Genomic DNA, 56,109 nt, shown 5'->3' with positions numbered 1-56,109 from the left:
CGCGCATCTGCTCGATCAGCACTTTCAATTCCACCGCCGCATTGGTGGTACGCGCATCGACCGACTTGGACCCGAGCGTATTCGCCTCGCGGTTGAACTCCTGCATCAGGAAATCCAATCGGCGCCCCACCGGCTCCTTCAAGCCGAGCACGCGGCGCGTTTCGGCGATGTGCGTGCTCAGGCGGTCCAGTTCTTCATCCACGTCCGACCGCGTCACCTGCAACACCAGTTCCTGCTCCAGCCGGCCCGGATCGGCCGGTTGTTTCAGATCGGCAAGACGTGATTCCAACCGCGTGCGCAAGGCAGCGCGGATCTCCGGCATCCAGCTGCGCACATCCTTCACGATGCGCTCGATCGCGTCCAGCCGTTCGCGCAGGATGCCGCCCAGCTGGGCGCCCTCGCGTTCGCGCGTAGCAGTGAGTACTTCCAGGGCGCGATCAAGCACTTCCAGCAGCGCGGCTTGCAATGCCTCCTGATCCACTTCTGCGTGCTGCAGCACGCCCGGAAAACGCAGCAGCTCGGTAAATTCGATCTGCATGCGCGGGAAACGCGCTTCCATATCCGAGGCCAGTGCGGACAAGCGCCCAATCAATGCGCCATCGACCTGCAGCGATTCACCGCGCGATTCGCCGCGCCGCACGATCACATCGACCTTGCCCCGCGACAGGCGACTGGCCATCCGCTCACGCAGTGCGGACTCGAACACGCGCATGTCTTCCGGCAAACGGGGGCTGAGTTCCAGATAACGGTGATTGACCGCGCGCAATTCGCACGTCAGCGCTCCCGCGGGCGTCTGGGCTTCGGCGGAAGCATAGGCAGTCATGCTGCGAATCATGGATAACCTTAGGATGGAAGGTGATGAAAGGCGCAATGGTAAACTGTCCCGCCTCCCGTTGCCCAAAAGAACGCCATGCCCGTGTCCCGTCCAAGCGGTCGCACCAGTGACCAGTTGCGCAAAGTCACCATCGAGCGCCACTACACCCGCCATGCCGAAGGCTCCGTGCTGGTCGCGTTCGGCGACACGCGCGTGCTCTGCACCGCCAGTATCGAAGAGCGCCTGCCGCCCTGGCTGCGCGGCAAAGGTGAAGGTTGGGTCACTGCCGAATACGGCATGCTGCCGCGCGCCACCTCCACCCGCACCCAGCGCGAAGCCACGCGCGGCAGCCAGGGCGGGCGCACCATGGAGATCCAGCGCCTGATCGGCCGCAGCCTGCGCGCCTGCGTGGATCGCCAGGCGTTGGGCGAACGCGTAATCACATTGGATTGCGATGTGCTCCAGGCCGACGGTGGCACGCGCACGGCCGCCATCACCGGCGCCTACGTCGCGCTGGTGGATGCCGTGAACACCCTGATGAAACGCGAAAACCTGCGCCGCAATCCCATCATCGGCGCAGTAGCCGCAGTGTCGGTGGGTGTCTACCAAGGCATGCCGGTGCTCGACCTCGACTACAGCGAAGACGCCAACTGCGACACCGACATGAATGTGGTGATGAACGACGGCGGCGGCATCATCGAGGTGCAAGGCACGGCCGAAGGCCACGCGTTCCGGCGCGAGGAGATGGACGCCATGCTCGACCTGGCCGAGAAAGGCATTGCCGAACTGATCGGCCTGCAACGCGCCGCACTGGACTTGGGCTGAGTACGTTTCATGCAGCGTATCGTTCTCGCCAGCAGCAACCGCGGCAAGCTTGCCGAATTCAACACCTTGCTCGCCGACAGCCAATTCGAAGTCATTCCACAAGCCGAACTGGGCGTGGAAGATGTCGAGGAAACCGGCCTCACCTTCGTGGAAAATGCGCTGCTCAAGGCGCGCCATGCTTCACACGTTACCGGCCTGCCGGCGCTGGCAGATGATTCCGGCCTATGCGTGGCGCAACTGCGTGGCGCGCCGGGCCTCTACTCTGCGCGCTACAGCGGTGGGCATGGCAATGCGCAAGCCAACAATGCGTTGTTGCTGCATAAGCTCGATGGCGTCCCGCCGCCACAGCGGGGTGCGTTCTTCATCTGCGTGCTCGCCTTGCTCTGGCATGCTGAAGATCCCGCACCGTTGATTGCCGAAGGCCGCTGGCATGGCCAGGTGCTGGATGCGCCACGCGGCACACGTGGCTTCGGCTACGATCCGTTGTTCTTGCCGCACGGCCAATCTTCCAGTGCTGCAGAATTGGAACCCGACGTCAAAAATCGCCTGAGCCACCGTGGACAAGCCATGGCAAAACTGCACGCGCGCATCGCCGAACTGCATAGCTGAAATGCCGTTGATCGCGCCACCGCTGTCGCTGTACGTCCACATGCCGTGGTGCGTAAAAAAATGTCCCTACTGCGATTTCAATTCGCACGGTGTGCGCGGCGCACCGCCCTATGCCCAATACGTCGACACGCTGCTGGCTGATCTCGACGCTGACCTGCGCGATTTCGGTAGCGCACTGCAGGATCGCCCCATCATCAGCGTGTTCTTCGGCGGCGGCACGCCCAGCCTGTTCACGCCCGAGCTCATCGGCCGCTTTCTCGATGGCGCGCGTTCGCGCCTGCGCTTTATCGACCACTGCGAGGTCACGCTGGAAACCAATCCCGGCACGGTCGAGCATGGGCGTTTCGATGGCTATCTCGCCGCCGGCGTCAACCGGATTTCGTTCGGCATCCAAAGCTTCGATGACGCCAAGCTCAAGCGGCTCGGGCGCATCCATTCCTCGCAAGAGGCCGAAGCGGCAGTGAAATCCGCCCAGGACGCCGGCCTCGGCAACATCAATCTCGACCTGATGTATGCCCTGCCGGAACAAGCCCTGCCCGGCGCATTGGACGACGTGGATCGCGCCGTGGCATTGCGGCCCACGCATATCTCCCACTACCAGCTCACGCTGGAACCCAACACCGTCTTCGCCGCCCATCCGCCACCGCTACCCGACGACGACGCGGCCTGGGCCATGCAGGAAGCCTGCGAAACGCGCCTGGCCGCAGCGGGTTACACCCAATACGAGGTGTCTGCCTATGCCCAACCCGACCGGCGCTGCGAGCACAACCTCAACTATTGGCGTTTCGGCGATTACTTAGGGATAGGCGCTGGCGCCCACGGCAAGATCAGCGACGCCGCCTCCGGCGAGATCTGGCGCCGCTGGAAGACCCGCCATCCCAATGCCTATCTGGAAGCCGCCGGCCAGCCGGCTCGCATCGGCGGCCACTCGGCCGTGCCGGTCGACGAACTGCCGTTCGAATACATGCTCAACGCCTTGCGCCTGATCCACGGTGTGCCCCTGGACGACTTTGCTGCCCGCACCGGGGTGCCAATGGCATGCATCGCCAGCCCCCTGGAAGCCAGCCGTCAGAAAGGCTGGCTGGAAAACGATCCGCATTGCCTGCGCACCACCCCGTTAGGGCAGCGCTTTCTCAACGACGTCATAGGCGGCTTTCTGGCCTAGCGAAAATGTGATGTAGATCACAAAACCCATGACGAGGCTCGGGAAGCAGCTTACACTGGGCCAGGGGAACACTCACGGGGAATGCAGGTCATGGACGTCGAGTCAAGGGTCTATCCGTCGTCTGTCGCCGGAGGTCGCCGCGCTGGCCTGGGCCGGATGCCCGCGCGCACGCGCAAACTGGTCGAGGCGGCTTGCACGCTCTGTGATCACTGGGCAGAACCGACCTTGCGGCTATGCCTGGATCGCTTCGACAAGCGGCTCTACGAACTGGCCGAACAATCGCGCAATCACCTGGAACAACAACGCTGCTTCGATAGCAGGAATTTTGTGCAGCAGGGACGCACGGCATTCATCCAATCGTTCGCCGCCAAGTTGCGCGAGAGCTTTGAAGACGTAGGCGATGCGGAAGACGATCAGGCGCTGCAATCGCTCAGCCTGCACTCGCTGACCTTGCTCGATCGCACCGAACACGAGCTTACCGCTGCACTCGACAAACTTGCTGCGCGCAGTGAGGCGCAAAACGGGCCCATCCTTTCCGAACTCTCCTACCGCCTCGCCGTGCTGGTGGCCGCGCCGCCGCTCGAAGGCAAACAGCTACCACCCGGCCCGCAAAACATGGCGCGCATCCTGCGCGTCGCCAGCGAGCCGATGAACCTGCCGCTCGAACATCGCCTGCTGTTATTCCAGGTCTTTGAGAGCAGCGTCGGGCGCACGTTGGTTTCGTTGTACGAAGGCATCAATGCCAAATTGCTGGCAGACGGCATCCTGCCGCAACTGCGCGCATTTACCGCGGCGCGCGCCACCCATGGACCCGCGCATGCTGGCGCGCCGGCGGCCGGACCTACCGCAACCGCCGTGGAGACAGCCGAAACCAGCAGCGAGCCGATCGCCGTACTGGAAACCCTGCGCGACCTGCTCTCGCGCCAGCGCGCGGCGCCATTCGGCCATGCGCACGCCGGCGGCGGGCGCACCGCCACGCCGGAAGAATTGCAGACGGCGCTCGGCGCCCTGCAGCAGCACATGGTGCAGGTCACCGACCGTACCAGCCGCGAGCTGCGCAGCGCGCAACGCCTGCAGGAAGAACTGCTCTACCAGCTCAACCTCAACGTGCCGCCTGGCGCCGCACGCACGCAGCTGACGGCCGAACAGGGCGATACGGTGGAACTGGTAGCGATGCTGTTCGAGCAGCTCGCCGAGCAACTGCAGCACGGTCCGGACGCACGCGCCTTGCTCGGCAATCTGCAGTTGCCCTTGCTGCGCCTGGCGGTTGCCGACCGCGATTTCTTCGATCAGCAAGAACACCCGGCACGCCAGATGCTCGGCAAACTGGCCGATACCATCAACACCTGGTTGGCCGGCCCGAACGGCGAGACGGATCAGCAACTGCTCGCCAAGCTCAGCCAGCTGGTGGATCGCGCCCAACAGGAACCACCGAGCGCCGGGCTTTACACCAGCCTGCTGGCGGATATCGAGCATCATCTGATGCAGCTGGCGCGCAAGTCGCAAGCGGCCGAACGGCGTCACGTGGAAGCCATGCAAGGCCGCGAGCGGTTGGAACAGGCGCGCCGGCGCGCCGATGAATTGATGGCCGAACGCTTCGCCATCGTCTCGCCGCGCGGCTTGCTGCGCACCCTGCTCGAGCGCGCATGGACCGATGTGCTGGCGCTGACGCTGTTGCGTCACGACGAACACAGCGAGGCCTTCCTGCATCAGCTGCGCATCACCGACCAGTTGCTCGGGCAGTTCCCGGTCCACGATCCGCTGGAGTTGCGCCATGAGGTGGAGACCGGCCTGCAGCAAATCGGCATGCACCAGGACGAGGCCGAACAAGTGGCACAGCGCCTGATCAGCGCACAAATGCCGGCCACGGTTTTGCCCTTGCCCGCTCTGCCGGAGGTGCCAAGCACCGCCGCGGCCGAACCGGTCATCGACGAAAAGCCAGTGCAAACCGCAGTGCAGGCAACGGCAGCTCCGATCGCGGAAGAAGCAAAACCCCAGCCACCTCCGCGCCTCACCGAGGTACCCAGCGCCACCGATCTTGCGATCCGGCTCAAGCAGCGCCAACGCCTGGGCGAGCAACGCAACCAGGAGGCGCCATCGTCCACGCACGCCGCCGTGGTGCCGCCGCTGGGCCTGCGCGAAGCGCGCATCCACAATCACCTTCGCCAACTGCCGTTCGGCACCTGGTTCGAATTCAACGATGCCACCGGCCACGTGACACAGCAAAAACTGGCCTGGTTCTCGCCGGTATCGGGTAACAGCCTGTTCGTGAATCGCCGCGGCCAGCGCAGCGATGTGATGAACCTGCAGGAGCTGGCGCGCGCCATCGCCGAAGGCCGCGTGCGTGAATTGCCGCCGCAGCAAGAGAACCTGCTCGACCGTGCCTGGCATGCCTTGACCAACAACCTGCTGCGTCCCGCCCCGCTGCTGCCGGAGGCACGCTCATGAACGAACAGCGTCGCGCGCCGCGCAAGCGGCCGAACTACATCGTCAACGTGACCGACATGATCACCGGCCAGACGCTTGGGCAGCTGGGCAACCTGTCCAGCAACGGCATGCTGCTGATCAGCCAGCACACGCCACGCAGCGAGGCCGTCTACCAGGTAAGCCTGCCGCTACCCTCGCATGACGCCACCATGCCGATCATCGAGGTGGGCATTCAGGAGCAATGGCACGAGCATGCCGCCACGCCAGGACAGATCTGGTCCGGCTATCGGATCATTGCCATCGGCAGTGCCGATGCGGCGCATCTGGAGCGTTGGTTGCAGCAAGCGTAATCAGTGCTTCTGCATCACAGCCGTTGCGTGCAGCGCTCGCTCGTTGTGCCGATTTTTTCTCATGCCGTGACGAATTTTTTCCAAACGCGCACCTGGCGTGGCGCCCATGCATCTGCGCGCTACACTGCGCCGGACAAGACCATCCGGAATTGAAGCATGAGCCACGATCTTGCCTCGCTGTATGCCCAACACATCACCACGCTGCGCCAACGCGCGGACCAGGCGCTGGCCCTGGGTGGCTTCGATCATCTGCTGATTGCCGCCAGCACGCCGCTGCGGAAATTCCTTGATGACCAGGACTACGCGTTCGTCGCCAATCCGCATTTCCGTCATTGGCTGCCGCTGACCGATACGCCGGGCAGCTGGGTGGTGTATACGCCGGGCGGCAAGCCCAAGCTGATCTTCGTGCAGCCGCGCGATTACTGGCACGTGGTACCCGCCGCGCCGAGCGGCTACTGGGTGGATCATTTCGACATCCGCATCGTGCGCACGAATGCCGAAGCCGTAGCACTGCTTCCGAAAGATCGTCGCGCGGTGATCGCACCGGAATGCCCCAGCATCGAAGGCGTGGAAGCCAACAATCCGGAGTCGGTGGTCAACTATCTGCATTGGCATCGCAGCTACAAGACCCCCTATGAACTGGCATTGATGCGTGAAGCCAGCCGCATCGGCACGCGCGCGCATCGCGCAGCGGAACAAGCCTTTCGCGCAGGCGAGAGCGAGTTCGGTATCCAGATGGCCTACCTCGCCGCCGCCCGCCAGACCGAAGCGGAACTTCCCTACTCGAACATCGTGTGCCTCAACGAACATGGTGCCGTGCTGCACTACACGCACTTTGACCGCACACCGCCCAAGGAAAGCCGCTCGTTCCTGATCGATGCCGGCGGCAGCAAAGCCGGTTATGCCAGCGACATCACGCGCACTTACGCAGGCAAGGGCCATGAAGCATTCCAGGCCTTGATCGACAGCATGGAACGTGCGCAACTCGGTTTTGCGGCCAAAGTGAAGGCGGGACAGAGCTATCCGGAGCTGCACATCCATGCCCACCTCGTCATCGCCGAGGTGCTGCGCGAACACGGCGTGATTCGCATGAGCGCGGAAAGCGCCGTGCAATCCGGCGTAAGCTCGGCGTTTTTCCCGCACGGCCTGGGACATCCGATCGGCTTGCAAGTGCACGACGTTGCCGGCTTCCAGGCCAACGAAAGCGGCGGTTTCATTCCGCGTCCGGAAGGCCATCCCTATCTGCGCATGACGCGCGTGCTGGAACCGGGCATGGTGGTGACTATCGAACCGGGTCTCTACTTCATCGACATGCTGCTCGAAGAACTGCGCGCCAAGCCGGTTGCCAGCGACATCGACTGGAACAAGGTGGATGCGTTCCGGCCTTACGGCGGCATTCGTATCGAAGACGACGTGGTGTGCACGGATGGTGCGCCGGAGAATCTTACGCGTGATGCTTTTGCCGCGTTGGGTTGATGCTCGCGCAGCCGCCCTTAAGGCCAATGGCACTACCCCAACCTACGACCGGCGCATTCGTCAAAGCTTTTGGTAGCCCTGCCACCGCGCCTGACCAATGGCGGGATCGGTTACGCTCGCGCTGTCCGTTTCCACGTGACCTGCAAGGCGACGCACAAAGCCGGCCTCTGCATCGGCGCGCACGATCAAGTCGTACCAACCGTAGCTGTCTCCGAGCGACCAATGTTTCTCGGCACATTCGCCGGGCTTGAGCATGTAGGTCATCGACGCGCCGTCGTAGAGATTTTCAACGGTGACGTTGCAGAAATCGTGGCCTTCATTCACCAAGGTGAGCAGCAAGCCGCCTCCTTCACGATGGTAGCGGCTGGCGAGCTGCAGGCTTGTCTTGCGCGACGAACCGTCGCCCTTGAAGCTGCGCACAAAACCGTTCGGCCCATACACGTGCCACTCGTAGGCAGCTTGCGCCGGCCATGCGGCGGCAAGCGATTTTTCCGCCTCGACGGTGTAGTACCACGGACCATCCGGCGCATGGCCGGAGCGCACGTGGAAGCACGCGCCCAAGCGGCCTTCATTCTGGAAATCGAGGTGGAATTGCCCGTTGTCCCAGCGGCCCATCGCCTGCAGGTCATACGGCGCAGGACGCAACGGTTTGCTGCCCTGCTCCTGTGTGGGAAGCATCTGGCTCACGGGTGGCGTGGGTGAATAATCGGGATGGCGCAGCTTGTCCGGCGGCGCGTACGCGTGCGTGCTCGGCAAAACCGGCTGTGCGCCATTGGATTTGGCAAAGTCGAATGCCGATGTGAGATCACCGCACACGGCGCGGCGCCACGGCGTGATATTGGGACTCTGCACGCCAAAGCGCTGCTCGATAAAACGAATGATCGAGGTGTGGTCGAACACCTCCGAACACACCCAGCCGCCCTTGCTCCACGGCGACACCACGATCATCGGCACGCGCGGCCCAAGGCCATACGGGCCGGCAGGATAAAGAACGTCGCCGGCAAACATTTCGTTCGCCGTCGACACGGTGGATTGCCCTTGCGTTGCCGCTGGCGGCGTGCACGGCGGCACCATGTGGTCGAAGAAGCCATCGTTTTCATCGTAGGTGATGAACAGCACGGTCTTGCTGAAGACGCCCGGATTGCTGGTCAGCGCATCCAGCACTTGCGAGATGTACCAGGCGCCATAGTTGGCCGGCCAGTTGGGATGTTCGGTGTACGCTTCGGGAGCGGCGATCCACGATACCTGCGGCAGCCTGTTGCCGAGCACGTCGCTGCGCAGTTCGTCGAACAAGCTGCCGCCAGCAGAAATGTTCGTACCGGTTCTGGCGCCCTGATAGAGCGGACTGCCCGGCTGGGCGTTGCGGTACTGGTTGAAATACAGCAGCGAGTTGTCGCCGTAGTTGCCGATATAGGCATCGTCGGTCCAACCCCAGGAACCGGCAGCATCCAGGCCAGTGCCGGCGTCCTGGTAGATCTTCCAGGAAATGCCTGCCTGCTGCAGCGCTTCCGGGTAGGTGGACCAGCCATAACCCGCTTCCGCATTGTCGATCACCGGACCGCCGCCGGCGCCGTCATTGCCGACCCAACCCGTCCACATGTAGTAGCGGTTCGGATCGGTCGGGCCCAGCACGGAACAGTGGTACGCATCGCAAACGGTGAAGGCATCGGCGAGCGCGTAGTGGAAGGGAATGTCCTCGCGCGTGAGGTACGCCATGGTGGTGGTGCCTTTGCTGGGCACCCATTGATCGTATTGGCCTGCGTTCCATGCCGCATGCGTGCTGGTCCAGTCATGGGCGAGATCTTCCAGGAACTGCAAGCCCAAGTCCGGCGCTGTGGGATGAAACGGCAGCACGTAGCCGGAGCCGTCCGGCTGGTGCCACACCGAGTTTCCAGAGCTGAGATTGACCGGCCGCGGATCGCCAAACCCGCGCACGCCTTTCAATGCGCCGAAGTAGTGATCAAAGGAGCGGTTCTCCTGCATCAGCACGACGATGTGCTCGACATCCTCGATCGTGCCTTTGCGGCGGCTGGCAGGAATCTCCAGTGCACGCGCGATGCTGAGAGGCAGCGCCGAAGCCAGCGTCGTGCTGCCCAGCAGTTGCAGGAATCGGCGGCGGTTCATCGAGGTCATGCTGCGTTCTCATTTCGCGCGTGAGTGACGCCGCGGGATGCTGGAGCGTCAAGGTTGCAGGCGTGCGACATTCGTAGGGCGGCTTCGGTAACTTGGCGAGAGGTCACACATATCAGCAAGCCGCAGTGAGGGCTTGCGAGTGAGCCATGGCATTTGCTCAAGCATCAACGACCGGCCAGGACTGCCTCAATCTCTTCCGGTTGCTTGGGCACGTCCACCGTCAGCACATCATGGCCGTCGCGTGTCACGGCTACGTCATCCTCGATGCGAATACCGATGCCACGCCACGCTTCCGGCACCGTCATGTCATCGGGCGCGATGTAGATGCCCGGCTCAACCGTCAGCACCATGCCCGGCTCCAGCATGCGCGGCTCGCCATCGACGCGGTAATCGCCCACGTCATGCACGTCCAGCCCCAGCCAGTGGCTGGTCTTGGCCGGGAAGAACCGCTTGTAGCTGCCTAGCATGATGGCTTCGGTGGCATCGCCTTTGATCAGCCCGAGTGCGCACAAGCCTTCGGTAATCACGTGCACCGCGACATCGTGCGCGGTGCTGTACGAACGGCCCGGCATCACCTCGTCGATCGCGGCCTCTTGCGCGGTAAGCACGATTTCGTAGAGCGCGCGCTGCTCGCGGCTGAAACGCCCGCTGATGGGAAAGCTGCGGCTGATGTCGGAGGCATAGCATTCCAATTCCGCACCGGCATCGATCAATAGCAGGTCGCCATTCTTCAGCACGGCACGATTGGCCTGGTAATGCATGGCACAGGCATTCACGCCGCCGGCAACGATGGGTGGAAAGGCGGCTACGGCGCCGCGGCTGCGCATCGTACGCAGGAGCTCGGCTTCCACCTCGTATTCATGCCGCCCGGCGCGGGCCATGGCCATGGCGGCAAGATGCGCCTCCACGGCGATGGCCGCCGATGCGCGCATCAGTTTCAACTCCGCTCGCGACTTGTACAGGCGCAAATCGTGCAGCAGATGGCCCAGGGCCACGAATTCCTTCGGCACCACGCCGCCGCCGCGCAACTGGCGCAAGCGGCGCATCCAGCCCAGCAACTGCGCATCGAATTGCGGCTCGCGGCCGAAGTGGCAGTAGACGCGCGCGCGCCCTTCGATCATGCCCGGCAGGATGTCGTCGATGTCGTCGATGGGGAACGCATCATCCATGCCGTAATCCGCGACGGCGCGCTCGGTACCAACGAACTCGCCATGCCAGCGCTCACGCTCCGCATCGCGCTCGCGGCAGAACAGCACGACCTCGCCGTGCTGGCGGCCGGGCAACAGCGCAAGTACCGCGTCAGGCTCAGGAAAACCGCACAAATAATGGAGATCCGAATCCTGGCGATAGGGCCATGCGGCATCGGCGTTGCGCATGCGCTCGGGCGCGGTGGCGATCAGCACCACCGCGTCTTCCCCGGCCATTTTCATCAGCTGGCGGCGGCGCCGCGCGAATTCCTCGGCAGCGATGTTCAATGCAGCGTGCCGCTGGAAGACGGGCTGGGAATATGGCATTCGGTGAACAGCAGCATGGCGCCCATGCGCACGAATTCGTGCACTTCGATCAGGGCATCCTCGTCTTCGTCTTCGCTGCCGAAATCCAGCGACGAGGACGCAATCGCCCCGAGATCGCTCAGGATCTCGCGGCCTTCGTCGGACAATCGCCCGTGCGCGCCGGGACCGCCCAAACCAAAACCGCTCAGAAAGCCACGGCACCAATCCACCAAGGCGTCGGCACGCTCCGGCAACGGGCGATCATCCGCGGGCAGCAAGGGTTCGAAGCCAAGTTCAGGGTCGGCCAGTTCTTGTTCGCTTTGGCGGGCCAGTTGATCCAGCGCGTCCTGGTCGTGTTCGGACACACTGTCGCTGCCGGCTTCGAGATGCAGGGCGCTCAGCACAGACCGCCTGCCAGGCCTGCCGTTGGACGCCAGCAAACCGCAAAGAGAACCATGTAACTCACTGGCGGGAATGGACAATCGCAAGTGCACAACAACATCGTCCAGTTCATCGTGACCGATGGGTGCGGGGGTGGCCATGGCGGTCTCCATTAACGTTCAAGCGGCAAGTTTAATGCACCGACATTTCCGGGCCATCCGGGCCACAGATTTCTTCCAGCGTCCTGATATAGTTCGCCGCATGACCACACCCGATGCCGCCCAGCACGAGCTTGCCGCCCTGAGCCAGCAGCTTGATCGGCTGCTCGACCACGTGCACCGCTTGAGCGAAGAAAACCGCAGCCTGCGCCACAGCCAGGAACAATTGGCGAACGAACGCGCAAGCCTGCTGGCACGCAACGAACAGGCGCGCAGCCGGGTCGAAGCCATGATTCAACGATTGAAGGCACTCGAGAGCAATGGCTGACGTCATCAGCATGTCCACCAACGAACCCGTTTCACTGCGCCTGATCGATCGCGAGTTCCTGATTGCCTGTCCGCCGGAAGAACGCGACGGCTTGCTGGAAGCGGCCAGCTTTCTCGACCGCAAGATGCGCGAATTGCGCACGCATGCCAAGACACCGGGTTTCGATCGCCTCGCCGTGCTGGCGGCGATCAGCATCACGCATGAATACCTGCAATTGCAGAAGCGTGCCGGCGATGCGACGCACACTGCGGCTGAACCTGGCATCTCCGAGGGATTGGCTGCGTTGCGCCGCAAGCTTGAAGCCGCACTCGACGCGCAACTAAAATAGCCCTCGGCGTTTTCTGCGGTGTGCGCCAGCACACTCTTACATATTGCCTTGTTCCTATATACGACCCGGGACGGTTACTTAAGGCTGTTGCGCATGTCCGCCGCGTGCGGAAAGCCTCGAGGCCTTAATTTCCCTCCCACCTGATCCCATTGGATCAAGGTCGTTTGGTGGGCAGCGGCATCGCGGTTTACGCCACCCCATTCCAACCCGGATGCCATCCCGATGGCATCCGGGCCGCCGGGCCCCTGAGGAGACGCGCGACGTGGACACCGCCGCACGACGTCGTGAACTACGCCAGCGCCTGGCCGAACGCCGCCGCGCCCTTTCTCCTCCCCAGCGCATCGGCGCCGCCCAAGGCCTGCGGCGCAGCCTTGAGCACCTGCCCGAATACCATACGGACAAGCGCGTCGCCGGCTACTGGGCGTGCGACGGCGAATTGCCGCTCAACCTGGTCATTCCGCCGCTCGCCACGCGTGGCCAACAGTTCCTGCTGCCCTTGATCGGCCAGGACAATCAGCTGCGCTTTGCCCCCTGGGCAGCCGGCGATCCGGTGCAGCCCAACCGCTTTGGGATTCCAGAGCCGGTGACGCCACACGAATGGTTCGCCCCGTTCCAGCTCGACCTGGTGTTCGTGCCGCTGCTTGCCTTTGATCGCCAGGGCAACCGCCTGGGCTACGGCGGCGGTTACTACGACCGCAGCTTCGCCTTTCTGAAGGATCAGCTGCGCCCGACCGAGCCGCTGCTGGTCGGCATCGCCTATGACTTCCAGGAACTGCCGCACATTGCGCCCGAGCGCTGGGACGTGTCGCTGGATTTCATTGCCACCGATCGCGAACTTATCGATTGCCGCGCGAATGCATCCGGAGACCAGAGCGCATGAAGTATTGGCTGATGAAATCCGAGCCGGACACTTTTTCCATCGACGACCTCAAGCGCAAGAAACGCGAAGCCTGGGACGGCGTGCGCAACTACCAGGCGCGCAATTTCATGCGCGACGACATGCGCGTGGGCGATGGCGTGTTTTTCTATCACTCCAATTGCGCCGAACCGGGCATTGCCGGCCTCGCGGAAGTCGCCAGCGATGCATACCCCGACCCTTCCCAGTTCGATCCCAAGAGCAAATACTTCGACCCTGCCAGCTCGCGCGACAACCCGCGCTGGATGCTGGTGGACGTGAAGTTCGTGAAGAAACTCCAGCGCACAATCACGCTGGACGAACTGAAGAACCATCCGAAGCTGGAAGGGATGACGCTGCTGCGCAAAGGCAATCGCCTGTCGGTCATGCCGGTGGATGCAGCGGAGTGGAAATACATCCTGGGCCTGGAATAACACCTCGCTTTTCACTCTTACAAGGGTCGCCCATTGCAGGTGCAACGCAGCATGCGAACCACCTGCGAATAAACGACCATGACGGTTTTCGCCCTCCAGGACCCACCATGAGTAACGAAGAAAAACGCCTAGCCGGCGAAGCCGCGATCAAATACGTCGAAGACGGCGCCATCGTCGGCGTCGGCACCGGTTCCACCGTGGCCTTCTTCATCGATGCCCTGGCCCATATCAAGGACCGCATCCAGGGCGCGGTCTCCAGTTCCGAGCAATCCACTGCGCAACTGAAAAAACACGGCATCCCCGTATTCGACCTCAACGCCATCGGCCCGCTTACCTTGTACGTCGATGGCGCCGACGAATGCGATTTGCACAAGCGGCTGATCAAGGGCGGCGGCGCCGCGCTTACGCGCGAAAAAATCATCGCTGAAGCGGCCCATAAATTCGTCTGCATCATCGACTCCAGCAAGCGCGTCAACATCCTGGGCAAATTTCCGCTGCCGATCGAAGTCATCCCGATGGCGCGCAGCCTGGTCGGACGTGAAATCGTCAAGCGTGGCGGCAACCCGGTTTGGCGCGATGGTGTGGTCACCGATAACGGCAATTGGGTCATTGATGTGCACGGATGGCAGATTGCCGACCCGGTGGCGTTGGAGAGTGAACTCAATCAGATTCCTGGCATCGTCACCGTTGGACTGTTTGCACGCCGGCCGGCCGACGTCGTACTGATTGGCGATAAATTGATGTGATGGCTGCTAGCTGAAGGAAGTGCGTGAGTGAAGAAAGACGACGTTACACGCGATGTGGCACGCAATATCGAGCGCGCCGGCATTTATCAGATCATGCGTGCGCTGCCATGGCCGCTAAAGCTGTTGGCCATGGCAGCTGCTGTGGCTTATTTGTACTGGGCTGCGCATTGAGTTATTGCCCCACAGCGCCATAAAAAAAGCCCCGCCAACCGGCGGGGCTTTGTCTTCTGCAAGCGTTCCTGCTTACTTGTTGTTGCCCAACTTGTAGGTCGCTTCGATGAGGAACTCACGACCGTCAACGTCATAGTTCAAGGCGTTATACGGCTGACCCTCTGTACCGGGATAGCTACGATCGATAGGCGGCATCTTGTTGAAGACGTTGTCGATTTCGAATGTAAGCGCCAGGTTTTTGATCGGGCTGTAGCTGGCAGTAATGTTGTAGCGAATCCATGGCGCCAGCCTTCCCGCACCGGGGGTGTAGTAGTTATTGGCGATCGTGGCCAGGTAGTTGGGCGAAGCACCATCACGAATACCGTAGACCGTAACTCCCCAAGTCTCCATCGGCGACAGCCAGCTTACCGAACCATCCACCCTACTCTTGAACTCGGTGCTGTAATACGGTTCGCGCAACAAATTGATGAACGGGTCGTTCGGAAGCAGCTGCTGCCTGTGAGTCAGGATGTCACTCCACGACGTTCTCGCATTGATGCTTCCGTAAGCACCAATCGCATGGCTATAGCTTACTTCGGTAATAACGGAATTTAGATACTCACGCGCCACATTGACCTTCGGCGTGAGAATCTGGGTAATCGGAGCCAGCAGGCCTGCTCCCAGCGGCGTTCCCGAACGAATCACCTTCGACAACGCGTCCTGGCAACTGGGCGAGTTGATATCGAACAGACCCAGGCGGCAGTTGGCTTCGGTCTGCGCGAGGAAGTCGGAACTCTGTGCCTGGATTTCGTTACGGATGTTGTAGTGGTAGTAATCCGCCTTCAAGGCAAAGCCTTGGAACGGCGACAGCACGAAGCCCAAACTGAATGTTTTGGCGATGATCGGCTGCAGCTTCGGGTTACCCGACTGCTGGCCAAAAAATTGCTCGGCGCTGAGCTGCCCCGGACAGTTGGCGATATTGCCGCCGGTGTAACCCAGTTTTGCACAGTTGTAATAATCGACCACGCTGCTGTAATAACCGCTGGGCCCTTGAAATTCATCAGGTAACGTCGGGGCTTTGAACGCCGTACCGTACGTACCGCGCAGCAAGAGCAAATCGCCAAACGGGCGGAATTCAACCCCGATGTTGTAAGTCGGATGGCTCACGGAGCCGCCGGCGACGTTATAGCTGTCGTAACGACCGGAAAGGTCCACGGTCAGCATCTTGAACAGCGGTGCATTGAACTCGACCGTGGTCGCGTAGCGCGAGCGATGTCCCTCACCTGCTACGTCGGTAAAGTCATAAGTTTGTCCGCTGAGAATGCGCGGATCCGGGGAATAATCCCAGCCTTGGTTACCACCTTCGACCACCATCGCCAAGCCAGCATCGCCACCAGGCAAGGAGAACAACGATGCGTTGGTAATCTGACCGCGGAGCATGTTGTCCCACGTCTTGGCATACGTCTCGGTGTAACCGGTAAAACTGCGGAATGCAGCGTTGGAAACTGGCGAGAAGAATGCCTTGTAGTCAGGGTTGTAGCTTGGCAAACCGGCCCCGTACGGATCGAGTCCCTGATACGCGCCAAGTATGTTGCCGAAGTAGCTATTGATCTGATCGGTCCAGCGCTGGATGGTGCGCTGTTGCAGGTGATCTTCGGAATGATTGAACGTTACGTCGTAGGCCCAGTTCGATTGGCCAAAATTACCCTTTCCACCCAAGGTCAGCAGCCACGAATTCTCAACGTTGTTATCCATGATGTGCTGGTAGCCGCCTGCCTCCTCGGGGCTGAATGCGTGCTGCAGCAGAACGTAGTCATCCTGTCCCTTATCGTAGAAGATGGGGCTACTCCAGAACAGGAAGTTGGAGCCTGACGAGAATTTCTGCTGATCGTAGCTGTACAAAAAATTGCCGTACAACTGAAGATCATCATTTACGTCGTACGTCGCACGCGCGTAAAGATTTGCCGAATTGTCCTTGTTGTTCTCCGTATGGTAACCAGCGCTGTATTGCGAGCCGCAATAGTCGCCGTGATTCGAGCGCGTCTGAAGCTGTTCCGTACCACCGTACTGGCCAGCAACGGCTGAGCATCCAATCCCAGGATTCAACGCGTTCGGACTGTAGTAAGCATCCTCCAGCTTTGTTTCGCTCAACACCAGGTAATCGCGTGATGCTGTAGGGGGCGTGGTGCCTTGCGTGAAATACTGACGGGTCAGGCTGCGATCAAAACCCCAGATCGGCTCGATGCTTTCGACCTGGACGCCGGCCATGACGTTCAATTTGCCGAACGTAAAGCTATCGGCACCATAAAGGCGCCGATCGGCACCACCGCCGCCGGTATGCCAGCCGAAGCGCGCGTCAACGACGGGGGCATCCAGTTTTTTCTTCAGCACGATATTGATGACGCCCGCGATGGCGTCCGAACCGTAAATGGATGAATTGCCGCCCGGCAGGACGTCGATGTGATCGATCATCTCGATCGGAATACTGGTCAGGCTGTTGAATGCCTCGCTGCCGTTATAGAGCGCCGGGAAGTCGCCCATCGGCAGGCCATCGATCAGGTATTTGGTGTAACTGGGATCGAGGCCAAAGAAGCTGATTGTTTTTGCGCTCTGCGTGAAACCACCCGCATTGTTCGGTCCCTGCACGCTACCGGTTGCAAAGGTACCTGCCTGCAGCACATCAGCCACACTGGTAAAGCCGCGGTCCTTCATCTGCTGCGCCGTGATCGTAATGACCGGCTTGCTGGTTTCGATGGCCGTCTGCGGAATCAGCGAACCCGTAACGTTGACCACTTCCAGCTTCTTGGCCTTCTTGCTCGCGTCGTCCGCTGATGAGCCGGCTGTGGACTGGCTGTTGGACTGAGTGTCTTGTGGCGCATTGACGGCATCACCAGATTGCGTGTTGCTCGCGTAAGCGTTCGCGCAACCGAACGCCAAAGCAGCCACAACGGCTACAGCAAGTTTCGACTTCAACATTGAATTCCCCTAGCTCTAATCAAGTTGTACAGAAGACACCTCTTCCCCAGCGAAGAGGCACCACTTCCCCAAATGAAACGCACCCGACAGCCGTGGGCACGTGCTCGCACTCCCTATCTCTATCGTGACGTGTACCCGAGGGGCCTCCCCTAGCAGGTTCGTGCTGCAATCATGTTTACAAGAGATGTAAAACTTTCGCAAATGGCTTAGGGCATAAAGTGCCAGGAAATTTTCCAACGAGCACGCGTAGTTATGACTACTTATAAAAAATCATCGTTTTGCAAATTTGGAGGTAGGGATTTCTTCGCGCCGTCCGTCTTAGTTATGTTTGGCTGCGTATTGATGCTTCGTAGAACGAACAGGTCACCATCAAAAGAGCTTCTTGAATTGCTCAAGACGATAGTGTCCGGACGCCAGCTCAAAGCAGGTGTCGGCATCGCACGCACGCAAGTGGCGCACCCATGGCGACGTCGATAGCGGCCGTCCCGATTCGGCAATCGCCGCCGGCTTGGTTGCAGGCATGCGCACCTCAGCAGTGCTGCCAACGGGCACTTCTAGCGTCAGTTGCAGTTCGCCGTGTTCATGAGACCAGGACACGGCAGCACGACCATAGGGTGTCAAGGTATCCGCTTCGGCATGACCCAGCCATGCGGTAAGTGCAGGATGGATGCCGATGCGCTGCCACCCTGGCGCCAAAGGCCGTAGGCCTGCGACATCTGCGAACAACCAATCGTCGATGGTGCCGAGGAAGTAATGCCCGCGCGAGCGCGCGTCCAGTTTCCAGTGCTCCCACAGACTGGTGGCGCCGTTCGCGCGCCAATATCCCCAGCCGGGGAAACTCGTTTGCGTGGCGACGATCCATGCCAAATCGGCATGACCCGTGGCGGTAAGCACTGGCAGCAGCAGTTTGGTGCCTAGCGCGCCGGTATCCAGATGATCGCCGTGCGCATGCACTGCCTGCACCAGGGCATCGGCAACGCGCACACGCTGCGTTGCGGGTGCGAGATCAAAACCCAATGCAAGTAGCTGATGGGTTTGCCGAAGGCCGTCATCACCTTTGCCTCCATATTGGCCCTTCGCGGCATCAAAGAAACGATTGTTGAAGGCTTCACGCACGCGTATCGCCATCGCGGCGAAATGTTTCGCTTCATTGTCGTTACCAAGCACGCGCTCGATCTTCGCCATCGTATCGGCCATGCGATAAAGATAGGCGGTAGCGGCGATGTGCTTATCTTCAGGCGCGTTGCCGCCATCTGCTGGCGTGCTTGGACTAACCCAGTCGCCGAGTACCGTGTCGGCAATGCCAGCGGGCGAACGACCATATTCCAGGTCGACATAGTGCGCCATGCCTTCAACATGATCGGCCAGTACACGACGGTCACCACGCTGCCAGTACAGCGACCAGGGCACCAGCACGTAAGCCGCATGCCACGGCGGCGCGCGCACATCGCCCCAGCCAGGGTTGGGCGCGATCAGCAGCGGAACACCTTCCTTGTTGCGCGCATCGGCAATGTCCTGCACCCACTTGGATAGCAGGCTGCCGGCGCCCAAATCGCGCAGCATCATGTCTGCGCCAAGCATGCCGTCGCCCGTCCAGCCGTTCTTCTCATACATCGGCGTATCGGTCGGTATGCCGTAGAGATTATTGAGCATGGTGTTGATGGCGGCGGCATGAATCCAGTTGAGCAACGAATTGCTGCTATTGAAATGACCGATTGTCGGCACGTCCGAATGAATGACCTGAGCCGTCACCGCATCGAGCGATGGCACGGGACCGGGCCAGCCGTCGACTTGCACATAGCGAAACCCTTTCCAGGAAAAACGCGAATGCCAGCTTTCTATGCCGCGCCCGGCCAGCGTGACGTGATCGGTCTGCAAGCCGTGCTGAAAGTAGTGATGATCATCGCGATCATCAACGCTACCATCCGGCAGCAATTTTTCGCCGTAATGCAGAACCACCGTATCACCAGTGTGTCCTTGCACAGCAAGGGTGGCCCAACCGGCGATCACGCGTGGAAATGCGAATACGTAGCTATCGTCATGCAGTTTGGTGACCGCCATGGCATGCAAGGTCTGCACCATGCGCACAGGTGGTTCACGTTGCGCTTCAAGCACTCCTTTCGGCGCGGGCAGCACCGCTGCCGCGTTCCAATCACGGTCATCAAAAGCGACGGTATCGAAACCGGGTTGTGTACGACGTGCGTCATAAACCTCGCCGCCATATAGGTCGTCCAGCAAGGTCGGCCCGTCATGAACGCGCCACTCCGGCCCGGTACCTACGAACTCGCAGTGATCATCGGCGTAACACAGCTTCAACAGCGCACGTACGCGTGGCTCGCCATGCCATGGAGCCTTCTCCCAATGCCAGACGTTCGGATTCGTAAGCCCGTAGAAGCCACGCCCGAGTTCAATGCCGATGGCATTGGCCTGGCCGGATTGCAGCAGAGCCGTAACGTCGTGCGCGAGATACAGTACGCGCTTGTCGTAATTGGTGAAATCCGGCGACAGCACGGCATCGCTTGCAGGATGACCGTTGATCGACACATCCGCGTAACCACCGGCAGCAACATATAGCCGCGCTGATTCCAATCCTGCTTTTACGGCGAATACATGCCGCAACAATGGCGCAGCCAAACTGCCATCAGGTGGCTTGCCGATCCAGGCGGCGTGCGACCATTCCAGCCACGATGGGCCGGTTTCGAACCATGAGGTGGCACTAACGTCGCCTGCCGAAGTCTGCGCAATGACCTTCCAGTAGTAGCGCCTGGACGATGCCAGCGGCGGCCCTGCGTAGACGATATCGAATGAGGCCTTGCTGACAACTCGACCGCTGTCCCAGACATCCGGACGATCTTCCAATAGCGTTGCCAGGCTTCGCGCGACTTCGATACGGTAGGCCTCGGGCACCGTACCGCGCGGTGCATTCGTTACTGTCCAGGCAAAACGGGGCGCGGCAACGTCAATCGCCAGGGGCTGAGCCTGATGCTCGGTAGTGAGGTATTGCAGCTGTAAGACGCTCGCGGCATCCGCGGTAAAAATGCGCATGAACAGAGCTACGGCCAGAAGGTGGCGACGATAAGCGCGAGTGGCCCGCAACGCCAAGGTCAGCCATGGACGGACATGGACTTGTGGCAGTCCGAGCCTCCGCAAGGCTGTCACTCTCGCCACTCCGACTCGTGGAAAGCAGCATCGTATGCATATTCCAACGCACTGCCCTTCAAGGATGACACCAGCGCTCCCTGTCCGAAATCACTTGGCGCCTTTACCGGGCTTGCGAGGCGACGCGGCTTTTTTGGGCTTAGGTGCCGGTATGAGCGCAGCAGTCTCAAGGATCAATCGGCGAATGAGGTCAGAGTCATCCAGAAGCTCGTCGGCAACCGGATAGTCCTTGGCACCCGGGTAAGGAGGCCGCTGGGGAAGTTCTGGCGCCAGCTTCGTCGCAGCCGCAGATGGTTTGACGAAGAAGCTGTTGTCACAGGCGAAGGCGACCACCTTCCCGTCCACATACAGGGCGTACTCACCAAACATCTTCTTTTGCGTAAACCGATCGCCAAGCGCCAGCTGCTCGGTGACGTAGTCGACGAAATCCTGGTTGGTGGCCATGTCTGCGTGCAATCCCATACTTGAGCTAGGCTACTGACGGCGGGCGAATGCCGATCAAGTGTAGCGAGAGTCAGCAGCGCTTCGTATGCCGAACTGGAGACTAGGATTGTTCGCCCCATTCCTGGGGTTCACCCCTCCGCGCTACGCGATCTGGGGCCAGCGCTTATGCGCTGTCCAAATTTGTTCCCGACAACAAGTCGAACGTGGTTCGCGTCCTTGACCCTCCCAACAAAAAACAAAAAGCCCGCCACAGGGGCGGGCTTTTTGTTTTTGGCTGGGAGACTAGGATTCGAACCTAGATAAACGGAGTCAGAGTCCGTTGTCCTACCGTTAGACGATCTCCCAATACTCGTGCCGCACCGTGCGCTCTGACCTGATGCACCGGGCGGTTGAAGTGCTGCCTCTTGCGAGGATTAGCGCTTCGAGAACTGGGTAGCGCGACGTGCCTTGTGCAGGCCGACCTTCTTACGCTCGACTTCACGGGCGTCGCGGGTCACGAAGCCAGCCTTGCGCAGCTGGGACTTCAGGCTTTCGTCGTACTCGATCAGCGCGCGGGCGATACCGAGACGGATCGCGCCAGCTTGACCGGTGATACCACCACCGGCAACGGTGACCTTGATATCGAACTTGTCGGCGCTCTGCGTGAGTTCGAGCGGCTGGCGCACGATCATGCGCGAGGTTTCGCGGCCGAAGAAATCGTCCAGGCTCTTGCCGTTCACTTCGATCTGACCACTGCCCTTGCGCAGGAACACGCGTGCTGCGGAGGTCTTGCGGCGGCCGGTGCCGTAATTCTGCTGAATCGCCATGATGCTTCCTTAGATTTCCAGCGCCTTCGGCTGCTGGGCGGTATGCGGATGTTCGGCGCCGCCGTACACCTTGAGCTTGCGGTACATTGCGCGGCCCAGCGGGTTCTTCGGCAGCATGCCCTTGACGGCGATCTCGATGACGCGCTCGGGATAGGTAGCCAGCAGATCCTTCAGACTGGTGGTCTTGAGGTTGCCGACGTAGCCGGTGAAGCGGTGATACATCTTGTCGTCCAGCTTGGCACCGGTGACAGCCACCTTCTCGGCGTTGATCACGACGATGTAGTCGCCGGTATCGACGTGCGGGGTGAACTCGGGCTTGTGCTTGCCGCGCAGGCGGCGCGCGATCTCGGTCGAAAGACGACCGAGCGTCTTGTCCGTGGCATCAACCACGTACCAGTCGCGCTTGACGCTTTCCGGCTTGGCGCTGAACGTTTTCATTTCGGAATACCTGTCTGCCGCCAATAGGGCGGTAAGCGGAATCGGTGAATAAAGGCGCGAGATGATAGCGAGGCTTTCATCTATCGCGCAAGCCCACGAAGGGTTGCGAGTCGCGAATGATAGCATGAATGACATGCCTCTTGAGAACCCCCGCTTGCCGCTCGCCGTGCTGGCCGACCAGTGTGTGCAATGCGGACTTTGCCTGCCCGTATGCCCTACCTATGCCCTGGACGGCAATGAAGCCGAGTCGCCGCGCGGACGGATCGCGATCGCTGCGGCGCTGGCACGGGGGCAGGTCTCGGTGGGAGCCGATCTGCGCGAGCCGCTGGATCATTGCCTAGGGTGCCTGAGTTGCGAGCGGGTTTGTCCGGCAGGGGTCAAGTATGAGGAATTGCTGATGGAGACCCGGGCGTTGCTTGGGCCCGCCCCAGGGCGTCCTCGGGCTTTATTGGCTATGGTGAAGCGGCCGAGGTTGAATCGCTGGGCCCAACAGTTGATTCGCTGGACCGGCGCGCGATGGCTCAGGCGCGCGCTGCCGGATGCGTGGCGAGAAGCCCTGGCTTTGGCGCCAAGGAAGCACGTTGAGACCCATCGTACTTACGACAAGCCCAAGCACCCCCACCCCGGCCCTCCCCTACCAAGCAGGGGCGGGAGGAAAGCAGGCATTGTGGCGCTGTTTCCAGGTTGTGTGGCAAGCGTCTATGACGTGGAAGCCGAGCGCGCCGCAGAGACGCTTTTGGCGGCCGCAGGCTATCAGGTGATCCGGCTGCCGGCGTTCTGTTGCGGCGCACTGGATCTGCACGATGGCGCCGCTCGCGAAGCCGAAGCCGTTGCCGCGCATGTCCGGCAAGCCTGGGCAAATGCGAAAGCGGATCACCTGGTTACCGTCACGCCGGGCTGCCTGAGCGCATTGCGCAAGGCGCTGCCAGGGGCGCCTGTGGACGATCCCTACCCGCTACTCGCCGAACGCATCGATGCACTGGCCTTTCGTCCCTACCCCGGCCAACTTGCCCTGCACGTGCCATGCACCCAAGCCAACGTGGCACGCAGCGATGCAGCACTTATGAAGCTGCTACGCCGCATCCCCCAGTTGCAACTGAAGCGCCTGCCTGCCCCGCCTTATTGCTGTGGCGCTGCCGGCAGCCACGTGCTGCAGTTTCCAGACCGGGCCGCAGCATTGCGCGAACGGGTGTTGACTCGCATCACGACGCTGGATGTGCAAGGACTTCTGTCGTCCAATATCGGCTGCCGATTGCATCTGGCGGCCGGACTGGAAGAAACAACCCCAGACTTGCCAACCTTGCACCCGCTGACCCTGCTCGCGCAGCAATGGATACCGTCATGAACGTACGTACGCTCAGCCCGCTCGACCGCCTGTTTGCCGGCATTGAACGCGCATTGGAAACCGTAGCCGGCACACCGGAGGCGCATCGCCCCTCCCCGGCCCACCATGTGGCCGATGCCGAGCTTGACGACAAGGAACGCCGCCACGTCGCCGGCCTGATGCGCGTGAACCACACCGGCGAGGTTTGCGCCCAGGCGTTGTATGACGGACAGGCCGCGTTGGCGCGCCATGAAGAAAACCGCGTACATCTACACGATGCGGCGACCGAGGAAACCGATCACCTCGCCTGGTGTGCCGAACGCCTGCACGAACTGGATAGCCAGCCCAGCCTGCTCAATCCGCTGTGGTACGCGGGCAGCTACGCGATCGGCGCACTGGCTGCGCTGGCCGGTGACAAGGTCAGCCTGGGCTTTGTCGTGGAAACCGAAAAGCAGGTGGAAGCGCACCTGGCCGAACACATGGACAAGCTGCCAGCCCAGGACGAGCGCTCGCGTGCCGTGCTGAAACAGATGCAGGAGGAGGAGGTACGGCATGCGCAAAATGCGCGCGAGCGTGGCGGCATCACGCTGCCGTTTCCGCTTCCACAGATGATGCATGCGACGTCGTTGGTGATGAAGACAGTTGCTTACCGGGTTTGACCACACAGCGCATCTTGTGCGGTCGTCATTCCCGCGAAAGTGCATTGCTGTCCAGGGAAAATGAAGTTCTTCAGAAATGCGCGGGCATAGCACCCGGCATCAAAAAATTTCCATGGAAATTCAGTGCCATCAACTCGTCATTCCAGCGAAAGCTGGAATCCAGTGCCTTTGCAGATTTTCAAGTCGCTGGATTCCAGCTTTCGCTGGAATGACGTCGTTTTAGCTTTCCCGCAAGAACGGCGAAAAATTTCTCCGGACAGCGGTGCGCGAAAGCGGGAATGCATTCAAAAAAAACCCGCCTTTCGGCGGGTTTTTTTCGTCACATCAGATTACGCCCGTGGAACAACTCCTCGATTTCCCGGCGCAACAACTGCTCGATCTTCTGCCGCTCCTTGAACGACAGATCATCCGCATGCGCCTCGAACAGATAGGTATCGAGGTCGAAATCCTTGATGTGCATCTTCGTGTGGAAGATGTTTTCCTGATACACGTTCACGTCGAACATCTCGTACTTCTGGCGAATGTGCCGTGCCAGGTAATCCTGCACCGAGTTGATCTTGTGATCGATGAAGTGCTTTTTGCCCTTCACGTCGCGGGTGAAGCCGCGCACGCGGTAGTCGCACACCACGATGTCCGACTCAAAACTGTCGATCAGGTAGTTCAGTGCCTTCAGCGGCGAAATCACGCCGCAGGTCGCCACGTCGATATCCGCGCGGAAGGTGGCAATGCCGTTATGGGGATGCGTTTCCGGATAGGTATGGACGGTGATGTGGCTCTTGTCCATATGCGCCACCACGGCATCCGAAATGGTGTCGCGGCCAAGCTTCTCCACCACCGGCTCTTCGGAAATGAGGATGGTGACGGAGGCACCCTGCGGGTCGTAGTCCTGGCGCGCCACGTTGAGGATGTTCGCGCCAATGATCTCGGCCACGTCGGTCAAAATCTGCGTGAGTCGATCGGCGTCGTACTGCTCATCGATGTACTCGATATAGCGCTGGCGCTGGTCTTCCGACACCGCATAGCAGATGTCGTAGATATTGAAGCTCAGGGCCTTGGTAAGGTTGTTGAAGCCCTGCAGGCGCAGGCGCGGGAGGGGTTTCACCACGGCGACACTCCATGGCCGGGTCACGGCCGACAGGTGAGGCGGGTTAGCTACAAGGGTCCCCGCTGATTGAAAAAGCGTGCTGGACCCTTATCCTGCACGCCCCTTGTGTACGGACGATGGCAATGAGGCTGCTGTCCTCCGGAAGACTGCGAAGTATGCGACAAATTGGAGAAAAACAGAACCGGTTTTTCCGCAGTGCAGCGTGCCCGGCCTGACGACCGGCGCATGGGAGATCAATCTCGCAGGGGGTACATGCCGGCGATCACGCCGCCTTTGCGATGTGCCACAGATCATCCCTCTGCTTCACATGTCTTTGCCATAATGCGAAAGTCGCAGGGGATGCGCATGGATTTAAGACCACGTCGCGGGATGGGCGTCCATTGAGATCAACTCAGCTGGGGAAAACTTCTGTGGTGCAACTGAAATACCAGTTACAACAGGCCTTCGAACGTTCACAGGCGCCCCTCGGCTTTGCGCCCGACCCGGCCTCCATGGAGCGTTTCCTTGGGCTCTGCCACCGCCGCCGCTACCCGGGCAAAACCGCCATCATCCGCCCCGGCGACCCTGCCAACACGCTTTACTACGTCATCGAAGGCTCGCTGGCCGTATGCACGGAAGACGAGCAAGGGCGCGAACTGATCCTCGCGTACATCAGCCGTGGCCAGTTCATCGGCGAGATGGGCCTGTTCGTGGAACAGGCCCAACGCGAGTCGATGGTGCGCACCCGCACTGCCTGCGAGATGGCCGAAATCAGCTACGAGCGCCTGTTCCAGCTGATGGAAGGCCCGCTGCGCGAGGAGTGCCCGAAGATCCTGTTCGCGATCGGCGCCCAGCTTACGCATCGCCTGCTGCGCACCTCGCGCCAGGTGAGCCGCATGGCCTTCATGGACGTCACCAACCGCATCTCCCGCACCCTGCTGGATTTGTGCCAGGAGCCGGATGCCATGAGCCATCCCGAAGGCACCCAGATCCGCATTTCGCGCCAGGAAGTCAGCCGCATCGTGGGCTGCTCGCGCGAGATGGTGGGCCGCGTGCTCAAGCAGCTCGAGGAACAGGGGATGATCGACGTGTCCGGCAAGACGATCGTGGTGCGCGGTACGCGTTGAGTTCCATGCCGTCGCCCCGGCGAATGCCGGGGCTTAGCGCATGGTGCCGCCGGTTCGAAGCCGCTCGATGCCTTGACGGCAGATCAAGCTGATTTCGCTTCCCTGGGCGCTTGGTAAACCATGTACACATCTGCCCGCTCGTAATGCGAACCGGGCCGTATCGACGGTTGCCGCACAAAGCCAGCTTTCTCGTACATGCGCAGCGCCGGCTTGAGGCTGCTGTTGGATTCCAGGAATAGCGTATGGCCGCCGCGCCGATGAAATTCGGCAATGCATGCGTCCAGCAGGCGTTTGCCGGCGCCCAGGCCACGGAAGGTTTCGTCCACGCCCATCTTGGTCAGCTCGAACACGCCCGGCGATTCCTGCAACAAGGCGCAAGTGCCAATGATCTCCTCGCCCAGCCTCGCGAAGAAAATCGTGCCGCCCGGCTGCAAGATGTATCGCTCGGGGTCGCTCAGCACGGCACGGTCAATGTCTTCGATCCGAAAATGGCGCTCCAGCCATTGCGCGTTCAAGCGATGGAAATGCTCACGCAAGGCCGGTGCGTAAGGCAGGATTTCCAGCGGCGCGGCCTTGATCGCGGCATGCTCGGCCAGGATCGCCTGCGTGACTGGCCGCTCCTGCAAGGCCTGTTCGCAGGCGGCAATGGCGTCCAGCAATCGCATGGCATGTTCTTCCAGCGAACGGGTGACGCCACGGCGCACGGCACACCAGATCGGGCCAAGCCCAGCCAGGGATACATGCGCCTTGTCGGTAAGCACCAGCACGGTGCGGCGGCCATCGGCCGGATCTTTCCGCCGTCGCACCATCCCTGCGCGCACCAGCTTGTCGGTGAGCTGGCTGACGGCCGAGTGGGTCTGGCCGATGGCATCGGCCACTTCCGTCACGGAGCTGGGTCCGGTGTCCCACAAATAGCGCAAGACAGGTAGCCAGCGGGACTCGATACTGGCGCCAAGCGTCTGGTAGACCTCATCGGCCGCGCCGTAGAAGTGGTCGCTAAGGGCTTTCAATCGACTGCCGAGCGCCAGCTTGCCCAGGGACGTCAGGTACATGGAACATGCCTATAGGACAGATACGTAAGCACTAACGTATCTCCATCGGCCCGCGCCTCCAAGCCCCCTCCCCTCAGTACCAGGCCACCCGAGTCACCGCCCTGCCCAGCGTCTTCTCCACCCGCTTGCATAGCTTGGGCGTGCCATTGACCAGCACCGCTTCGCCGGCCTGTTTGAGCATCGCCAGATCATGCATGGAGTCGCCATAGGCCACGTGCCATTTTTGGACGCCCACGGCAGTAACGCTTTGCACCTTGCGCCAGCCCACGTTGTGCAATTGCACGCGCATACCCGACCAGCCAGGCTTGAGCTGCGATCCAATGACGGTCAGGTCATGCAGCCCCAGTCCTGACAAAAGGCGCGTGGCGAGCAGTTGCTCGCAGCCGGTCACGACAATCACCTCATCTCCATTCGCCAGATGACGACGCAACGCCTGCACGCCGTCACGGCAAAACTGACGCGGGCGACGCACCAGCTGATCGGCAAACGCCTCGACTGCCTGCTGATAGCGCACCGGCCCGATGCCGCAAAGCGCTACATGCACAAGAGTGCGCAAACCCCACCAGCGCGACACCAACATGCACGGCAGCCACCATGGCAGCGTCAGCAGCACCAGCAGCTTGCGCAACCAGGAATATTGGTAACGATGCCGCATGAACATCGCAAATGAGTCGCCTTGAAACAAGACGCCATCAAAATCGAACAGCACCGTGCGCGACGCATTAGCACCGCCACCAGTATCTGCGGGCACGTGAGTTGTTTCCCCTGCAAACATGATCAGTGCGTATTGAACAGCCGTTTCAATTCCTGCCCGGGATCGGCGGCGCGCATGAACGCTTCGCCGACCAGGAATGCGTTGATACCCGCGTCGCGCAAAAGCGCCACGTCCTTGGGTGTGTGAATACCTGATTCGGCGACCAGGATGCGGTCGTACTCCATCAGTTGTTGCAGCTCGAGCGTGGTGTCGAGCGTGGTTTCGAAGGTGCGCAGATTGCGGTTGTTGACGCCGATCAGCGGCACCGGCACGGCCTGCGCGCGTTCCAGTTCCTCGGCATCGTGTACCTCGCACAACACATCCAGATCAAGTTCGGCCGCCAGCAGGGACAGCTCCAGCAGATCCGCATCGCCCAGCGCCGCCACGATCAGCAGGATGCAATCGGCACCGATGGCACGCGCCTCGTACACCTGGTACGGATCGATCACGAAATCCTTGCGCAATACCGGCAACGAACAGGCGGCGCGCGCCTGCTGCAGGAAATCCTCGCTGCCCTGGAAGAAATCCTTGTCCGTCAACACGGACAGGCATGCCGCACCACCAAGCTCATAGCTGCGCGCAATCGCCACCGGATCGAAGTCGGGACGAATGACGCCTTTGCTGGGGCTGGCCTTCTTCACTTCAGCGATAACTGCCGAGTCGCCCGCGGCGATCTTCGCTTCGATGGCTGCTGCAAAGCCGCGCGTATCGGGCATGTCCGCCACGCGTGCGGACAATTCTTTCAGCGGCAACTTGGCGCTGCGCTCGGCGAGTTCTTCCGCCTTACGGGCGAGGATGCGTTGAAGAATGTCGGTCATGGGATTCTGATCGGCACGTGTGGGGGGAACCTAAGAAAACGGCAAAGCCGCGTCCGGGTCAACTCTGCGCCAATCGCCGGGTGGTTGCCACGAACGCGTCCATTTTGGCACGTGCCGCGCCACTGGCGATGGTAGCCCGGGCCAGTTCGATGCCGCTGGCAATGCTTTTGACCACGCCGGCGGTGTACAGCGCGGCGCCGGCATTCAGGCAGACGATGTCGTGCGGCACCCCATGGTGGTTTCCGAGGGCATCCAGCAGCATCGCCTTGGATTCCTCGGCATTTTCCACCCGCAGGTTGCGGCTGGAGGCCATGGCCAGTCCAAAGTCTTCCGGCTCCACTTCGTACTCGTGCACTTCGCCGTCGCGCAGTTCGCCGACCAAGGTGGCAGCGCCCAGCGAAATCTCGTCCATGCCGTCGCGGCCCCACACCACCATGGCGTGCTCTGCGCCCAGGGCCTGCAGGGCACGTACCTGGATACCGACAAGATCCGGGTGAAAAACCCCCATCAGGATGTTTGGCGCGCCGGCAGGATTGGTAAGCGGCCCCAGGATATTGAACAAGGTGCGCACGCCCATTTCCTTGCGCACCGGAGCCACCATTTTCATCGCCGGATGATGATTGGGCGCGAACATGAAACCGATGTCCGTCTCGACCATGCACCGCGCTACCTGCGCCGGCGGAAGATCGATACGCGCACCGAGCGCCTCCAGCACATCGGCGCTACCCGATTTCGACGACACGCTGCGCCCGCCGTGCTTGGCAATGCGCGCACCGGCGGCGGCGGCCACAAACATCGCCGCGGTGGAAATATTGAAGCTCGATGCCCCATCGCCACCGGTGCCAACGATGTCCAGGAAATGGGGGTGCGGCGGCACTTCCACCTTCGCCGAAAGTTCCCGCATCACGCTCGCCGCGCCGGTGATTTCGCCCACTGTTTCCTTCTTGACGCGCAAGCCGGTGATGATCGCGGCGGTCATCAGCGGGCTCACCTCGCCGCTCATGATCTGGCGCATCAGCGCGATCATTTCATCGTGAAAAATCTCGCGGTGCTCGATCGTCCGCTGCAGCGCTTCCTGCGGCGTAATGGTGATGGCCCGGCTCGCCGTCATGCGGCGAGCTTTTGCAGCGGCAAACCCAGGAAATTCCGCAGCAGGTCATGGCCGTACTGGGTAAGGATCGACTCGGGATGGAACTGCACGCCCTCGACCTGCAGGGTCTTGTGGCGCAGGCCCATGATTTCGTCGATCGAGCCATCGGGGTTTTCCGTCCAGGCGGTGACTTCCAGGCACTCCGGCAGCGATACCTGCTCGACCACCAGCGAGTGGTAGCGCGTAGCCTCGAACGGATCGGGCAAGCCGGCAAACACGCCCTTGCCCAGATGGCGCACCGGCGAGGTCTTGCCATGCATGATCTGCTTGGCACGAACCACCTTGCCACCGAACGCCTGGCCGATGGCCTGGTGTCCCAGGCACACGCCAAACACGGGAATCTCGCCGCTCAGTTCGCGCAGCACTGCCAGCGAAACACCGGCATCGTCCGGCGTGCCTGGGCCGGGCGAAATCATGATGTGCGAGGGCTTCAATGCGCGAATGCCAGCCACGTCCAGCGCATCGTTGCGCACCACCCTCACCTCCTGTCCCAACTCGCCGAGATATTGCACGAGGTTGAAGGTGAAGCTGTCGTAGTTGTCGATCATCAGCAGCATGGCTGGAAATTCCTGGACGGCCGCGATGCCGCACTGCGGCAAGGATGCTCATTGTGCGCGATGGGATTCGCCGCCGTCATCTGTCGTGTCGGCATTCGTACATGGCTAATGGTTATGTCTGCCGGGACTGCCATAACGGCTACTTAAAATACCAGGCAAATCAAAATCTAAGGACTCACCAGCACGTGCCGGGTGTAACTTTCCACCACCAGACTGAAAGGCTGATTGTCGCCGGTGTACAGCACCGCACGGTGCTGGAGCACGTGATCCGGAATGGCTAGCGGCTGGCTGCTTGAAGGCGGCAAAGCCTTGCCACTGTCCCAACCGGCGGGCAGCGGCGACCAGAGCAAATCCGCAGAGAGTGTCTCGCGGCGGAAGTGCAGCGACTTCACCACCTTGCCGAACGGCACGTCCGAAGTATCCAGTTGATGGTTCATGTCGGCGGTAAGGCGCGCAGGCACGTACCAGTTGTCAGCATCCGACAACACCACGTCGCCACAGCTCAACGCCACGCGCCGGTAGCGCACGGGTTCGTTCGGACCGATGCCAAGCAAGCTGCGCGCGCCTTCAGGAAGCGGCTTGTCATCGCCATGCACACGATGCGCGACAACCTTCGCCTCCGGCGACAAATGATGCGCGGCGCACCACTGTTCCAACGTCAGCGTGGCGCTTGGATGGCTGAGCAATTGCGCATTCAAGGTTTGCAATTGAGCCAATGCTTGCGTGCGGCTCAACAAGGTATCCGGCCAATTGGATGAGGGTTCCCGCGCCAGCAAAGGCGATGCGCACGTCAGCATGATGGACACGACGAGATAGCCAAAATCACGAGTGATGTTTCGCATGTCTCACAATCCTTTCGCCGCTTGCGCCACGGCACGGAATAACGCACGCCCTTTGTTCATCGTTTCCTCCCACTCTGATGCCGGATCGGAGTCGTACACGATGCCCGCGCCGGCCTGCACATGTAGACGGCCGCCCTGGATCACGGCGGTACGGATGGCGATGGCGGTGTCTGCATCGCCCCACCAGCCGATCCAGCCGATGGCGCCGGCGTAGATGTTGCGCTTGTAGGGTTCGAGTTCCTGGATGATTTCGATGGCGCGAATTTTTGGCGCGCCACTGAGCGTGCCGGCCGGGAAGGTGGCCTTGAGCACGTCCATGTAGCTGACGTCGGGCTTCAAGGTGCCCTGCACTTGCGACACGATGTGCATGACGTGCGAGTAGCGTTCGACCACGAAGGATTCGCTGACCTCGACCGTTCCCGTGTCACTGATGCGGCCGATGTCGTTGCGTCCCAGGTCGATCAGCATCACGTGCTCGGCGCGCTCCTTAGGGTCGGCCAACAATTCCGCTTCAAGTGCACGATCTTCTTCGTCCGTTGCGCCGCGCTTGCGCGTACCGGCGAGCGGACGGACCACCACTTTGCCGTCCTTCATGCGCGCCAGGATTTCTGGCGACGAACCGACGATCTGCGTATCGCCCAGGTCGACGAAATACATGTACGGCGACGGGTTCATCGCCCGCAACGCGCGGTACACATCCACCGGGCGCGCATTGAAGCCGACGCTCAGACGCTGTGAAGGCACGACTTGAAAAATGTCGCCGGCGCGGATGTATTCCTTCGCGCGCTCCACCATCGCCTCGAATTCTTCGCGCGTGAAGGAGGATTTGAAATCGCTTTCGTTGAGCGCCGTCGATTGCGTCAGTTGCGGATAGGCGGCGCCGCCCTGGCGCAAGCGATGCGTCAGCGCATCGAGCCGGCGCTGTGCGTGTGCATAGGCCTGCGGCTGCGAGGGGTCGGCGTGCACGATCAGGTACAGGCGGCCCTTGAGGTTGTCGAACACGGCCACTTCCTCGGCCAGCATCAGCAACACATCCGGTGTGCCGAGTTCGTCGGGGCGATCCCATTGCGCCAGTTTCGGCTCGATGTAGCCGACGGTCTCGAAGCCGAAGTAGCCCACCAGTCCGCCGCTGAATGCCGGCAGCTGTGGCAAGCGCGGCACGTGATAGTGCTGGCGCAGCTGCTCGATCTCCCCGAGCGGGTCGTCCAGGTGGCGGCGCTCGATGATCTCGCCGGCATCTTCCACTTCCAGCTCGTGCCCGCGCAGGCGATACACGCGCTTTGCCGGCAGGCCGATGATCGAGTAACGCCCCCAGGTGGCGCCGCCTTCCACCGATTCGAACAGGAAGGTGTAGGGGCCATCGGCCAGCTTCAGGTAGACCGACAGCGGGGTATCCAGATCGGAAAACACCTCGCGCACCAGCGGGATGCGGGTATGGCCTTGCGCGGCGAGCGCGTCGAATTCGTCGCGGGAAATCACGTGCGGGAAGTCCGTGAAACGCAGAAAGGGCAGATTGTATAGGGTGGCGGTTGCTTTTCTCTCCTTTTCTTGAGGGAGAGGATGGCGCTGAGGGGCATGCATGCGATGGGCTCCCGCGTCGCCCGGTAAATGGACGGCCATTTCAGCAAGGTCATCGTGAAGTTTTAGCCGAGGTTGTCCGCTGGGCTGGGCAAATCGGCAGCCGCCGCGGCGAGGGTTTTGGTCAACCGGCGAGGCGCTGCCTGGGCATGCCATACAAGCGCAGGCTGAAAGCCACGCCGCTGCCGTCTTCGAGATTCCGCGCCGAGGCCACGCCGCCATGGCGCTCCGCCACCAGCCGCACCACGTACAAACCGAGGCCCAGATGCGGAGCATCTCCCGGCGTGGCCTTGTCGCGCAGGCTGACCAGCGAATCGAACAGCCTTCCCTGCATGGCCGCGGGCAACGGCGGCCCCTGGTTGGCCAGTTCGATCTCCGCACCACCATCGACCGGACGAAGGCTCAGTCGCAGCCAGCCATCGGCGGGGGTGAACGAGAGCGCGTTATCGAACAGTTTGTCCAGCGCCTGGGCGATCAGCTCGGGAGCACCATGCAAGTGGACCGGCTGATCCGGCAGCACGCATTCCAAGGGCCGCGAGCCGGCCAAGGGCCGGTAGGCATCGGCGCAACCGGCTACCACGTCCACCAGGTCGACGTCTTCGGGCTCGGCGGCCGCAATGGCGCGCTCCATCCGGCTGGCTTCGCTCATGGCGCGCACCAGCGTGCCGAGGCGCGCCACGCCGTCACGCGCGCGTGCCAGGTAGGGTTGTGCTTCGTTGGAGAGCTTGGCGTGTTCGAGGTTGTCCAGGGAGGACTTAACGATGGCCAGCGGCGTATTGAGTTCGTGCGAAAGTTTCGACGCCAGCGTGCGCAGGTAATCGGTATAGCCGCCGACGGCTTCGAACAATTTCTGGAAGCTGCGTGCCAGGTCGCCGATTTCGTCTTCTGATTCGGCCATGGGGAAATGGCTTTGGATCATTTGGCCATCCAGACGGCCGTCATTGACTTGCGCGCGTTCTACCGCATCACGCAAACGACCCAGGCGCAGACTGAGCCGCGTGGCGAAGAACAGCAGGATGGCGCCGGCGATCAGCATCACGCTGAAACTGGTCAGCAGCAGGCTCAGGAAGGCACGATTGGCCAGCAAGGGCACGGCGCGGCTGGCCTGTTCGAGCAACAGCACGCCCACCACGGTCTGGCCACGCTCCACCGGCACCGCCGTCGCCAACACGACGCTGTCGCGCTGCTCGCCCTGGCGCCATACGGTGGTCGCGTGGCCATCGCGGGCATTTTTCACTTCAGGCAGGTCGAGGCGTGGGGCGTCGCTGGTCCAGGCTTGGGCTTGCTCCAGCGGGTTGGCGAGCAACCAGTGATAGATCACCGACGACCACCAACTCGGCTGCGGGCCGGACGTTTTCAGGCGACCACTTTGTGCAAGCAACCAACCCTGCGGCGTAACGAGCCGCGTGCGCGTTTCATCGGGCGACAGTTGCGCCAGTTCTTGCGACAGTTCTTGCGAATAACGCCACAACGGACGCACATCCACCGCGAGCGGATCGCCACCATCGGCCGCGGTGTAAATACCTACCCCCAGCGCACTCAAGCCAAGGCCGCGCGGCAGATGCAGTTCGACGTGGTAGCCGCTGCCATCTTCCTGCCATTGCCCGATGATCCGATCCGGTAGATCGCCGGCGGGCGGATCGAGCGTCAGCGCCGTAAAGGCACCCGGTGCGGCACTGGCAATGAGATAACGCCGATGCTGATCGCCCTGCACCAGATCGAGCAGGACGTGGTCGGCCGAGAGCGCATTGACGTCGCCCGCATCGGCTCGCGTGCGGGTTCCTGCCCGTACGTCGATATAGAAGTAGAAACCGTTGTCGTCCTCCGCCAGCAGCAGCTTGTTCTGCTTGCCGAGCGATTGGCTCCACGGCGTCATCGGCGCCCAGTCGTCGCCATAGCCGTCGACGACGATGGGGTTCACCGCCTGCTGCACGTACCAGCCCTTGCCCGGCTGCGGCAACGGCATGTCGGTGACTGCGAGACTGCGCGCCACGGCGGTGGCCGTCGCGGTAAGGGCCTGCTCCTGCCCCTGGCGCAGCAGCGTTTCCATCTGGCGCACGTACAACCATCCTGCGATCGGCAAGGCGAGCGTGCAGAGGGCAACCAGCAGAAGTTGTTGGCGCAGGCTCATTGCTTGAACGCGGTTACGGTTTCGCCGCAGGCGTATTGGACGGCTTGGGCTTCGAAACGTAGACCATGTAGACGGAATCCCGCACCACCTGCTTGAAGGCATCGATCAACGCCTGCCGATCCGGATCCGTCGCGCTGACCGTCATCGACCAGCTGTAGCGAATGCCACTCTTCTTGCCGGGATCGCAGAACACCACCACATCGTCGATGTGGTCGGAACCTTGATAGAGCACGCCCTGGCAAGCGATGGCGCGCGGGTTCGCCAGCGGGAATGCGTTGGCTTTGCCGTGCGCATCGGATTGCAGGTAATGCTGGCGATCATCCTGCAACTCCGCATCGAGCGTAGGCAATTTGGCCGGCCAGACGTTGAGCACCATCACGCGCTCCGGCCTGCCCGTCCAGGCGCCTCGATACAGCACCAGGCTGGCGCCGATGGTGGCGGCGTAGGTGCAGCAATCGTTGTTCCACCCGGAGGGGAGCAAAGTCATGATCGACCATCCTGATGCGGTCTCTCCTGCTTTGCCATACACCATCACGCTCGCATCCTTGGCGCATGCAAGTGTGGACAATCCACCCAGCAGCAAAACCAGCCACAAACGCCGCATCACGGACGCCACCGGTAGCCGACGCCATGCACGGTTTCGATGGCATCGAACTCCGGCGCTACCGCAATGAACTTCTTGCGGATGCGCTTGATGTGCGAGGTGATGGTGGCGTCGTCCACCACCAACTCCGCCTCGCGCATCAGTTGGTCGCGGTTTTTCACGTGGCCGGGAAAGCGCACCAAGGTATGCACCATCCAGAACTCGGTCACCGTGAGCGGCACTTCCACGTCATTCCAGGTGACGCGCATGCGCTCGGATTCCAGCTTGAGCGGACCATGCCCGATCACGGTCTCGCTCGAAGCCGGCGCCTTCAGCGATTCGATGCGGCGGAACAAGGCAGCGATACGGGCCGCCAGTTGATGCAGGCTGGTGTCCTTGCTGAGGTAATCGTCGGCGCCCAGGCGCAATCCGGAGATCACATCGAAATCCGAATCGCGCGCGGTGAGGAAGATGATCGGCAAGGTGGCCGATTTCGCGCGCAGCTCGCGGCAAAGGTCGAAGCCGCCTTCCGGTTCGTCGCCCAGTCCGATGTCGATGATCACCAGCTCCGGCAGCCGGATGGCGAAGGCGTTGGAAGCCTCCTGCCGGGAGCCGTAGCCGCGCGTGTCGTAACCGAAGCGGTTCAGCGCTTCGACGTAGTTGGCGCGAATAAGGGGTTCGTCTTCGACGATGGCGATGCTGCGTCCCATATGGATTCCTCGTGAGAATGAGCCTGCTTGATGTCTCTGCGTAGCTCGCCTGGCCCCTTGGAGAGCGTTGTCAGGTGGTCGCGCGTGGCGCAGTGCCAGACGGGCAGTCTGGTCAAGCCGCGCGCGGCCGCATGGTGCTACTCAGGGACTCGCCGCGCTGCGCAGAGACATCAAGCAAGCTCTTGGGCGCAGGGTGCTATGTCGGGCGTTACTTGCGCAAGCCGGGCATGCGGCTTGCCCGCGTTCTGCCATATTCCATCGCCCCTGCGCCCTTGAGGCGCCGGCCGCCGCGCCCTGGCTGGGTGTTTGATATCTCCAACGCCACGCAATGAGCCATACCCATGCGCGCCGATCCTTCCATTGATCCGAATGCCGAACTTCGTACCTTCGAACCGCTACGCGTGGTGCTGGCCCTGGGCTCGCTACTGCTGGCGGTCCTGATCAGTCTGTATTGATTGCCTGTGACGTAAAGCTGCCGTGGAAGGCATGGGCGCGGCCGGTGCGCCAAGGATGGGTACCGGTCGCGCCACCCGGCGGGGGAATGCCCTGCAGTCGCAAAACCTATCCACCGTTTCCCGGTCAATGCTGTTCCTCTGGCGTTCCTTCCCCTTCCTCTCCGGAGGGGATTTTTTTGGGCGGAAAATTTTTACCCATGGCGGGAACCATTCGAGGGGAGCCGTGTCCGACTACATGGCAGGCGCATAGTCCATTGCCGTGGAACTCGCCGAGGTCTGGTAGACGGCCGAGCCTCCCGTCCTTCAGACCGCGTGCAGGCCGCAACTGCCGATGGTGTCTCCTCTAGCGTCATTTCGACGCCCCTCCAGCCCGGCGCAGACTTCCCCCTGTGCCGGGTTTCTCTTTTTCTAAGGGTCGAATCAGCCGATCACGGCGCGCATCTTGGCGATCACGGCGGCGTAATCATGGGCGCCGAAGATGGCCGAGCCGGCCACGAAGGTATCGGCACCGGCTGCCGCAATCTCGCCGATGTTGTCCGCGGTGACGCCACCATCGATTTCCAGGCGGATCGAGCGCCCGCTCTCGTCGATCAGGCGGCGCACGCGGCGCAGTTTCTCAAGCGCTTCGGGGATGAATTTCTGGCCGCCGAAACCCGGATTCACCGACATGATCAGCACGAGATCGAGCTTGTCGAGCACGTGATCGAGCCAGTTCAGCGGCGTGGCGGGATTGAACACCAACCCTGCCTGGCAGCCAGCATCCTTGATCATGCCGATGGTGCGATCCACATGCTCGGAGGCCTCGGGATGGAAGCTGATCAGGCTGGCGCCCGCTTTGGCGAAATCCGGCGCGATGCGATCGACCGGCTTCACCATCAGGTGCACGTCGATCGGCTTGATGATGCCGTAATCGCGCAACGCCTTGAGCACCATCGGTCCCATGGTGAGGTTGGGCACGTAGTGGTTGTCCATCACGTCGAAATGCACCCAGTCGCCGCCGGCAGTCAGCACATTGGCGGTGTCTTCGCCCAATCGCGCGAAGTCGGCGGACAGGATGGAAGGAGCAATGACGGGGGACTGTTTCATAGCGGGAATAGGCATTAAGGGAATAAGGAATAATAACGCGCGGCGCTGCCACGATTCCCTATTCCCTCACTTGAAACCCCGCTCAGCCTTGATGCGCTCGTACGCCGCGTTGATTTCGCTGGCCCGGCCCTCGGCACGCTTGCGCATTTCATCGGGCAGATCGCCCAGGCGGTCGGGATGATGTTCGGAAATCAGCTTGCGATAGGCGCGTTTGATGGCACGCTCGTCGGCATCCCGGTTGATGCCGAGCACGGCGTAAGGATCAGGCCCTTGCGTGTTCCGTTGTGGAGGTACGTAACCACCGCCGCCGTAGGCGCGTCCGCGCGCGCCAGCCGCGCCTTGCCATACGTAGCCTTTCATCGCCATCAGGGCCATCAGCTCCATGTCGCTGATGCGCAGGGCGAACGCGAGCTGGCGCAGGATCGCCATTTTTTCCGGCGACGGGTTGCCTTCGGCCAGCACCGTTTCGATCACCACGTCCAGCAGCGGGAACGCGTGGTCACGCCGCAAACCCACCCATTGACGCAAGGCGTTGATCGGCCCGGTGACATCGAACTCGGGTTGCTTGCCTTGATTGAACGCATGGATGGCCTGCTGGCGCGCCGTCCCTTCCAGCCCCATGCGCGCCATGATGCGCTCGGCAATGGCGATTTCCGCTTCCGATACGCGGCCGTCGGCTTTGGCGATCGCGCCCAGCAGTGCGAACAGCGGGGTGACGTAGCCGCCTGCCTCGGGAATCGCGGCGCGGCGTTGGCTGTAGCGCAAGTTGTCGAGCACGAAGCCGACGATCGCGCCTACGCCCATGCCGACGAAGCCATGGCCAAGCAGCAGGCCCGCCATGGCGAACCAGAAGGTATAGGTGTAGCTCATGGATGCGCGGCAGCCGGTGGTTGCGGTGTCTGTGCGCTGTACCAGCGCGCCAGCTGATCCAGTTCCGCGTCGTTGAGCGGGCCGATGGCGGTACGCATCAGCGGCACGTTGCGCATACCGTCGCGGTATTCCCGTAGCGCCTTGCGCAAGTAATCCAGCCGCTGCCCCGCCAGGTTGGGCGCACCGGGCATCTGCGCCATGCCGTTTTCACCATGGCATGCCGCGCACAGGCCCAGCCGTACCGGCTTGGTCGGCAGATCGGCAGCAAACGCTGGCAGGGCACAGGTCAAACCAAGTGCCGCGAACAATACGAATCGCATCGGGGAGCACGCAGGCGTCAAAGCCAGCCATTCTATAGCAGCGCCGCCGGTACAATAGCCGGCTTGTCACACCATCGGAGCGCGCCGTGCCCACCACCCTGCTGCAATCGAACCTGCCTGGCCTGGAGCTGATCCACCGTGGCAAGGTGCGCGACGTCTACGCGCTGTCCGGCAACCGCCTGCTGATCGTGGCCACCGACCGCCTCTCCGCGTTCGACGTGGTGTTGCCCGACCCGATCCCCGGCAAGGGCGAGATGCTTACGCAGATTTCCAACTACTGGTTCGGCAAGACGGCGCACATCGTGCCCAACCATCTCCTGCACACGCCGCTGGAAGAAGTGCTGCCCGCGGGCACGGACCTCGCGCTATACCGCAAGCGCGCCGTGGTCACCAAGCGCCTGAAGCCGGTGCCGGTGGAAGCCATCGCCCGTGGCTACCTGATCGGCTCGGGCTGGAAGGATTACCGGGCCACCGGTTCGCTGTGCGGTATCCAGCTGCCCGCTGGTCTGCGCCAGGCCCAGCAGTTGCCCGAGCCGATTTTTACGCCATCGACCAAGGCTGCAGTCGGCGATCACGACGAGAACGTGAGCTTCGATGCAGTGATCGCAGCCGTCGGCAAGGAGCTGGCCGAGCAAGTGCGCGATGCGACGCTCGGCATCTACAAGTGGGCTGCCGCTTATGCAGCCGAGCGCGGCATCATCATCGCCGACACCAAATTCGAATTCGGCACCGACGAAGACGGCAAGCTGTACGTGATGGATGAAATGCTCACACCCGATTCCTCGCGCTTCTGGCCGGCCGATCAGTACCAGGTCGGCATCAGCCCGCCGAGCTATGACAAGCAATTCGTGCGCGATTACCTGGAGACGCTGGACTGGAACAAGCAAGCGCCGGGGCCGCGCGTTCCGGCCGGCGTGATCGCCGGCACATCCGCCAAATACGCCGAAGCGCTGCAACGCCTGGCCGGCATTACCTTGGAATGAATGCCTGGAGCTATCTCGCGTTGGCGATCGTCGCCGAGGTCATCGCCACCAGTGCGCTGAAAGCCGCCAATGGCTTCAGCCAAATGGTGCCAAGCCTGGTGGTGATTGCCGGCTATGGCACGGCGTTTTACTGCTTGGGCCTTGCGTTGCGCAGCGTGCCGCTTGGCGTCGCCTATGCCATCTGGTCGGGTGCCGGCACCGCGCTCATCGCGTTGATTGGCGTCGTGCTGTACAAGCAGAAGCTTGATCCTGCCGCCATGCTCGGCATCGGGCTGATCGTGGCGGGCGTGCTGGTGCTTAACCTGTTCTCCCAGAGTTCGGCGCACTGATGGCGCTCGCCGCGGATCAACGCAGCATGCGCGAGTGGCTGGATAGCTACAGCCAGGATCATCAGCATCCCATCAATCGCTTGCTGCATTGGATCTGCGTGCCGCTGATCGTGTGGAGCGCGCTGGCTTTGCTGTGGACTGTGCCGGTGCCGGCATCGCTGTTGCGCCCGGGCGCCTATGCAGTGTTTGCGATCGTGTTGGCGTTCGCGTGGTACTGGAAGCGTTCCCATCGCCTCGGTGCCGCCTTGCTGATCGCATTGGCGATCCTTGCGCTGATTTGCGCATGGGTATTTGATTCGTTGGGACCGGCACATATGCGCTGGCTGGCGCTGGGTGTATTCGCTGCCGCGTGGATCGGGCAATTCATCGGCCATCTTTCGAAGGACGAAGGCCGAGCTTCTTTACCGATCTTGCCTATTTACTCGTCGGCCCGGCGTGGCTGATGGACAAGCTGTTGAACCGCATCGGCCTCAAGGAAAAAGCATGACCGGTTTTCTTGCGTTGCTCAGCAGCCTGATCTGGTGGGTGCTGTTCGGCAGTATCGGCGCGGTGTTGCCGAGCCTGATTGCCTGGATCGTGCTGCGCTGGAGCGAGGGCGCGCCGGTGGTGTTCAATCGCACCTATCTCGCCTGCTTGATCTGGAGCCTGCTTACGCTGTTGATCGGTGCGGCGGCGGCAGCGCATGCCGGCATGACGCGTCCACCGTTGGGGCCATTGCTCGCGAGCGGTGCGTTTCGCATAGCGCTCGTGCTGTCGATGCTGATCGGTGTAGTTGCCCTGTGGCGTTTGATTCCGCGCGTTGATGCGCGGCGGATTCGTATTGGCAGTGCGTGTGTAGCGGTCGCCGTGGTGATGGCGCTGGCGTTTGGTGTAGCCACCACCTTGGTAAATGCTTAACCCGCAACAACACACCTCGTACCTCACGGCCGTCATTCCCGCGAAAGCGGGAATCCATCTTTGCACCTTGCATTAGAGCAACATGGATTCCCGCTTTCGCGGGAATGACGGCCATGGAGGAACGCGCATTTTCATGATTACCCTCTCCCTACAAAAGGAGAGGGTGTATAGGAACATCTCAGCCGACCACCTTCTTCACCGCATCCACCACGCGCGGCACGGTAAAACCGAAGTACTCAAACAACGCGGGTGCCGGTGCGGAAGCACCGAACGTGGTCATGCCGATGACGTCGCCGTCCAGGCCGACGTACTTGCGCCAGAAATCGGCGCTGGCCGCTTCCACCGCCACGCGCGCACGGCACCAGCCGGGCAGCACGCCTTCCCTGTATTCGAGCGGCTGGGCGTCGAACACTTCGTTGCAAGGCATCGACACCACACGCACCGGCACGTTCTGCTGCGCCAGCGTGCGTGCCGCCTCCATGGCCAGCTCCACTTCCGATCCGGTGGCAATCAGGATCGCCTTGAACTTCGTATCCGCCGGATCGAGCAGCACGTAGCCGCCGCGCTTGATATCGGCCAATTGCTGCGCGGTGCGCTGCTGATGCTTGAGCGTCTGGCGCGAGAAGACCAGGCACGACGGACCATGCTTGTGCTCGATCGACTCTTTCCACGACACCGCCGATTCCACCGCGTCGCATGGACGCCAGACACGATTGTTCGGAATCAGGCGCAGCGAGGCGAGATGCTCCACCGGCTGATGCGTGGGGCCGTCTTCACCCAGGCCGATCGAATCGTGCGTGTACACCTGGATGGAGTGTGCGGGAATCAGCGCGCTCATGCGCACCGCATTGCGCGCGTAATCGGAGAACACCAGGAACGTGCCGCCATACGGGATGAAGCCACCATGCAGGGCCAGGCCGTTGGCGATCGCCGTCATGCCGAATTCGCGCACGCCGTAATGCACGTAGTTGCCGTCGGGACCGGTGACGCTCTTGCTGCCCTTCCACATGGTGAGGTTGGAGCCGGCGAGATCCGCCGAACCGCCGATCATTTCCGGCAACAGCGGCCCGAAGGCATCCAGGGCCATCTGCGACGCCTTGCGTGAAGCGACGTCAGGGCCATCGGCGTTGACCTTGTCGACGTAGGCTTGCGACAGCTTGGCCCAGTCCGCCGGCAGTTCACCGGCCGTGCGGCGGCGGAATTCCGCGGCGAGTTCCGGAAACGCGGCCTCATACGTGGCAAACAGCTCGTTCCATTGCTGCTCGCGCTCGGCACCGATCTTTTTCTTGTCCCACGCCGCATAGATGTCTTGCGGGATTTCGAAGGGCGGATAGCGCCAATCGAGTTCATCGCGTGCAGCAGCCACTTCATCCTTGCCCAGCGCAGCGCCGTGCGATTCTTCCTTGCCCTGCTTGTGCGGAGCGCCGAAGCCGATGATGGTCTTGCAGCAGATCAGGGTGGGCTTGTCGCTTTGCGCGGTCGCCGCGGCAAGGGCTTTCTGCACGGCCTCGGCGTTGTGGCCGTCGACGCCGCGGATCACGTTCCAGCCATAGGCTTCGAAACGCTTCGGTGTGTCGTCGGTGAACCAGCCTTCCACTTCGCCGTCGATGGAGATGTTGTTGTCGTCGTAGACCGCGATGAGCTTGCCCAGCTTCCACGTACCGGCCAGCGAAGCGGCTTCATGCGACACGCCTTCCATCATGCAGCCGTCGCCCATGAACACGAAGGTGTGGTGGTCGACGATGGTATGGCCCGGACGGTTGAAGTGCTGGGCGAGCAGCTTTTCGGCCAGCGCCAGACCGACCGAGTTGGCAAAGCCCTGGCCAAGCGGGCCGGTGGTGGTTTCCACGCCTGGGGTCTCGCTTGCTTCCGGATGGCCGGCGGTCTTTGAATGCAGCTGGCGAAAGCGCTTGAGTTCGGCCATCGGCAGGTCGAAGCCAGTCAGGTGCAGCAACGCGTACTGCAGCATTGAGCCGTGACCGTTGGAAAGCACGAAGCGGTCGCGATTGGGCCACTTCGGATTGACCGGATTGAACTTCAGGTAATCGTTCCACAGCACTTCGGCGATATCGGCCATGCCCATCGGCATGCCGGGGTGGCCGGACTTGGCTGCCTCCACGGCATCCATGGCTAGGGCGCGGACGGCGTTGGCGAGTTCGCGGCGAGATGTCATCAGGGGTTTCTCCGGAGGCGGGCGCAAAGACAATTATTGTCGCTGATCGTCCGCTGTCTGTCGTCCAATGCCGACAGCCCTTTGATTTGATGGCTTAAACACGGCCTTAATTTGTTCTCCGGCCGAACGAGATTCCCGGCAGCGCTCCCTTTTAATACCCCTGCTGCACCCCGCAGCCGTTCCACCCGAGCGCCCTCCCCTCGCGATTCGGATCCGGAAACACAAAAAGACAAAATGGAGTTCCCCATGCGCAAGATCCTTCTCTCCGCGGCGGTCGCCGCTGCGGGCCTCATCGCCCTTCCCGCTTTTGCCCAAGACTCATCGGGCTATCTGCCCACTCAAACCATCGGTTCCGGCAGTTGGTTCCTCGATGCCGGCATCGGTCGCACGGGCAGTTCCACCAGCGGTGGCTTCGGCTCCAACATCGGCAATGACTTCAACTTCGGCAAGAGCCAGCGCGGCCGCAAGACGGGTTACAACCTGTTCGGCGGCTATCGCTGGAAACTCGGCCCGAACCTGGCGCTAGGCCTGGAAGCTGGCTACGCGGACCTCGGCAACTTCAAACTGCAGAATACGTTCAACGGCGACAAGATCGACCAGACCTCGACCACGCAGGCCCTGCGCGGCTGGCTGGTGGGCGCCAATGGCCGCATCAATCTGGCTACGCAGTGGTATCTGTCGGCACGCGGCGGTTTTTTCCACGCCAATGGCTCCGACCACATCTACGACAACGTCGACCAGAACCTCGGTGAATTCACCACTGCCAAGGCAGGCCGCAACGGTTGGTACGCCGGCGTGGGCACGGGTTGGGATATCGACGAGCACTGGGGAGTCGGCCTGAGCTACGACTACTACCACGCCAACGCCGGCCGCGTGCGACTGGCCGATCAGGAAATCGCCACGCTCAAGCGTTCCACCAGCATCCTTTCGCTTACCGGCGAATATCGATTCTAAGTCTCCGGGATGGGCTGGACGTGGTGTCAGCCCATCCCTTCATGCACGTCATCTTAATCAACTCTTAATACTGAACTCATTGGTATTGAATCTATCGGACACGTCCTTATTTCATGGAAGCGCACACACAAGCATGCGTACGGGGTCGTCGGCTTCCCCCTAGTGCCGAACCACCCCGATCAAAAAGCATGACAAGGAGTACTCCATGAAGAAGACGTTGTTTGCTGTTGCTCTCGCCGCCATGGGCCTGGCCGCTGTGCCCGCCGCTTTCGCCCAGAGCGCCCCCACCCGGACGGCCCAGCAAGGCTGGTACATCGACGGCGAAGTCGGCTACGGCCAGATCAACAAGGGCCCGTACGATTCACAAGGCGATGCCATCGGTGGCATCAAGGGCGGCTACCGTTTCGCCATCAATCCGGAAATGTCGGTCGGCGTGGAAGCCGGTTACCAGTATCTGGGCCGCATCGATTCGCGCTATTCGAACGACTCCTCGCTACGCTCCAAGTTGTACGGCCCGACGCTCGGTGCGAACCTGCGCTACAACTTCACGCCCAAGTGGTATGGCGAGGTACGCGCCGGTGCGTTCTACGCGCAGGGCCAGGGCCTGACCGATAACGCCAACGCAAGCTACCAGCGTTTCGATCGCACCCGCTATTACGCCGGAGTGGGCGTGGGTTACAACCTGACGGACGACTGGAGCGTGGGCGTTAACTACAACTACTACGATGGCTCCAACCGCAACCATGGCGTGCAGTTGCAGACCAATGCGTACACGGCGTCCGTGGAATATCGCTTCTAATAAAAAGTGGTATCGGCTCCAACAAAAAGAGCGCCTTTCGGCGCTCTTTTTGTTTATCGGTTGCAGCAAGGCGATCAGCCTTTCCACTGCCCCAGCGCAGCCAGGCCATTGTCCTTGGCGCGCGCATGCACAACTTTCTGAGCTTCGGCGACATTGGCCTTCAGGTCCTTCGACCACAGCTTCAGCGCGGCCTGCTGCATGGCGCGGCCGTAGGAGAACGACAGCGGCCACGGATGCGGACCCATGCGGTTCATCGCATTGAGGTGCGCGGTGGACTGTTCGTCGGTCTGGCCGCCGGAGAGGAACACGATGCCCGGCAGCGTGGCCGGCACGGTAGTCTTCAGCACGCGCACGGTGGCTTCGGCTACTTCTTCGACGTCGACCTGCTCGTCCGCGTCCTTGCCCGGAATGACCATGCTGACCTTCAGGATGGTGCCTTCCAGCAGTACGTTCTGCTCATACAAGGCATTGAACAGGCTACGCAGCACGGCCTCGTGCACTTCGTAGCTGACTTCGATGGAATGATCGCCGTCCATGATCACTTCCGGCTCGACCATCGGCACCAGACCGGCTTCCTGGCACAACGCTGCGTAGCGGGCCAGCGCCTGGGTATTGGCTTCGATGGCGGTAGAGCTGGGGTTGTCTTCGCTGATGTTGATCACCGCGCGCCACTTGGCGAACTGCGCACCGAGTTTCACGTACTCGGCCAGGCGCTCGCGCAGGCCATCGAGGCCTTCGGTGATTACATCGCCCGGGAAGCCGGCCAGCGCCACGGTGCCCTTGTCCACCTTGATGCCCGGGATGATGCCGTTCTTCTTCATGATCTGGGTAAACGGCACACCATCCTTGGTGGATTGACGAATCGTTTCGTCATACAGGATCGCGCCGGAGATGTGCTCGGAGAGGTTCGGCGTGGTGAGCAGCAACTCGCGGTAGGCGCGGCGGTTCTCCTCCGTGTTCTCGATGCCGACCGATTCGAAGCGCTTCTTGATCGTGTTGGTCGATTCGTCGATGGCGATGATGCCCTTGCCGGGGGCAACCATGGCCAGGGCTACGCTTTCGAGATCTTCAATGCTCATGGGACGACTCCGTAAAACTTTTGGCGGCGAACGCCGCAAGGAGGGAGACCACCCTAGCGGGCGGACAAGGTGGAAAGCGCGCGATTATAGCCCCACCGGGGTGACCTGACCCATTTTGCATAGGCGTCACCGGCCTTGTCCGCCCTCAGACCACCGGACTGCCGGCGAAGGCAGACCGGCCGTCTGTCGAGCCGACGGGCCGGAGGGATGGGGGCGGACAAGGCCGGCCCGAAGGGGATGTCCAGAGAGCCCGCTGAATGTGCCTTGGCAGCAGTCAGCCCTGACCGTAGCCGGGCAACTTGCAGGGCGCCATCAGCTGTGCGCGCTGGGCCGGGTCGTCGGCAGAATTGAAGGGAACGACGTAGTAAGTGCTGACCGGTATGTGGTTTTTATTGGTCAGCGAAGGGCCGTATCGGAAGTTGGACACCGCGCTCACCGCCGCTTTGCCCAGATCGCTCTTCGGCACCATCTTGGCCACCTGCACGTTCATCGGCACGCCGTCGCTGCCGATCGTGTAGGTCACGGCGATGCAACTGGGCTTGTAGATGTTGACGCCGCTGTTGGGCACGTCCACCGAGACATCGCGATTGAGCAGGATCCACTGATTGGACAACTGCTCCGGCGCCATCCTTTGCGCCTCCTGGGCCGTGGCCGGCATACCGGCTACCAGCAATGCGGCCACGAGCAGGGATGGAGCAAAACGAATCGTCGTGCGCATGGTGGAACCTCCGATGTAGCTGTGGGGACGTAGCGCCAGTCTAGCCAAACAGAAATGCCGTCGGCAGAGCCGCTCTGCGTCACCCTCTCGGGAGAGGGTGACGGTGCCGGCCTTACAGATCGCGCAGACTTTCCACCATGCCATCGGCCCCCACCGACAACAGCTTGAGCGTATTGGTACCGCCGCCCTTGCCGATGTGGTCGCCGTGCGTCAGCACCACGCGATCGCCCTCGGAAAGCTTGCCGGCGCCGAACAGCTGGCGCACCGCTTCGCGCGCCGAGACGGCCGGGTTCAAGGTGTCGTGCGTGAACTTCACCGGCTGCACGTCGCGCAGCACCAGCATGCGGCGGCGTGCATCATCAAACGGCGATAGCGCGTAGATCGGCACCGCACTGCGGTAGCGCGACAGCCATTGCGCGGTAGCACCCGATTCGGTCAGCGCCACGATCGCGCGCACACCGATCTCGCTGGCCAGCAGCATCGCCGCCAGGGCGATGGCCTGGTCAGTGCGATCCAGATGATGTCCATCTTTGGTGAGCGTTTCCTTCGGCTCAAACTGGCGCTCGGCACCCAGGCAGATACGGCGCAGTGCCGCCACTGCCTTGTCCGGATGGGCGCCGGCCGCCGATTCTTCCGACAGCATCACCGCGTCCGTGCCGTCGATCACCGCATTGGCTACGTCCAGCACTTCGGCGCGCGTGGGGATGGGCGAGCGCACCATCGACTGCAGCATCTGCGTGGCCGTGATCACGGCGCGATTGCGCTGCACGGTTTCGCGGATGATCTTCTTCTGCAGGCCCGGCAGTTCGGCATCGCCGATTTCCACGCCAAGATCGCCACGCGCCACCATCACCACGTCGGACGCATCGATGATTTCGCCGAGCACCGGAATCGCGTCGGCACGCTCGATCTTCGCCACCAGCGAGGCATTGCCGCCGGCTTCCTTGAGCAAACGACGCGCGAGATCCATGTCGGCGGCGGAGCGCACGAACGAGACCGCAAGAAAATCCGCACCGATCTCTGCGGCAAGTTTGATATCCGCCTTGTCCTTATCGGACAACGCGTCGACGGAGAGGCCGCCGCCCTGGCGGTTCAGGCCCTTGCGATCGGAAAGGCGTCCACCGATCAGCACCTGGCAACGGATCTCGGTGCCAGCGACCTCAAGCACGGTCAGCGCGACCAGGCCATCGTCGAGCAACAGGATGTCGCCCGCATTCACATCTTTAGGCAAGCCGAGATAGCTCACGCCCACGCGCGTGGTGTCCCCGGCCGGCGCATCGGCGCGGCAATCGAGCACGAACGGATCGCCGTCACGCAACTCGATCGGACCATTGGCGAAACGCTCCAGGCGAATCTTCGGCCCCTGCAGATCCGCCAGGATGCCTACCTCGCGGCCCACCTTTTCGGCTGCCTTGCGCACCGCCGCCGCGCGAGCGCGGTGATCGTCGGAGTGCCCATGGGACAAGTTGAGGCGTACCACGTTGACGCCTTCGGCGATGATTTTTTCGAGCATGCCGGGCGCGTCGGTGGCCGGGCCCAGGGTGGCGACGATTTTGGTGCGGCGGGAATGTGTGTCGGTAGCCATTGCGGGGAGTTTTGAAATTGTCGGACGAGACTAACAGAACACCATGGCTGCACTGCAATATCTTTTTGCGTGCAATCGTATGCAAGATTGCGTGTGGCAGCGCCGCAAAGCGCGTGGCCGGCAGTTTGGACGGCTAGACGTAAATGGGTTTATCTCAAGCGTGCATCGCCGACCGGAGCTCGCAAGCCCTGGCTTTTGGCCACGCCACATGGATACGTTTGCGCATGGTCGGCAGCGATCGCTGTCACAGAACGGCCACCTCGCCCGCACGGGTGCCGCCTATGCGGCCACCCCGATCAGCCGTTCTGCAACGCCAGGTTCAGAACTTCAGCCAATCGCCTGCCCGCTTCGCGCAGGCGGCTGTCGGCCACCGGCAATTGGGCATCGACATACGCCTGATCGATCTTGTGGTTGGCCGGGTAAATGTCGCGCGTGATCTGGCAGGACTCTTCCGCCCACTGCGCGGCAGGCTTATCGAGCGGCGCCAGCGGCGCGGGTAATGGAGCGATGCCTGCGGCGTCGAGCCGGTTGGCATACGCCTTCCAGTTCAGTCCACGGGTGCCAAGCAGGCCGGAGTCCCAGACGCGGTGCAGATTCGTGCCTTGCCGCTGGAATTGCACCTGGTAGGTATTGCCGCCGGCATCGTCGCGGTAGCCGCCATGCAAGGGCTGGTGAATGTCGCCCACGAAATGCACCACGAACTTCAGCGCCTGCAGCCGTGCCGCGTCCGGCTGGCTGCGATCGCTGAGGATGGCAACGTAACGCGGGATCGCTTCGACCACGCACTGGCCGTTCTTGCAATCGCGCGGCGGCACGTACTTGCAGGAAGAGTCGCGGAAGTCGATGTAGTGCAGCGAGCGAGTTGCCTTCCACAGATCCTGCCGCCTGGGATCGTTGCGGATCTCGTCCGGCCAACTGGCGATGGCGGCCAGCGATTTGGTGTGATCGAGCATCAGCAAGTGCTCGACTTCCGCCGCGGCTGCCGGACTCAGATGCCGCTGCGCCAACTCAGCCACCACGCTGTGCCCGAGTGGCCCCCAGGCATACGCGCCGGGCGTGATGGCCAGGCTGGCGAATAACGCGGCGGCAAGGCGACGTGCAGAAGGCATGCTGGGATCCCTAAGAAGCAGCCGAAGATGATGCCACACGCCTGATGACAATCAGGCGTGGCTGGTGTGTACCACCGCGCCGGTGGCATCGCGCACGCTGACGTCCACCGTTACACCCTGCCGCACGCTTTCGGTAACGATGCAGAAATCCTCGAATTGCGCCAACGCGCGCTCGATATGCTCGAGTGCCGCGGTCGGCTCGGCCAATTGCAGTTCGACCTGGATGCGCGTGACACGCAAGCGGCCGTGTTCGTTGCGCTCAAGCATCGCGCGCGCCTTGGTCACCAGTCTATCCGGCGCATTCTTGAACTTGCGCAATGCGAACAGGAGGCTGGCAGACAGGCAGTTCGCCACGGCGGCGACGAGCAACCGCCCGGGATTGGGCCCCGCTTCGCCGCCCAGCGGTACGGTTTCATCCGTGGTGATGTCCGGTATGGCGGTGCCGTCGAAGCGCACCCGGAACTCATAGTCGCCGGTCTGTTCCAGGGTCAGTTCAATCAGCTGCTCGCCGCTCATGACATTTCCTCACTTATGGATGGTCACGCATCATGCACGATTCGCGGCACTTGGCCCTTCCCTTGGATGAGGGATGCAGCCGGTTCGGGCTAGAATGCGGGTTTCGGCGGCCCGCCTGGCTGCCGCTTCGCTGCCCCATCATCCTTTGGAGGACGCTGTCCCATGGCCATCAAGGTCGCCATCAATGGTTACGGTCGTATCGGCCGCAATACGCTGCGCGCGCTGTACGAAGCCAAGCGCACGAATGAAATCCAGATCGTCGCGGTGAACGACCTCGGCAACGCCGAGACCAACGCGCACCTCACCCAGTACGACACCGCCCACGGCCGGTTCCCGGGCGAAGTGTCGGTCGAAGGCGGCGAGCTGGTCGTCAATGGCGATCGCATCAAGGTCTGCGCGGAACGCGATCCGTCCAAGCTGCCGTGGGGTGAGCTCGACATCGACGTGGTGCTGGAATGCACGGGCCTGTTCACCTCCAAGGCCAAGGCCGGCGCGCATCTCGCTGCCGGCGCCAAGAAGGTGATCATCTCCGCCCCCGGCGACAAGGACGTGGACGGCACCTTCGTGTATGGCGTGAACCACGGCAAGATCACCGCCTCGCACCAGGTGATCTCCAACGCCTCCTGCACCACCAACTGCCTGGCGCCACTGGCCAAGGTGCTGCACGAAAAGATCGGCATCGTGCACGGCCTGATGACCACCATCCACGCCTACACCAACGACCAGGTGCTGACGGACGTCTATCACTCCGACCTGCGCCGCGCCCGCTCCGCCACGCACTCGCAAATCCCGACCAAGACCGGTGCCGCCGCTGCGGTGGGCCTGGTGTTGCCGGAACTCGCTGGCAAGCTGGACGGCTTCGCGATCCGCGTACCGACCATCAATGTGTCAGTGGTGGACCTTTCCTTCGTCGCTGCGCGCAACACCACCAAGGAAGAAGTCGACGCCGCCATCAACGAAGCCGCCAACGGTCCGCTGAAGAGCATCCTGGCCGTGAACACCAAGCCGCTGGTGTCGATCGACTTCAATCACAATGCGCACTCCTCCATCTACGACTCGACGCAGACGCGCGTGATGGGCGGGACGCTGGTGAAAGTGCTCAGCTGGTACGACAACGAGTGGGGTTTCTCCAACCGCATGCTGGACATGACGCTTGCCCTGATGGCAGCGAAGTAAGCTCAGCCATACGACAAGAAAAAGCCGGGTTTTCCCGGCTTTTTCTTGCCCGGAGCGTCTTCTTGCCACACGGGTGCGATACCTGCCAGTGGTATCATGGCGCTATGCAAGAACCATCCAGACTCGACGCCTCGCAGATCGCCCACCTGGTCGATCGCTTCTATGAAAAGGTGCGCGTCGATCCCCTGCTCGGCCCCGTTTTCAACGCCGCCGTCCACGACTGGGGCGATCACAAGCGCACGCTGACTTCCTTCTGGTGCTCGGTTGCGCTGCGCACCAACAGCTATCGCGGCAACCCGATGGCGGTGCACCGCATGCAACCCGGCATTCGTGCCGAACACTTCGAACGCTGGTTGTCGTTATGGCAGACCACCACGCGCGAAGTGCTGGAGGAGGACGATGCCAAACTCATGCTGGAACACGCGGACCGCATCGGACGCAGCCTGCGGTTGGGGATGGGCCTGCCGGAACGCCTTGGCACGAGTCCGTTCGCCATTCCCGTGATCGGCCGGAGCTGAGCGCAACTGACCACGCATCCACCGCCCCGTTTCAACGCGGCGATGGATATCGTCATCCTTTCAACCCAGTGCCTTCAGCGCCGCATCGTAATCCGGCTCGTTGGCAATCTCGCCGACCAGCTCGGTGTGCAGCACCTCGTCCTGTTCGTCCAGCACCACGACCGCACGCGCAGCCAGGCCGGCCAGCGGGCCGGAAGCGACCGCCACACCGTAGTGCTTCAGAAAATCATGACCACGCATCGTGGATAGCGTCACGACATTGTTGAGGCCCTCGGCACCACAGAAGCGCGCCTGGGCGAACGGCAGGTCGGCCGAAATGCAAAGCACGACGGTGTTATCGAGCTGGCTGGCCTTTTCGTTGAACTTGCGCACTGAGGTGGCGCAGGTCGGCGTATCCACACTTGGGAAAATATTGAGCACTTTGCGCTTGCCGTTGAAGCTGGCGAGCGTAGCGTCGGAAAGATCCTTGGCGACGAGGCTGAAAGCAGGAGCATGGCGGCCTACGACCGGCAGCTGGCCGTCGACTTGAACCGGATTGCCCTTGAGAGTGACTTGCGACATGCGAAGCTCCTGGCGTCTGCGAGTGAAGGATCGCCCGAAGATAGCGCCGATGTTCCGGCGCGTCACCTGTCAACGCACCGACATGGATGGCCATCGTGGGTAGGGATGTAAAACCCCCAACGTTGCCATGTATGTGCGGACGAGATGTTGGGGTTTGCACCCCAACCTACAAAGACCTGATGCGTTGCTCGATCGAGCCGAAGATCGAAGCACCGTGCTTGTCAGTGACCTCGATGCGCAAGCTGTCGCCGAACTTCAGGAACGGCGTAGTCGCCTTGCCATCGCGCAGCGTTTCCACCGTGCGCTGCTCGGCCAGGCAGGAAGCACCCTTGCTGGTGTCCTGATTGGCGATGGTGCCGGAACCGACGATGGTGCCCGCCGTCAATGGACGTGTCTTGGCCGCATGCGCCACCAGTTGCGCGAAGTTGAACTGCATATCGACGCCGCATTCGGCTTCGCCGAACCACTCGCCGTTGAGCCAGGTGCGCATGGGCAGATGGAGCTTCTCGTCCTGCCACGCGTCGCCGAGTTCATCGGGCGTGACGAACACTGGCGAGAGTGCCGAGCGCGGCTTGGATTGCAGGAATCCGAACCCCTTGGCGAGTTCGCCCGGAATCAGATTGCGCAAGCTCACGTCGTTGACCAAACCGATGAGTTGAATATGGCCGACGGCCTGCTCGACGCTCACGGCCATGGGTACGTCATCGGTAACCACCACCACTTCGGCTTCCAGGTCGATGCCGTATTCCTCGCTCGGCACCACCACCGGATCACGCGCCCCCAGGAAACCCGCGCTCGTCGCCTGGTACATCAACGGATCGACGTAGAACGACTCGGGCACTTCCGCGCCACGCGCGCGACGCACGCGTTCGACGTGCGGCAGGTAAGCGCTGCCGTCGACGAATTCATAAGCGCGCGGCAACGGCGCCGCCAGTGAAGCCATGTCCAATGCAAAAGCGCCGGCTGCCTTGCCGGCGTTGAGCTCATCCGACAGTGCATTCAGGCGCGGCGCGACGTTCGACCAGTCATCGAGTGCGGCTTGCAGCGTTGCGGCAACGCCGGTGGCTTTCACGGCCTGCTTGAGGTCGCGGCTGACCACGACCAAGGTGCCATCACGACCGCCTTCTTTCAGACTGCCCAGTTTCATGCATTTGCTCCATCGGCTGCAGGAATGGGCAGCCCACTACATCGTTGAACATCGTTGAACATCGTTGATTGAGATTGATTGCGGTCTCGCCAGCACCGAACCCAGCGGATATTTTAGGCTCAGCCTGGATTGAAGTGCTTGGCAATCCCCTGCCAGCATTGGTAGTAGTCGTGCTGAAGCTGCGGCGCGTCCAGCGCCTGCCTGGTGGGACGGATCACCTTGCGCGTTTCGAACATGAAAGCCATGGTGCCGGTGATGTGATCCGGCTTGCTGACATCGGCACTGCTCGCCTTTTCGAGCGTTGCCGCATCCGGGCCATGTCCGCTCATGCAATTGTGCAGGCTCGCACCGCCCGGCGCGAAGCCGCCGGCCTTGGCGTCGTAGACGCCCTCGATCAGCCCCATGAATTCACTGGCGACGTTGCGATGGAAATACGGAGGGCGGAACGTGCGTTCGGCCACCAGCCAACGCGGCGGGAAGATCACGAAATCCACGTTCGCGGTACCGGACGTATCGCTGGGCGAGGTCAGCACCGTGAAGATGGAGGGATCGGGATGATCGACGCTGATCGATCCGACCGCGTTGAAGCGCGTGAGATCATATTTATAGGGCGCGTAGTTGCCATGCCATGCGACCACATCCAACGGCGAGTGGTCGATGCTCGCCTTCCATAGCGCGCCCTGGAATTTCGCGATTAATTGGAAATCGCCTTCGACGTCTTCATAGGCCGCATGCGGTGCAAGAAAATCGCGCGGCAACGCCATGGAGTTGGCGCCGATCGGGCCAAGATCCGGCAGGCGCAACAGCGCGCCGAAGTTTTCCGCGACGTAGCCACGCGCTTGGGCATCCATCAGTTCCACGCGAAAACGCACGCCGCGCGGAATCACCGCGACTTCCAGCGGTTTGATCTCCAGCACGCCCAGCTCGGTGGCGAGGTGCAGACGGCCCAGCTGCGGCACGATCAGCAGTTCGCCATCCGCGTTGTAGAAGAAACGCCCCTGCATCGAGCGGTTCGCGACGTACATGTGGATGCCACAACCCGCTTGCTCAGCGGGGCCACCGTTGCCGGCGATGGTGACCAGGCCATCGACGAAATCTGTCGGCTGGGACGGCAGCGGCAACGGATCCCAGCGCAGCTGATTGGGCGTGGCCGGTGCTTCATCGAAACCGTTGTGGAAGCTGGCATGCGCAAGCGGCTCGAATGGCTTGTGCATGGCCGCGGGGCGAATACGGTACAGCCAGCTACGGTGATTGGTGTGGCGCGGCGCAGTGAACGCGGTGCCGGACAGCTGCTCCGCATACAAACCGTGGGCGACGCGCTGCGGGGAGTTCTGGCCTGTCGGCAGTACGCCAGGAATTGCCTCGCTGGCGAACTCGTTGCCGAAGCCGGATTGGTAGCCGTTCGATTGCATCATCAAGCTCACTTTTGCCCCTTCCAGCTCCCCGATGGGAGAGAACTCGGCTCGTAGGTTGGGTTAGCGCAGCGTAACCCAACAATGTCGCTTGAATAGGTTGGGTTACGCTGCGCTAACCCAACCTACTGTCGTCATCTCGGGCTTGAGAAATTACAGCACGCCGCGGCGCATCTGGTCGCGTTCGATCGACTCGAACAACGCCTGGAAATTGCCTTCACCGAAACCTTCATTGCCCTTGCGCTGGATGATCTCGAAAAAGATCGGCCCGATATTGTTCTGCGTGAAAATCTGCAGCAATTTGCGCTGCTTGGTCTCCGGATCGGCGTCGATCAGGATCTTGTTCTTCGCCAAGCGCGGCACGTCTTCGCCGTGATCGGGAATGCGCAGATCGATCACGTCGAAATAGGTATCGGGCGTATCCAGGAACTCCACCCCTTTCGCGCGCATCGCCTCCACCGTTTCGTAGATGTTGTCGGTGAAGCAGGCGATGTGCTGGATGCCTTCGCCGTGGTACG

The 56,109-nt window shown here is 61.8% G+C and carries 56 protein-coding genes, 1 tRNA gene, 1 other RNA gene and 1 pseudogene (1 of these 59 only partly in view); 25 read left to right on the top strand and 34 right to left on the bottom strand.

Features of this window, described 5'->3' with window-relative positions; all coding sequences use genetic code 11:
- Positions 1-835: the 5' portion of a YicC/YloC family endoribonuclease gene (locus V7M64_RS10630; RefSeq protein WP_333679114.1), read on the bottom strand. Its footprint begins 23 nt before the window's first position; the window shows 835 of its 858 coding nt (coding positions 1-835); its start codon is at positions 833-835; its stop codon lies off the left edge, out of view.
- A 75-nt stretch (positions 836-910) separates the two neighbouring features.
- Here V7M64_RS10630 and rph point away from each other — a divergent pair, with 75 nt between their 5' ends.
- The 6 genes from rph (at position 911) to pepQ (ending at position 7,666) form a co-directional block, all read left to right on the top strand.
- A complete protein-coding gene (gene rph / locus V7M64_RS10625; RefSeq protein WP_333679113.1) occupies positions 911-1,639 on the top strand; it encodes a ribonuclease PH in 729 nt (242 codons plus the stop codon).
- A 9-nt stretch (positions 1,640-1,648) separates the two neighbouring features.
- On the top strand, positions 1,649-2,248 hold the full coding sequence (gene rdgB / locus V7M64_RS10620; RefSeq protein ID WP_333679112.1) for an RdgB/HAM1 family non-canonical purine NTP pyrophosphatase: 600 nt from the start codon (positions 1,649-1,651) through the stop codon (positions 2,246-2,248).
- Between the two features lies 1 nt (position 2,249).
- Entirely contained in the window at positions 2,250-3,413 is a 1,164-nt protein-coding gene (gene hemW / locus V7M64_RS10615; protein ID WP_333679111.1) for a radical SAM family heme chaperone HemW, read from the top strand.
- 90 nt (positions 3,414-3,503) lie between these two features.
- Entirely contained in the window at positions 3,504-5,861 is a 2,358-nt protein-coding gene (locus tag V7M64_RS10610) for a DUF1631 family protein (protein ID WP_333679110.1), read from the top strand.
- Entirely contained in the window at positions 5,858-6,190 is a 333-nt protein-coding gene (locus V7M64_RS10605) for a PilZ domain-containing protein (RefSeq protein ID WP_333679109.1), read from the top strand. Before V7M64_RS10610 ends, V7M64_RS10605 begins: the two co-directional genes overlap by 4 nt.
- 156 nt (positions 6,191-6,346) lie before the next feature.
- Entirely contained in the window at positions 6,347-7,666 is a 1,320-nt protein-coding gene (gene pepQ, locus V7M64_RS10600; protein WP_333679108.1) for a Xaa-Pro dipeptidase, read from the top strand.
- 60 nt (positions 7,667-7,726) lie between these two features.
- Here the strand turns inward: pepQ and V7M64_RS10595 are convergent, their stop codons facing one another.
- From V7M64_RS10595 to V7M64_RS10585, 3 genes are all read right to left on the bottom strand, one after another.
- Positions 7,727-9,799 carry a phospholipase C, phosphocholine-specific gene (locus V7M64_RS10595; protein WP_333679107.1) on the bottom strand — a complete coding sequence of 691 codons (2,073 nt, stop codon included), beginning with the start codon at positions 9,797-9,799 and terminating at the stop codon, positions 7,727-7,729.
- A gap of 164 nt (positions 9,800-9,963) precedes the next feature.
- Entirely contained in the window at positions 9,964-11,313 is a 1,350-nt protein-coding gene (locus V7M64_RS10590) for an aminopeptidase P N-terminal domain-containing protein (RefSeq protein ID WP_333679106.1), read from the bottom strand.
- Entirely contained in the window at positions 11,271-11,834 is a 564-nt protein-coding gene (locus tag V7M64_RS10585) for a UPF0149 family protein (RefSeq protein ID WP_333679105.1), read from the bottom strand. Before V7M64_RS10585 ends, V7M64_RS10590 begins: the two co-directional genes overlap by 43 nt.
- Positions 11,835-11,934: 100 nt before the next feature.
- Between V7M64_RS10585 and V7M64_RS10580 the strand changes: the two genes are divergently transcribed.
- The 7 genes from V7M64_RS10580 (at position 11,935) to V7M64_RS10550 (ending at position 14,733) form a co-directional block, all read left to right on the top strand.
- Positions 11,935-12,159 (top strand): TIGR02449 family protein, encoded by a 225-nt coding sequence (locus V7M64_RS10580; RefSeq protein ID WP_333679104.1) that lies wholly within the window; start codon positions 11,935-11,937, stop codon positions 12,157-12,159.
- Positions 12,152-12,487 carry a cell division protein ZapA gene (zapA, locus tag V7M64_RS10575; RefSeq protein ID WP_333679103.1) on the top strand — a complete coding sequence of 112 codons (336 nt, stop codon included), beginning with the start codon at positions 12,152-12,154 and terminating at the stop codon, positions 12,485-12,487. Before V7M64_RS10580 ends, zapA begins: the two co-directional genes overlap by 8 nt.
- A gap of 7 nt (positions 12,488-12,494) precedes the next feature.
- Positions 12,495-12,680: non-coding RNA, 6S RNA (gene ssrS, locus V7M64_RS10570), on the top strand.
- 69 nt (positions 12,681-12,749) lie between these two features.
- Complete coding sequence (locus tag V7M64_RS10565) at positions 12,750-13,367, top strand: 5-formyltetrahydrofolate cyclo-ligase (protein WP_333679102.1); 618 nt, start codon at positions 12,750-12,752, stop codon at positions 13,365-13,367.
- Complete coding sequence (locus V7M64_RS10560; protein WP_333679101.1) at positions 13,364-13,816, top strand: EVE domain-containing protein; 453 nt, start codon at positions 13,364-13,366, stop codon at positions 13,814-13,816. The genes V7M64_RS10565 and V7M64_RS10560 overlap by 4 nt, the downstream gene beginning before the upstream one ends.
- Positions 13,817-13,923: 107 nt before the next feature.
- Positions 13,924-14,562, top strand: a complete 639-nt coding sequence (gene rpiA / locus V7M64_RS10555; RefSeq protein ID WP_333679100.1) for a ribose-5-phosphate isomerase RpiA — start codon at positions 13,924-13,926, stop codon at positions 14,560-14,562.
- A 27-nt stretch (positions 14,563-14,589) separates the two neighbouring features.
- Complete coding sequence (locus V7M64_RS10550) at positions 14,590-14,733, top strand: hypothetical protein (RefSeq protein WP_333679099.1); 144 nt, start codon at positions 14,590-14,592, stop codon at positions 14,731-14,733.
- 72 nt (positions 14,734-14,805) lie between these two features.
- Here V7M64_RS10550 and V7M64_RS10545 read toward each other — a convergent pair whose 3' ends face one another.
- From V7M64_RS10545 to rplM, 6 genes are all read right to left on the bottom strand, one after another.
- Positions 14,806-17,688: a TonB-dependent receptor gene (locus V7M64_RS10545; RefSeq protein WP_333679098.1), complete on the bottom strand. Its 2,883-nt coding sequence runs from the start codon at positions 17,686-17,688 to the stop codon at positions 14,806-14,808.
- Positions 17,689-18,057: 369 nt separating this feature from the next.
- Entirely contained in the window at positions 18,058-20,733 is a 2,676-nt protein-coding gene (locus V7M64_RS10540; protein WP_333679097.1) for a family 78 glycoside hydrolase catalytic domain, read from the bottom strand.
- A gap of 204 nt (positions 20,734-20,937) precedes the next feature.
- Positions 20,938-21,291 (bottom strand): TfoX/Sxy family protein, encoded by a 354-nt coding sequence (locus V7M64_RS10535; protein ID WP_333679096.1) that lies wholly within the window; start codon positions 21,289-21,291, stop codon positions 20,938-20,940.
- Between the two features lie 271 nt (positions 21,292-21,562).
- A tRNA-Gln gene (locus V7M64_RS10530) sits at positions 21,563-21,636 on the bottom strand.
- Between the two features lie 68 nt (positions 21,637-21,704).
- Positions 21,705-22,097, bottom strand: a complete 393-nt coding sequence (rpsI, locus tag V7M64_RS10525) for a 30S ribosomal protein S9 (RefSeq protein WP_333679095.1) — start codon at positions 22,095-22,097, stop codon at positions 21,705-21,707.
- Between the two features lie 9 nt (positions 22,098-22,106).
- A complete protein-coding gene (gene rplM, locus V7M64_RS10520; protein ID WP_324145916.1) occupies positions 22,107-22,535 on the bottom strand; it encodes a 50S ribosomal protein L13 in 429 nt (142 codons plus the stop codon).
- A 61-nt stretch (positions 22,536-22,596) separates the two neighbouring features.
- Here rplM and V7M64_RS10515 point away from each other — a divergent pair.
- The 3 genes and pseudogenes from V7M64_RS10515 to coq7 form a co-directional block, all read left to right on the top strand.
- Positions 22,597-22,902: pseudogene (locus V7M64_RS10515) on the top strand ((Fe-S)-binding protein); the annotation flags it as partial.
- Between the two features lie 300 nt (positions 22,903-23,202).
- Entirely contained in the window at positions 23,203-23,880 is a 678-nt protein-coding gene (locus V7M64_RS10510) for a (Fe-S)-binding protein (protein WP_333679128.1), read from the top strand.
- On the top strand, positions 23,877-24,518 hold the full coding sequence (coq7, locus tag V7M64_RS10505; protein ID WP_333679094.1) for a 2-polyprenyl-3-methyl-6-methoxy-1,4-benzoquinone monooxygenase: 642 nt from the start codon (positions 23,877-23,879) through the stop codon (positions 24,516-24,518). Before V7M64_RS10510 ends, coq7 begins: the two co-directional genes overlap by 4 nt.
- Positions 24,519-24,837: 319 nt before the next feature.
- On the opposite strand, the gene speD is transcribed toward coq7, so the two are convergent.
- Entirely contained in the window at positions 24,838-25,623 is a 786-nt protein-coding gene (speD, locus tag V7M64_RS10500) for an adenosylmethionine decarboxylase (RefSeq protein WP_126685269.1), read from the bottom strand.
- Between the two features lie 410 nt (positions 25,624-26,033).
- Here speD and crp point away from each other — a divergent pair, with 410 nt between their 5' ends.
- Positions 26,034-26,729, top strand: coding sequence for a cAMP-activated global transcriptional regulator CRP (crp, locus tag V7M64_RS10495; protein ID WP_324145919.1), 696 nt, complete (start codon positions 26,034-26,036; stop codon positions 26,727-26,729).
- Between the two features lie 83 nt (positions 26,730-26,812).
- Here the strand turns inward: crp and V7M64_RS10490 are convergent, their stop codons facing one another.
- From V7M64_RS10490 to V7M64_RS10430, 13 genes are all read right to left on the bottom strand, one after another.
- Positions 26,813-27,781, bottom strand: coding sequence for a helix-turn-helix domain-containing GNAT family N-acetyltransferase (locus V7M64_RS10490; RefSeq protein WP_333679093.1), 969 nt, complete (start codon positions 27,779-27,781; stop codon positions 26,813-26,815).
- 73 nt (positions 27,782-27,854) lie between these two features.
- Positions 27,855-28,532 (bottom strand): HAD family hydrolase, encoded by a 678-nt coding sequence (locus tag V7M64_RS10485; RefSeq protein WP_333679092.1) that lies wholly within the window; start codon positions 28,530-28,532, stop codon positions 27,855-27,857.
- Between the two features lie 26 nt (positions 28,533-28,558).
- On the bottom strand, positions 28,559-29,353 hold the full coding sequence (gene trpC, locus V7M64_RS10480; RefSeq protein WP_333679091.1) for an indole-3-glycerol phosphate synthase TrpC: 795 nt from the start codon (positions 29,351-29,353) through the stop codon (positions 28,559-28,561).
- 58 nt (positions 29,354-29,411) lie between these two features.
- Entirely contained in the window at positions 29,412-30,464 is a 1,053-nt protein-coding gene (gene trpD / locus V7M64_RS10475; protein WP_333679090.1) for an anthranilate phosphoribosyltransferase, read from the bottom strand.
- Entirely contained in the window at positions 30,461-31,060 is a 600-nt protein-coding gene (locus tag V7M64_RS10470) for an aminodeoxychorismate/anthranilate synthase component II (RefSeq protein WP_333679089.1), read from the bottom strand. Before V7M64_RS10470 ends, trpD begins: the two co-directional genes overlap by 4 nt.
- A gap of 167 nt (positions 31,061-31,227) precedes the next feature.
- A complete protein-coding gene (locus V7M64_RS10465) occupies positions 31,228-31,902 on the bottom strand; it encodes a hypothetical protein (protein ID WP_333679088.1) in 675 nt (224 codons plus the stop codon).
- A 3-nt stretch (positions 31,903-31,905) separates the two neighbouring features.
- The gene (gene trpE, locus V7M64_RS10460; RefSeq protein WP_333679087.1) at positions 31,906-33,381 is read right to left on the bottom strand and encodes an anthranilate synthase component I; all 1,476 of its coding nucleotides are present in this window, start codon (positions 33,379-33,381) and stop codon (positions 31,906-31,908) included.
- Between the two features lie 223 nt (positions 33,382-33,604).
- A complete protein-coding gene (locus tag V7M64_RS10455) occupies positions 33,605-35,611 on the bottom strand; it encodes an ATP-binding protein (protein WP_333679086.1) in 2,007 nt (668 codons plus the stop codon).
- A 13-nt stretch (positions 35,612-35,624) separates the two neighbouring features.
- A complete protein-coding gene (locus V7M64_RS10450; protein ID WP_333679085.1) occupies positions 35,625-36,098 on the bottom strand; it encodes a hypothetical protein in 474 nt (157 codons plus the stop codon).
- Between the two features lie 116 nt (positions 36,099-36,214).
- Positions 36,215-36,904: a proteobacterial dedicated sortase system response regulator gene (pdsR, locus tag V7M64_RS10445; RefSeq protein ID WP_333679084.1), complete on the bottom strand. Its 690-nt coding sequence runs from the start codon at positions 36,902-36,904 to the stop codon at positions 36,215-36,217.
- An 875-nt stretch (positions 36,905-37,779) separates the two neighbouring features.
- A complete protein-coding gene (gene rpe / locus V7M64_RS10440) occupies positions 37,780-38,460 on the bottom strand; it encodes a ribulose-phosphate 3-epimerase (RefSeq protein WP_333679083.1) in 681 nt (226 codons plus the stop codon).
- A gap of 51 nt (positions 38,461-38,511) precedes the next feature.
- Complete coding sequence (gene djlA / locus V7M64_RS10435; RefSeq protein WP_333679082.1) at positions 38,512-39,315, bottom strand: co-chaperone DjlA; 804 nt, start codon at positions 39,313-39,315, stop codon at positions 38,512-38,514.
- A complete protein-coding gene (locus V7M64_RS10430) occupies positions 39,312-39,635 on the bottom strand; it encodes a c-type cytochrome (protein ID WP_333679081.1) in 324 nt (107 codons plus the stop codon). Before V7M64_RS10430 ends, djlA begins: the two co-directional genes overlap by 4 nt.
- 86 nt (positions 39,636-39,721) lie before the next feature.
- Between V7M64_RS10430 and V7M64_RS10425 the strand changes: the two genes are divergently transcribed.
- The 4 genes from V7M64_RS10425 to V7M64_RS10410 are packed head-to-tail and all read left to right on the top strand — an operon-like array spanning position 39,722 to position 41,844.
- Positions 39,722-40,618: a phosphoribosylaminoimidazolesuccinocarboxamide synthase gene (locus V7M64_RS10425; protein ID WP_333679080.1), complete on the top strand. Its 897-nt coding sequence runs from the start codon at positions 39,722-39,724 to the stop codon at positions 40,616-40,618.
- A complete protein-coding gene (locus V7M64_RS10420; protein WP_333679079.1) occupies positions 40,615-40,947 on the top strand; it encodes a multidrug efflux SMR transporter in 333 nt (110 codons plus the stop codon). Before V7M64_RS10425 ends, V7M64_RS10420 begins: the two co-directional genes overlap by 4 nt.
- A complete protein-coding gene (locus tag V7M64_RS10415) occupies positions 40,947-41,390 on the top strand; it encodes an Mpo1-like protein (RefSeq protein WP_333679078.1) in 444 nt (147 codons plus the stop codon). Before V7M64_RS10420 ends, V7M64_RS10415 begins: the two co-directional genes overlap by 1 nt.
- A gap of 40 nt (positions 41,391-41,430) precedes the next feature.
- Positions 41,431-41,844, top strand: coding sequence for a hypothetical protein (locus tag V7M64_RS10410; RefSeq protein WP_333679077.1), 414 nt, complete (start codon positions 41,431-41,433; stop codon positions 41,842-41,844).
- A 178-nt stretch (positions 41,845-42,022) separates the two neighbouring features.
- Here the strand turns inward: V7M64_RS10410 and tkt are convergent, their stop codons facing one another.
- Positions 42,023-44,017, bottom strand: coding sequence for a transketolase (gene tkt, locus V7M64_RS10405; protein WP_333679076.1), 1,995 nt, complete (start codon positions 44,015-44,017; stop codon positions 42,023-42,025).
- A gap of 246 nt (positions 44,018-44,263) precedes the next feature.
- On the opposite strand from tkt, the gene V7M64_RS10400 reads away from it, so the two are divergent.
- Both V7M64_RS10400 and V7M64_RS10395 read left to right on the top strand, forming a co-directional pair.
- Positions 44,264-44,971: an outer membrane beta-barrel protein gene (locus V7M64_RS10400; RefSeq protein WP_333679075.1), complete on the top strand. Its 708-nt coding sequence runs from the start codon at positions 44,264-44,266 to the stop codon at positions 44,969-44,971.
- Between the two features lie 205 nt (positions 44,972-45,176).
- Positions 45,177-45,770 carry a porin family protein gene (locus V7M64_RS10395; protein ID WP_333679074.1) on the top strand — a complete coding sequence of 198 codons (594 nt, stop codon included), beginning with the start codon at positions 45,177-45,179 and terminating at the stop codon, positions 45,768-45,770.
- A gap of 74 nt (positions 45,771-45,844) precedes the next feature.
- Here V7M64_RS10395 and V7M64_RS10390 read toward each other — a convergent pair whose 3' ends face one another.
- The 5 genes from V7M64_RS10390 to V7M64_RS10370 form a co-directional block, all read right to left on the bottom strand.
- Positions 45,845-46,849, bottom strand: coding sequence for a class I fructose-bisphosphate aldolase (locus tag V7M64_RS10390; protein ID WP_333679073.1), 1,005 nt, complete (start codon positions 46,847-46,849; stop codon positions 45,845-45,847).
- A gap of 274 nt (positions 46,850-47,123) precedes the next feature.
- Positions 47,124-47,507 (bottom strand): energy transducer TonB, encoded by a 384-nt coding sequence (locus V7M64_RS10385; RefSeq protein WP_333679127.1) that lies wholly within the window; start codon positions 47,505-47,507, stop codon positions 47,124-47,126.
- A gap of 172 nt (positions 47,508-47,679) precedes the next feature.
- Positions 47,680-49,152, bottom strand: coding sequence for a pyruvate kinase (gene pyk, locus V7M64_RS10380; protein WP_333679072.1), 1,473 nt, complete (start codon positions 49,150-49,152; stop codon positions 47,680-47,682).
- 296 nt (positions 49,153-49,448) lie between these two features.
- Positions 49,449-50,261: a S1/P1 nuclease gene (locus tag V7M64_RS10375; protein WP_333679071.1), complete on the bottom strand. Its 813-nt coding sequence runs from the start codon at positions 50,259-50,261 to the stop codon at positions 49,449-49,451.
- A 51-nt stretch (positions 50,262-50,312) separates the two neighbouring features.
- Positions 50,313-50,777 carry an OsmC family protein gene (locus V7M64_RS10370; RefSeq protein ID WP_333679070.1) on the bottom strand — a complete coding sequence of 155 codons (465 nt, stop codon included), beginning with the start codon at positions 50,775-50,777 and terminating at the stop codon, positions 50,313-50,315.
- A gap of 162 nt (positions 50,778-50,939) precedes the next feature.
- On the opposite strand from V7M64_RS10370, the gene gap reads away from it, so the two are divergent.
- Both gap and V7M64_RS10360 read left to right on the top strand, forming a co-directional pair.
- Positions 50,940-51,953 carry a type I glyceraldehyde-3-phosphate dehydrogenase gene (gap, locus tag V7M64_RS10365; RefSeq protein ID WP_333679069.1) on the top strand — a complete coding sequence of 338 codons (1,014 nt, stop codon included), beginning with the start codon at positions 50,940-50,942 and terminating at the stop codon, positions 51,951-51,953.
- A gap of 104 nt (positions 51,954-52,057) precedes the next feature.
- Positions 52,058-52,471: a group III truncated hemoglobin gene (locus V7M64_RS10360; RefSeq protein ID WP_333679068.1), complete on the top strand. Its 414-nt coding sequence runs from the start codon at positions 52,058-52,060 to the stop codon at positions 52,469-52,471.
- A gap of 60 nt (positions 52,472-52,531) precedes the next feature.
- Here the strand turns inward: V7M64_RS10360 and tpx are convergent, their stop codons facing one another.
- The 4 genes from tpx to V7M64_RS10340 form a co-directional block, all read right to left on the bottom strand.
- Positions 52,532-53,032 carry a thiol peroxidase gene (gene tpx / locus V7M64_RS10355; RefSeq protein ID WP_333679067.1) on the bottom strand — a complete coding sequence of 167 codons (501 nt, stop codon included), beginning with the start codon at positions 53,030-53,032 and terminating at the stop codon, positions 52,532-52,534.
- Positions 53,033-53,198: 166 nt separating this feature from the next.
- Positions 53,199-54,179 carry a fumarylacetoacetate hydrolase family protein gene (locus tag V7M64_RS10350; protein WP_333679066.1) on the bottom strand — a complete coding sequence of 327 codons (981 nt, stop codon included), beginning with the start codon at positions 54,177-54,179 and terminating at the stop codon, positions 53,199-53,201.
- Between the two features lie 119 nt (positions 54,180-54,298).
- Positions 54,299-55,594 (bottom strand): homogentisate 1,2-dioxygenase, encoded by a 1,296-nt coding sequence (gene hmgA / locus V7M64_RS10345; protein WP_333679126.1) that lies wholly within the window; start codon positions 55,592-55,594, stop codon positions 54,299-54,301.
- 150 nt (positions 55,595-55,744) lie between these two features.
- A partial coding sequence (locus tag V7M64_RS10340) for a VOC family protein (protein ID WP_333679065.1) occupies positions 55,745-56,109 on the bottom strand: 365 nt, incomplete at its 5' end.

The organism is Dyella sp. (assembly GCF_036746095.1).
Classification (GTDB): Bacteria; Pseudomonadota; Gammaproteobacteria; order Xanthomonadales; family Rhodanobacteraceae; genus Dyella_B.
This window is presented reverse-complemented; position numbering and strand designations above follow the sequence as displayed.

What these genes read in the sequence shown, in the direction of transcription:
- rph (WP_333679113.1), top strand. Translation starts at nt 911, where the DNA reads ATGCCCGTGTCCCGTCCAAGCGGTCGCACCAGTGACCAGTTGCGCAAA.
- rdgB (WP_333679112.1), top strand. Translation starts at nt 1,649, where the DNA reads ATGCAGCGTATCGTTCTCGCCAGCAGCAACCGCGGCAAGCTTGCCGAA.
- hemW (WP_333679111.1), top strand. Translation starts at nt 2,250, where the DNA reads ATGCCGTTGATCGCGCCACCGCTGTCGCTGTACGTCCACATGCCGTGG.
- V7M64_RS10610 (WP_333679110.1), top strand. Translation starts at nt 3,504, where the DNA reads ATGGACGTCGAGTCAAGGGTCTATCCGTCGTCTGTCGCCGGAGGTCGC.
- V7M64_RS10605 (WP_333679109.1), top strand. Translation starts at nt 5,858, where the DNA reads ATGAACGAACAGCGTCGCGCGCCGCGCAAGCGGCCGAACTACATCGTC.
- pepQ (WP_333679108.1), top strand. Translation starts at nt 6,347, where the DNA reads ATGAGCCACGATCTTGCCTCGCTGTATGCCCAACACATCACCACGCTG.
- V7M64_RS10595 (WP_333679107.1), bottom strand. Translation starts at nt 9,799, where the DNA reads ATGACCTCGATGAACCGCCGCCGATTCCTGCAACTGCTGGGCAGCACG.
- V7M64_RS10590 (WP_333679106.1), bottom strand. Translation starts at nt 11,313, where the DNA reads ATGCCATATTCCCAGCCCGTCTTCCAGCGGCACGCTGCATTGAACATC.
- V7M64_RS10585 (WP_333679105.1), bottom strand. Translation starts at nt 11,834, where the DNA reads ATGGCCACCCCCGCACCCATCGGTCACGATGAACTGGACGATGTTGTT.
- V7M64_RS10580 (WP_333679104.1), top strand. Translation starts at nt 11,935, where the DNA reads ATGACCACACCCGATGCCGCCCAGCACGAGCTTGCCGCCCTGAGCCAG.
- zapA (WP_333679103.1), top strand. Translation starts at nt 12,152, where the DNA reads ATGGCTGACGTCATCAGCATGTCCACCAACGAACCCGTTTCACTGCGC.
- V7M64_RS10560 (WP_333679101.1), top strand. Translation starts at nt 13,364, where the DNA reads ATGAAGTATTGGCTGATGAAATCCGAGCCGGACACTTTTTCCATCGAC.
- rpiA (WP_333679100.1), top strand. Translation starts at nt 13,924, where the DNA reads ATGAGTAACGAAGAAAAACGCCTAGCCGGCGAAGCCGCGATCAAATAC.
- V7M64_RS10545 (WP_333679098.1), bottom strand. Translation starts at nt 17,688, where the DNA reads ATGTTGAAGTCGAAACTTGCTGTAGCCGTTGTGGCTGCTTTGGCGTTC.
- V7M64_RS10540 (WP_333679097.1), bottom strand. Translation starts at nt 20,733, where the DNA reads ATGCGCATTTTTACCGCGGATGCCGCGAGCGTCTTACAGCTGCAATAC.
- V7M64_RS10535 (WP_333679096.1), bottom strand. Translation starts at nt 21,291, where the DNA reads ATGGCCACCAACCAGGATTTCGTCGACTACGTCACCGAGCAGCTGGCG.
- rpsI (WP_333679095.1), bottom strand. Translation starts at nt 22,097, where the DNA reads ATGGCGATTCAGCAGAATTACGGCACCGGCCGCCGCAAGACCTCCGCA.
- rplM (WP_324145916.1), bottom strand. Translation starts at nt 22,535, where the DNA reads ATGAAAACGTTCAGCGCCAAGCCGGAAAGCGTCAAGCGCGACTGGTAC.
- coq7 (WP_333679094.1), top strand. Translation starts at nt 23,877, where the DNA reads ATGAACGTACGTACGCTCAGCCCGCTCGACCGCCTGTTTGCCGGCATT.
- V7M64_RS10490 (WP_333679093.1), bottom strand. Translation starts at nt 27,781, where the DNA reads ATGTACCTGACGTCCCTGGGCAAGCTGGCGCTCGGCAGTCGATTGAAA.
- trpC (WP_333679091.1), bottom strand. Translation starts at nt 29,353, where the DNA reads ATGACCGACATTCTTCAACGCATCCTCGCCCGTAAGGCGGAAGAACTC.
- trpD (WP_333679090.1), bottom strand. Translation starts at nt 30,464, where the DNA reads ATGACGGCGAGCCGGGCCATCACCATTACGCCGCAGGAAGCGCTGCAG.
- V7M64_RS10470 (WP_333679089.1), bottom strand. Translation starts at nt 31,060, where the DNA reads ATGCTGCTGATGATCGACAACTACGACAGCTTCACCTTCAACCTCGTG.
- V7M64_RS10465 (WP_333679088.1), bottom strand. Translation starts at nt 31,902, where the DNA reads ATGCGAAACATCACTCGTGATTTTGGCTATCTCGTCGTGTCCATCATG.
- V7M64_RS10455 (WP_333679086.1), bottom strand. Translation starts at nt 35,611, where the DNA reads ATGAGCCTGCGCCAACAACTTCTGCTGGTTGCCCTCTGCACGCTCGCC.
- V7M64_RS10450 (WP_333679085.1), bottom strand. Translation starts at nt 36,098, where the DNA reads ATGACTTTGCTCCCCTCCGGGTGGAACAACGATTGCTGCACCTACGCC.
- pdsR (WP_333679084.1), bottom strand. Translation starts at nt 36,904, where the DNA reads ATGGGACGCAGCATCGCCATCGTCGAAGACGAACCCCTTATTCGCGCC.
- rpe (WP_333679083.1), bottom strand. Translation starts at nt 38,460, where the DNA reads ATGCCTATTCCCGCTATGAAACAGTCCCCCGTCATTGCTCCTTCCATC.
- djlA (WP_333679082.1), bottom strand. Translation starts at nt 39,315, where the DNA reads ATGAGCTACACCTATACCTTCTGGTTCGCCATGGCGGGCCTGCTGCTT.
- V7M64_RS10430 (WP_333679081.1), bottom strand. Translation starts at nt 39,635, where the DNA reads ATGCGATTCGTATTGTTCGCGGCACTTGGTTTGACCTGTGCCCTGCCA.
- V7M64_RS10420 (WP_333679079.1), top strand. Translation starts at nt 40,615, where the DNA reads ATGAATGCCTGGAGCTATCTCGCGTTGGCGATCGTCGCCGAGGTCATC.
- V7M64_RS10415 (WP_333679078.1), top strand. Translation starts at nt 40,947, where the DNA reads ATGGCGCTCGCCGCGGATCAACGCAGCATGCGCGAGTGGCTGGATAGC.
- V7M64_RS10410 (WP_333679077.1), top strand. Translation starts at nt 41,431, where the DNA reads ATGACCGGTTTTCTTGCGTTGCTCAGCAGCCTGATCTGGTGGGTGCTG.
- tkt (WP_333679076.1), bottom strand. Translation starts at nt 44,017, where the DNA reads ATGACATCTCGCCGCGAACTCGCCAACGCCGTCCGCGCCCTAGCCATG.
- V7M64_RS10400 (WP_333679075.1), top strand. Translation starts at nt 44,264, where the DNA reads ATGCGCAAGATCCTTCTCTCCGCGGCGGTCGCCGCTGCGGGCCTCATC.
- V7M64_RS10395 (WP_333679074.1), top strand. Translation starts at nt 45,177, where the DNA reads ATGAAGAAGACGTTGTTTGCTGTTGCTCTCGCCGCCATGGGCCTGGCC.
- V7M64_RS10390 (WP_333679073.1), bottom strand. Translation starts at nt 46,849, where the DNA reads ATGAGCATTGAAGATCTCGAAAGCGTAGCCCTGGCCATGGTTGCCCCC.
- V7M64_RS10385 (WP_333679127.1), bottom strand. Translation starts at nt 47,507, where the DNA reads ATGCCGGCCACGGCCCAGGAGGCGCAAAGGATGGCGCCGGAGCAGTTG.
- pyk (WP_333679072.1), bottom strand. Translation starts at nt 49,152, where the DNA reads ATGGCTACCGACACACATTCCCGCCGCACCAAAATCGTCGCCACCCTG.
- V7M64_RS10375 (WP_333679071.1), bottom strand. Translation starts at nt 50,261, where the DNA reads ATGCCTTCTGCACGTCGCCTTGCCGCCGCGTTATTCGCCAGCCTGGCC.
- V7M64_RS10370 (WP_333679070.1), bottom strand. Translation starts at nt 50,777, where the DNA reads ATGAGCGGCGAGCAGCTGATTGAACTGACCCTGGAACAGACCGGCGAC.
- gap (WP_333679069.1), top strand. Translation starts at nt 50,940, where the DNA reads ATGGCCATCAAGGTCGCCATCAATGGTTACGGTCGTATCGGCCGCAAT.
- V7M64_RS10360 (WP_333679068.1), top strand. Translation starts at nt 52,058, where the DNA reads ATGCAAGAACCATCCAGACTCGACGCCTCGCAGATCGCCCACCTGGTC.
- tpx (WP_333679067.1), bottom strand. Translation starts at nt 53,032, where the DNA reads ATGTCGCAAGTCACTCTCAAGGGCAATCCGGTTCAAGTCGACGGCCAG.
- V7M64_RS10350 (WP_333679066.1), bottom strand. Translation starts at nt 54,179, where the DNA reads ATGAAACTGGGCAGTCTGAAAGAAGGCGGTCGTGATGGCACCTTGGTC.
- hmgA (WP_333679126.1), bottom strand. Translation starts at nt 55,594, where the DNA reads ATGATGCAATCGAACGGCTACCAATCCGGCTTCGGCAACGAGTTCGCC.